Source organism: Pseudoxanthomonas koreensis (assembly GCF_010093225.1).
In the GTDB taxonomy this organism is placed as follows: domain Bacteria; phylum Pseudomonadota; class Gammaproteobacteria; order Xanthomonadales; family Xanthomonadaceae; genus Pseudoxanthomonas; species Pseudoxanthomonas koreensis.
Genome location: NZ_PDWM01000013.1, coordinates 1 through 56502 on the forward strand (window position 1 = coordinate 1; position 56502 = coordinate 56502).

Here is a 56502-nt window from a genome sequence, read left to right on the forward strand (position 1 = left end):
ATCCGGGTCGGGGCGGGCGGGATCATGCTGCCCAACCATTCGCCGCTGCAGGTGGCCGAGCAGTTCGGCACCCTGGCCGCGCTGCATCCGGGCCGGATCGACCTGGGCGTGGGCCGCGCACCGGGCACCGACCAGGCCACCGCGCGGGCGCTGCGGCGCACGTTCGAAGGGGCCGACCGCTTTCCGCAGGACGTGCAGGAGCTGCTGGGCTGGTTCGAGCCGGCCCAGCCCGCGCAGGCGGTGCGTGCGGTGCCGGGCGCGGGCCTGGAGGTGCCGGTATGGATCCTCGGCTCCAGCCTGTTCGGCGCGCAGCTGGCCGCGGCGCTGGGCCTGCCATACGCCTTCGCTTCGCATTTCGCCCCGGATGCGCTGGATCAGGCGCTGCTGCTCTACCACCGCGACTTCCGGCCTTCGCCGCGGCTGCGGCAGCCGTACGCGATGCTGGCGGTCAATGTCATCGCGGCCGCCAGCGATGCCGAAGCGCGGCGGCTGTTCACCACCGCGCAGCAGTCCTTCGTCCAGCTGCGCCGCGGCCGGCCCGGCCTGATCCCGCCGCCGGTCGACGACATCGAGGCCTGGTGGACCCCGGAGGAGAAGGCCGGCGTGGAACGGGCGCTGGCCTGCAGCGTGGTCGGCGGGCCGGAGACGGTGGCGCGCGGCCTGTCGGATTTCGTCGCCCGGCACCGGCCGGACGAGCTGATCGTGGTCGCCAACATCCACGACCACCAGGCGCGCCGGGAGTCCTACCGGATCGCCGCGGAAGCCTGGGGAATGGCCTCCGCGGAGCCCGGCTGAGGGCCGCGCCATACCCGTCCGTCCGGAGCGGCTGAACGCCCGATGCCGGCGGGCTCGCTATTCAGACGGAATAGGGGTATGGTGCGCGCACTGTGTTTGCCTGGGGTCACCGTGAATCGTGGCCAGATGCGGTCGACTTTGACGGTCGAGCTACATCGTTCCGCTTTGCCTAACGCCTGCAACCCAGTACGGCCCGGAAGAACCGGTGCCGGTGTCTTTTTCATTACTCAGTTGAGGAGTTAGCAAAATGTCCGATCGTCAGACCGGTACCGTCAAGTGGTTCAACGACGCCAAGGGCTTCGGCTTCATCACCCCGGAGAGCGGCGCCGACCTGTTCGTGCACTTCCGCTCGATCCAGGGCAATGGCTTCAAGTCGCTGCAGGAAGGCCAGAAGGTCTCCTTCATCGTCGTGCAGGGCCAGAAGGGCCTGCAGGCCGACCAGGTGCAGGCGCTGTAATCGCGCCGGCCCGCCGCAAGGCAGGCCACCACGAAACGCCGGGGGCGCAAGCCTCCGGCGTTTTTCGTTTCATGGACATCGAATTCGACAACACCTTCCTGCGCGAGCTGCCGGGCGATCCGGAAAGCGGGCCGCGCGTGCGCGAGGTGCAGGGCGCGGCATGGTCGCGGGTCGACCCGGCCCCGGTCGCCGCGCCGCGCCTGCTGGCCTGGTCGCCGGAGGCGGCGGCTCTGGTCGGCTTGGACGCGGCCGATGCGGCCGATCCGGAGTTCGCCTGCGTGCTCGCCGGCAACGCGCTGCTGCCGGGGATGCAGCCGTGGGCGGCGAACTACGGTGGCCACCAGTTCGGCAGCTGGGCCGGCCAGCTCGGCGACGGCCGCGCGATCTCGCTGGGCGAAGCGCTGGGCGCCGATGGCGGGCGCTGGGAACTGCAGCTGAAAGGCGCCGGCAGGACCCCGTACTCGCGCTTCGCCGATGGCCGCGCGGTGCTGCGCTCGTCGATTCGCGAATTCCTGTGCAGCGAAGCGATGCACCACCTCGGCGTGCCAACCACGCGGGCGCTGTCGCTGGCCGCCACCGGCGAGGAGGTGGTGCGCGACATGTTCTACGACGGCCACCCGCGGCCGGAGCCGGGCGCGGTGGTGTGCCGGATGGCGCCGAGCTTTCTGCGCTTCGGCAGCTGGGAGCTGCCCGCCTCGCGCGGCGATACCGCGCTGCTGCGGCAACTGGCCGACCATGTGCAGCGCCACCATTTCCCCGCCTTGGCCGGGCAGGGCGAAGCGGGCGACGCGGAATGGTTTGCGCAGGTGTGCGAACGCACGGCGTGGATGGTCGCCGGCTGGATGCGGGTGGGCTTCGTCCATGGCGTGATGAACACCGACAACATGTCGATCCTAGGCATGACCCTCGACTACGGGCCGTACGGCTGGATCGAGGACTACGACCCGGACTGGACCCCGAACACCACCGACGCGCAGGGCCGCCGCTACCGCTTCGGCACCCAGCCGCAGGTGGCCTACTGGAACGTGGTCCGGCTGGCGCAGGCGCTGTCGCCGCTGTTCGCCACCGCCGCGTCGCTGGAGGCCGGGCTGGAACGCTTTGGCAGCGCCTGGGACGCGGCCGGGCGCGACATGGTTGCGCGCAAGCTGGGCCTGGCCGCGTGCACGGACGACGACCTGCGTTCGTTTGCCGCGCTGCAGGAACTGCTGCAGGCCGGGCAGGTGGACATGACCCTGTTCTTCCACGGACTGGCGGAACTGGATCCGGCGGCGGCCGAGCCGGTGGCCGTGGCGATGGACGCGCTGGGCGAAGCCTTCTACGACGCCGATGCACGCGCCGCGGTGGAACCGGCGCTGCGCGACTGGCTGTCGCGCCATGCCGCGCGGCTGGCGGGCGATCCGCTGGACGAGGACCAGCGCCGCGAGCGCATGCGCCTGGCCAACCCGCGCTACGTGCTGCGCAACTGGCTGGCGCAGGAGGCGATCGACCGCGCGGAGCAGGGCGACCTGGGCGGCGTGCGCGAGTTGCAGGAGGTCCTGCGCCGGCCGTACGAAGCGCAGCCGGGTCGCGACCACTTCGCGCGCAGGCGGCCTGAGTGGGCGCGCGACCGCGCCGGCTGCTCGATGCTGTCCTGCAGCTCCTGAAGCCAAGCCGGCGCCGGCATTCGCCGTTGCCGGTTCAGGACGCGCGCGCCCGCATCGCGCGCGGCGCCAGTCCGGTCCAGCGCTTGAACGCGCGGCGGAACTCGCGCGGATCGTGGAATCCGATCGCAGCGCCGACTTCGGCGATGTTCGATCCGGCGCCGGTCAGCAGGCTCTCGGCGGTGTCGCGGCGCAGGCGGTCATGGATCGTCTTGTAGCTGGTCCCGGCGTCGCGCAGGTGGCGGCGCAGGGTGCGCTCGTTGAGGTGCAGCTCGGCGGCGATGTCGACCAGGCGCGGCCCGTCGGCCAGCTGCAGCCGCACCAGCCGCTCGACCGCGGCGACGATCTCGCTTGAAGGCCGCGCCGCCGGCAGCTGCTGTCGGCACAGTTCCACGACCTGGCGCGCCGTATCCGGGTTGTGCGCCGGCATCGGCGCATCGAGCCAGGATCCGTCGATGACCACGCGGTTGCAGGCCGCGCCGAAGTGCAGTTCGCAGCCGAACAGGCGCCGGTACTGCTCGACGTAGGCCGGGGCCGGATAGGCCAGTTCGACCAGGGCTGGCCCGAACTTCGGGCCGAGCAGCCCGCGGCAGAGCATCAGGCAGCTGGAGAACAGTTCCTCGCACAGGAACGGTTCGATCTCCGGTTCGGCCGTGCCCATGCGCGCGACCATCGCCATACCCGCGCTGCCGTCGCCGAGCAACTGCCGTTCCAGCTGCAGGTCCATCATCGCGCCGGTGATCGGTGCGAACTGCACCCCGATCCGCAGCGCCTCGCCGAAGTTGGCGGCGGTCATCATCGCCAGCCCGACCATACCGAAATGGCCCACGTCCTGGGAGCGGCCGACTGCCAGCCCGTGCCCCTCGCCGGGGAGCGTGCGCAGGGCCCGCGAGACGATCCGGCAGGCGTGGCGGTAGGAGAGGTACACCGGGGTTTCGGCACGGAACTGCCTGGGCTCCAGGCGCAGGCCTTCGAACCAGCCGTCGCAGGGCACGCCCAGGCGCTCGGCCATGGTGACCAGGCCGGCCACGATCCCACTCTTGATGTTGGCGTCGTGGAGCGGCAGGGCGTCCATCGGGCTGTTTGTCGGCATCGATCACAACTTGTCCGTTTTGCCCCCCAATTCTATGCCGGGTTTGCCCTCGCGCGGATACCCGCGCCCGATGGAGACTGGATGACAGGCAAATGACCGTGGACAGCGGGGGATACAGATGGGTGAGCGGGGCAGGGACAGGGGGGCGCGAGGCGCCCGCGGATGGCAGGGAGGTGCCCGTCCGCTGGCGCTGGCGGCGCTGGTCGTGGCGCTGGCCGGATGCGGCGACGGCGGCAGCGGCCACGTCGCGACCGCGCCGGTGGCCGAGGGCGATGCCGCCTTCGCCGACATCCTGCGCCAGCGCCTGCTCGACGCCCGGCCGGGCGACGTCATCGAGGTCCCGGCCGGCCGCTACAGCTTCGACCGTGGCCTGAGCCTGCGCGTGGACAACGTGACCCTGCGCGGCGCCGGCCAGGACAAGTCGGTGCTCAGCTTCAAGGGGCAGAAGGCCGGTGCCGAGGGCCTGCTGGTCAACGCCGACCACTTCACCATCGAGAACCTCGCGATCGAAGATGCGAAGGGCGACGGCCTGAAGATCAACGAGGCCGAGCACATCACCATCCGCGGCGTGCGGGTCGAGTGGACCGGTGGCCCCAGCACGTCCAACGGCGGCTACGGCCTGTACCCGGTGCGCACGCGCAACGTGCTGATCGAGGATTCGATCGCGATCGGCGCCTCGGACGCGGGCATCTACGTGGGCCAGTCGCGCGACGTGATCGTCCGCAACAACCGCGCCGAGTACAACGTCGCCGGGATCGAGGTCGAGAACACGGTCAACGCCGACGTGCACGACAACATCGCCACCAGCAATACCGGCGGCATCCTGGTGTTCAACATGCCGGCACTGCAGCAGCCCGGCGGCAACGTGCGCGTGTTCCGCAACCAGGTATACGCCAACAACACCGGCAACTTCGGCGCCAAGGGCACCCCGGTGGCGAGCGTGCCGGCCGGCAGCGGCGTGGTGGTCAACTCCAACGACGACGTCGAGATCTTCGACAACGAGATCAGGGACAACAAGACCGCCAACATCATCGTCTCCAGCGTCTACTCGACCGGCTACAGCGACGACAGCCGTTCGGAGAGCTTCGATCCCTATCCGGAGCGGATCTCGGTCCACGGCAACCGGCTCTCCGGTGGCGGCGACGCGCCGGACGGCTTCGACCTCAAGGCGCTGAAGCTGGCCCTGTTCGGCCTGAACGGCCGCCTGCCCGACGTGCTCTGGGACGGCTACGCCAACCCGGACCTGTCCGGCGGCCCGCAGATCTGCCTGCACGATGTCTCCGGCGTGGTGAACGCCGACGGCCCCAACGGCTACAGGAACCCGGGCCACGACGCCTCGTCGTTCGGCTGCACCCTGCCGCCGCTCCCGCCGGTGGACCTCAAGCGTGGCTGAGCGGGCATCGCGCGGGCGCGGCCCGCTGGGAAAACTGGTGTTGCTGGGCGGCGTGGCCGCGCTGGTCGCGGCGCTGGTCGCCGGGTGCCGGCCGGCGGCCGGTGGCCAGGTCGTGTTCCATGCCCAGGGCCAGCCGGAACTGCTTTCGGAGTGGCAGCTGTTCGACCTGTCCGGTGGCCAGCTGCAGCTGAACGAGCGGGTGCTGCCGTACGACCTCAATTCGCCGCTGTTCACCGACTACGCGCACAAGCTGCGCACGGTGTGGATGCCCGAGGGGAAAGCGGCGCGCTACGACGCGGAACAGAGCTTCGACTTCCCGGTTGGCACCATCATCAGCAAGACCTTCTACTACCCGCGCATCGAGGGCGAGCCGCGCGAAAGCAGCGCGGTGCTGCGCAGCGAAGGACACGAGGGCGCACTGCCGGGCGGTCGCCTGGACATGGAAAAGGTGCGCCTGGTCGAAACCCGCCTGCTGGTCCGGCGCGAGGACGGCTGGATCGCCCTGCCGTACGTCTGGAACGCGGCGCAGACCGAGGCCAGGCTCATGCGCGCCGGCGAGTTGGTGCCGCTGACCCTGGTGGATGCGGCCGGTGGGCGCGAGGAGGCCGCCTACCAGGTGCCCGACGCGAACCAGTGCGCCGGCTGCCATGGCAGCGACCTGAGCACGCGCGAGGTGCATCCGATCGGGCCCAAGGCGCGCCACCTGAACCGCGATTTCGCCTACCCGGGCACGGATGGCGTCGAAGTCACGCCCAACCAGTTGGAGCAGTGGCAGCGCCTGGGCTACCTCGAGGGCCTGCCTGAAGCGGCGGCGGTGCCGCGCATCGCCGACTGGAAGGACGCGGCGGAGTCCGTGGACGCGCGCGCGCGCGCCTACCTGGATATCAATTGCTCGCATTGCCACAGCGCGACCGGGCCGGGCAACACTTCCGGCTTGTGGCTGGCCAGCGACGTCGGCGACCCGCTGCGCCTGGGGCGCTGCAAGCTGCCGATCGCCGCCGGCCACGGCACCGGCAACCACCGTTTCGACATCGTTCCCGGCAAGCCCGACGAATCGATCCTGACCTACCGCATGGTCAGCAACGATCCCGGAGTGATGATGCCGGAGCTGGGCCGCAGCGTGACCCACGTGGAGGGCGTGGAGCTCATCCGCGCGTGGATCGCGGCCCAGCAGGGCGAATGCGGCGACAGCGGGTAGTCGCACCCATTCCCCGCGGCCGGGCTTGGGGGAGTACCGGCCGCGGGGTGCGCGTGGGTGCCGTCGGATACCGGCGGCACCCACGCGATCTTTTCCTCCGCAACCACAACAAGACCAGCCGGCGAAAGCACGGGCAGGGGAGAATCCGATGAAGGTTCGCAAGCATCTATTGGGCCTGCGCGTGCGCCAGGCGTTGTTCGGCGGCATCGTGGCAGGCGCCGCATCGCTGGCGTTGGCCGCACCGCAGGAAGGCGCGTCCGCGGCCGACGTGGTCGCGCTCGACCGGATCACGGTGACCGCGCAGAGCCGCGAGCAGGAACTGCAGGACGTCCCGATCGCGCTGCAGGTCGTCGGCGCGCAGATGCTCGACGACGTCGTCGCCGAGGACCTGAGCGGCGTCGACATGTTCGTGCCCGGCCTGGTCGTCAACGGCCAGCAGCCGACCCAGCCGAGCTTCCAGCTGCGCGGCATCAGCACCGACGACTTCGGCATCGGCACCGATCCGGCGGTCGGCGTCTACGTGGACGGCGTCTACGCCGGGCGCGGCGGCGGCGTGCTGCTGCCGTTCACCGACGTGGAACGCATCGAAGTGCTGAAGGGGCCGCAGGGCACCCTGTTCGGCCGCAACACCGCCGCCGGCGCGGTGTCGATCATCACCAACCGCCCCGGCGCCGAGGCCGAGGGCCGCGCGCGTGTGCGCTTCGCCGAACACGGCAAGCAGTACCTCGACGCGATGGCCAACATCCCGGTCGGCGAGGAATCGGCGTTCCGCCTCAACGGCGTGTTCAACCAGGCCGACGGCTGGATCCAGGACGCCAACACCGGCGAGGACCTGGCGCCGGAGGACAACTGGGCGACCCGCGCCGCCTTCAGTACCCGCTTCGGCGACAACACCACCGCCTGGATCACCTGGGACCACGAGGACCTGGACCAGCTCGGCCAGGCCACCATCGGCGTGGTGCCGCTGCCGGCCGCGCCCGGCGTGCCGGCGCTGCCGCTCGACGAAACCACCTACCTGGATCCGCGCCGGACGCCTGCCGCGGTCGACGTGGACGGCAACGAGGAGGCGCGCCGCTTCGACGGCGTCACCCTGATCGTCGACCATGCCTTCGAGTGGGGCAACCTGACCTCGACCACGGCCTGGCACGACTACGACGCCATCAACCGCGTGGAAGAGGACGGCACCGATCGCCGCAACCTGTACGTCGACTCGGTCAACACCGAGAGCAACAGCAACTTCTACCAGGAGTTCAAGTTTGCCGGCAGCGGCGAGCGCTTCGACTGGGTGGCCGGCGCCAGCTATTTCCACGAGAAGGCCGACCAGACCAGCCAGGTCAACGCCCATACCGACTCCGTCGACACGATCGTGCGCAACATGGGCCTGGCGCCGACGCCGGACGGCACGCTGTTCGGCTTCACCAGCCAGGTGATGCAGATGTACGGCATCCCGTTGACGCTGATGGGCGAGCCCTGGAACGAGCAGTTCGTCAACACGCTGGACACCACCGCCTACGCGCTCTACGGCGACGTGATCTGGCGGGTCAACGAGCGCTTCAACCTGACCTTCGGCCTGCGCTACACCCGCGACGAGAAGGACTTCACCTGGTTCAACGACCAGCGCTACGCGCCGGGGCTGGACGCGACCCTGGACCAGATGGAGGCCATGGGCATCTTCGACATGCTGGGGATCCCGAAGGAGGCGTACATCTTCGACATCGCCTTCATCGATCCGCCGGCGATGATGAACAAGGGCGTGAAGAACGGCGACTCGAACAGCTGGGACGACATCAGCCCGCGCTTCGTCGCCGACTACCACTTCACCGACGACCTCATGGGCTTCGCCTCGGCGGCCAAGGGCTACAAGGCCGGCGGCTTCAACGCGTTGCAGATCGGCAGCCAGTTCGACAACGAGGACGTGTGGAACTACGAGGCCGGCATCAAGCACGTGCTGCCCGCGTACCGGCTGCGCTACGACGCCTCGGCGTACTACTACACCTACGACAACCGCCAGGCGATCCGCCTGGACACCACCCCCGCGATCCCGCGCTACGTGGTCGACACCTCGGACCTGGAGGCCTGGGGCGTGGACTTCAACGCGGCCTGGCAAGCCACCGCGGCGCTGGCGCTGGACTTCAACGCGGCCTACATCGACTCGACCTACAGGCAGTACGTGACGCCCGAGGGCATCGACGTCAGCGGCCAGGCGACCGGCATCCCGTACTGGTCGTTCGCCGCCGGCGCGGCCTACGTGTGGGACCTGCAGGAGCGCGGCAGCGTGCGCGCCGCGCTGCGCTACGGCTACCGCGGCGAAACCCGCTGCAGCGACGAGTCGCAGACCCAGGGCACCTGCGGGGTGAGCCCGGCGTTGCGCCTGGGCGAGTCGCGCGAACTGGCCAACCTGCGCGTGGGCTGGACCTCCGCCGACAACCGCTATGGCGTGGCCGTGTACGGCGAGAACCTGCTCGACAACCAGTACGTCACCGGCCTGGGCACCTACGGCAAGACCGTGCTGGGCACGGTCGGCGCGCGTGTGAGCCCGCCGCGGGTCTGGGGCGTGGAGTTCAGCGCCGGCTTCTGACCGGCGCCGCAACAGGCGCACGCGGGGAAACGATGGCGGCGGTGCCCGTGCACCGCCGCCATCGCCGTTTCCGGGGACCCCCGCGTTCGCGCAGGCCCCGCAGAGCGGGGCTTGCCCCGCTAGAGCGGACGCACCCGGAACCGCCGGCCCTTGATCCTGCCGGCCTCCAGCCGCGCCAGCGCGCGCGGCGCCTGTTCGCGGACGATCGCCACGTACGAACGGGTGGCGTGGATGGCGATCCTTCCGATCGCCTTGGCAGGCAGGCCGGCCTCGCCGGTGAGCGCGCCGAGGATGTCGCCGGCGCGCACCTTGTCGGTCTTGCCGCCGTCGATGCGCAGGGTCGTCATCGGCGCCTGCGCCGGTTGCGACGGCCGGCCGGTGGCCAGCGGTGCGTTCTCGCGCGAGGGCGGCGTGTCCTGCGCGGCGGCGATCATCTCCGCGCGCGGGTTCTCGCGCGGCGCCACCAGGCTCAGCGCCAGGCCGCGGCGGCCGGCGCGGCCGGTGCGGCCGATGCGGTGGCGGTAGGCATCCACGTCGGTCGGCAGCTCGTGATTCACCACCGCGGCCAGGTCCTCGACGTCCAGGCCGCGCGCGGCCACGTCGCTGGCGACCAGGACATTGCAGCTGCGGTTGGCCAGCTGCAGCAGCACCTCGTCGCGGTCGCGCTGCTCCATCTCGCCGTGCAGGGCCAGCGCCGAGAAGCCGAACTGGCGCAGCGAGCCGGCGACCTCGTCCACGTCCTTGCGCGTATTGCAGAACACCACCGCCGACTCCGGGCGATGGCGCAGCAGCAGCCCGGCCACCGCCTTCTGCCGGTGCGCCGGATCGACGTCGAAGAAGCGCTGTTCGATATCCGGCGCGCTGATGCCGTCTTCGTCGGCCACTTCGACGGGTTCGCGCAGCAGCTGCCGCGCCAGCTCGCGGATGCTGTCCGGGAACGTGGCGGAGAACAGCAGGGTCTGCCGGTGCCTGTCGCAGCGCCCGGCGATCTCGCGCACCGGTTCCTCGAAGCCCATGTCGAGCATGCGGTCGGCCTCGTCCAGCACCAGCGTGCGCACGCCGCCCAGGTGGAGGACGCGCTTGCGGGCCAGTTCCTGGATCCGGCCGGGGGTGCCGACCACCACCTGCGGGTCGTGCGCCTGCAGCGAGGCGACCTGCGGATCCAGCGCGACGCCGCCGGTGAGGATGCTCAGCTTGAGGTTGGGGATGCCGGTGGCCAGCTTCCGCAGCTGCCTGCCGACCTGGTCGGCCAGTTCGCGGGTCGGGCACAGCACCAGCGCCTGCGCGCGGGTCGAGGCCGGATCCAGCCGCTGCAGCAGGCCCAGGCCGAAGGCGGCGGTCTTGCCGCTGCCGGTCGGCGCCTGTGCGATCAGGTCGCGGCCCTCCAGGATCGGCGGCAGCGACGCGGCCTGGATCGGCGTGGCGGTGGTGTAGCCCAGCGCGTCCAGGCCGGGACGCAGGGCAGGGGACAGCGGCAGCGAGGCGAATTCGGTCATGCGCCATTTTCGCAGGTTGCGGGTCCGCGCGTGGCATCGCCCGTACAATGCGCGCATGCCCCTGATCACCCTGCAAGACGTCGACTACAGCGTCGGCGGCCCCCTGTTGCTGGACCACGCCAGCCTGTCGATCGAGCCGGGGGAGCGCATCGCCCTGATCGGGCGCAACGGCGCCGGCAAGTCGACCCTGCTCAAGCTCATCGCGGGTGAACTGCAGCCCGATGACGGCCAGGTCCGGGTGCAGTCCGGCGGGCGCATCGCCCGGCTGGAGCAGGAAGTGCCGGGCGGCACCGCCGGCAGCGTGTTCGACGTGGTCGCCGCAGGCCTGGGCGAACTGGGCGCCTGGCTGGCCGAGTTCCACCACCTGGGCCACGCCGCCGAGTACGACGCGGCCGCGGTGGCGCGGGTGCAGGCCAGGATCGACGCTGCCGACGGCTGGGCCCTGGACCGCCGCGTCGGCGAGGTGCTCAGCCGCCTGGAGCTCGATGGAGAGGCGGTGTTCGCGCAGCTGTCCGGCGGCATGAAGCGGCGGGTGCTGCTGGCGCGTGCACTGGTGTCGGCGCCGGACCTGCTGCTGCTGGACGAGCCGACCAACCACCTGGACATCGAGGCGATCGACTGGCTGGAGGCTTTCCTGCAGGAATGGAACGGCAGCGTGGTGTTCGTCACCCATGATCGCCGCTTCCTGCGCGCCCTGGCCACCCGCATCGTCGAGATCGACCGCGGCCAGGTGACCAGCTGGCCGGGCGACTGGGCCAACTACGAGCGGCGCCGCGAGGAGCGGCTCAATGCCGAGGCGCAGGAGAACGCGCGCTTCGACAAGCTGCTGGCCCAGGAGGAAGCCTGGATCCGCCAGGGCATCAAGGCCCGACGCACCCGCGACGAGGGTCGCGTGCGCCGGCTAAAGGCCATGCGCAGCGAGCGCGCGCAGCGGCGCGGGCTGTCCGGCAACGTGCGCATGGAGGCCGCACAGGGCGATTCTTCCGGCAAGAAGGTGATCGAGGCCAGGGCGGTGTCGTTCGCCTTCGGCGAGCGCGTGCTCGTGCGCGATTTCTCCAGCACGATCCTGCGCGGCGACCGCATCGGCCTGGTCGGCCCGAACGGCAGCGGCAAGACCACGCTGCTCAAGCTGCTGCTGGGCGAACTGCAGCCGCAGCAGGGCGAAGTGCGGCTGGGCACCAACCTGCAGGTCGCCTATTTCGACCAGTACCGCGCCACCCTGCGCGAGGACTGGAATGCGATGGAGAACGTGGCCGGAGGCCAAGACTTCATCGAGCTCAACGGCAGCCGCAAGCACGTGCTGGCCTACCTGCAGGACTTCCTGTTCACCCCGGAGCGCGCGCGTGCGCCGATCACCCGCCTGTCCGGCGGCGAGCGCAACCGCCTGCTGCTGGCGCGGCTGTTCGCGCAGCCGTCCAACCTGCTGGTGCTGGACGAGCCGACCAACGACCTGGACGTGGAAACCCTGGAGCTGCTGGAGGACCTGCTGGCCGACTATGCCGGCACCCTGCTGCTGGTCAGCCATGACCGCGACTTCCTCGACAACGTCGTCACCTCGACCCTGGTGATGGAAGGCGAGGGGCGGGTGGGCGAGTATGTCGGCGGCTACAGCGACTGGCTGCGGCAGCGGCCGCAGCCGGCGACCGGTTCTCCTGCGAACAGGGCTGCCGGCAGGCCTGCTGCTGCGGCTCCCGTCGCCGCGCCAGTGCCGGCGACGGGAGCGCCCACGGCAAAGCGCAAGCTCAGCTACAAGGATGCGCGCGAACTGGAGCAGTTGCCGGCGCGGATCGAGGCACTGGAAGGCGAACTTGCCACGCTTGCGGCGGCGCTGTCCGATGCCGCGTTCTACCAGCAGGATGCGGGCGTGGTGGCCGCGCACACGCAGCGCATGGCCGCCGTGCAGGCCGAACTGGACACCGCGTACGCCCGCTGGGCGGAACTGGACGGCTGAAGGATCGCCGGCGCCCGGGCGTCCCGGAACGCAACGCTCAGGAACGCCGGGGAACCTGGCCGCGGTCGTCCTGCGCCTGCCCGGTGCCGGCAGCGCCAAGCGCCAGGAACGCCCAGAACGGCACTCCCGCGTCGGCCCACCAGTGCGAGGCTTCCTGCAGGATGCCGACCAGCGTCTCCAGTTCGTGCGGGCGGTTCGCCTGCAGTTGTCCGGCGGCCTCGAACAACAGTGCATAGCCCGGCGCCGGCAGCCATTCCAGGTCGCGCAGCGCGTCCATCAAGGCATCCCAGTTGCGGCCGCGGCCGCCCGGCAGGTCGAGCACGGTACCGATGCGCAGCAGCAGCGCCTGCTTGTCGCCGCAGCCGTCCAGGTCGATGCGCCGCAGCAGCAACCCCGCATCGCGCGCGGCGGCGGCCAGCGCGGGCAGGTCGCCGACCTCGACCTCGAACACGCCGGCCTGGCTGGCGTCATCCAGGCCGATGTCGAATCCGGACTGGCTCATCGCAGCACTCCTGTCGCCGGCGGCTCGAAGGCGCGGAAGGTTTCGTAGTGGTCGGCGGTGTAGTACCACTCGCTGGGCGGATCGCCACCGGTGACGATCCGGCGTGCGCCGCGGTGGCCCAGGCCTGGCGTGGGCACGGTGTACTCGCGGTACCAGCCATGCGCGCGCGTGGGCAGGCGGCGCTCGCGGTTGCCGAACACGCTGCCGTCCTGTGCATGCGGGAGGCGCGTGCCGGTCTGGATCGCGCTGATGACCGCGGCGGCTTCCGCCGGGAGGAAGCCGGGCAGGGCCGCGGCTCGCGCGGGCACGCTGGCCTGTTGCGTTCCGTTGGCGGTCGGCGCAGGCGTTTGCGGCGCTGGTGCGCTCGGCAGCAGCAGCCAGGCGACCAGCAGCACCGCAACGATGGCGAGCAGCAGGCGCGGCAGCGCCCGGGAGCGGGGCTTCTGGTGGCGGGAGGGGCGCGACATGGCCCGAGTATGCGCGAGCGGGCAGGGACATGCTTGAACACGCGCCGACGGCAGGCCGCTTCACGCAATGGCAACCGTGGCGCCGGCATGCTCGCTGCCTGCCGCCCCGACCGTGGGACGCAGCATTCCTTCCGGCGGCGCCCCCGCGGCTTGGTCCGGCGCGCCGGCGTCCCTACACTGTGGAGTGCCGCCCGCGTCCGCCGGGCACGATTCCAATCCACAAGGAGACCAACGTGGCCTATACCCTCCCCGAGCTGCCGTATGCCTACGATGCGCTGGAACCGCACATCGACGCGGAGACGATGAAGATCCACCATACGAAGCACCACCAGACCTACATCAACAACGTCAACGCCGCGCTCGAAGGCAGCAGCCATGCCGACCTGCCGGTGGAGGAACTGGTCGCGAAGCTGAAGACGCTGCCGGAGAACCTGCAGGGCCCGGTGCGCAACAACGGCGGCGGCCACGCCAACCACAGCCTGTTCTGGACGGTGATGTCGCCCAAGGGCGGCGGCGAGCCGAAGGGCGAGGTGGCCAAGGCGATCGACAGGGACCTGGGCGGCTTCGAGAAGTTCAAGGAAGCCTTCACCAAGGCCGCGCTGACCCGCTTCGGCAGCGGCTGGGCCTGGCTGAGCGTGACCCCGGACCGCAAGGTCGTGGTCGAGAGCAGCGCCAACCAGGACAGCCCGCTGAGCGAAGGCAACACCCCGATCCTGGGCCTGGACGTCTGGGAACACGCCTACTACCTGAAGTACCAGAACCGCCGCCCGGACTACATCGGCGCGTTCTACAACGTGGTCGACTGGGACGAGGTCGAGCGCCGCTACCAGGCCGCCACGAAGTAATCCCCGCACCACCGCCACAGAAAAACGCCCCGGCAAAACCGGGGCGTTTTCCGTAGAGCGGGGCTTGCCCCGCTGCCTCCGTCGAAGGCCCGGCCCGGCTCACCGCATCGCCGAGCCGCCCTCGCGCTCCTGCTTCTCCAGCCATTCCTTCGACGGCTCGTCGAGCCTGTCGCCGAGCATGCGCCGGACCACGATGAAGAACACCGGGATCATCAGCAGGCCGAGGAAAGTGGCGAACAGCATGCCGCCGACCACGCCGGTGCCGATCGCGTGCCGCGAGTTGGCGCCGGCGCCGGTGGAGATGGCCATCGGCATCACGCCCATGATGAACGCGAACGAAGTCATCAGGATCGGGCGGAAGCGCAGCCGCGCCGCCTCGATCGTGGCCTCGCGCAGGGTCTTGCCGTGCAGCCGCTGTTCCACCGCGAACTCCACGATCAGGATCGCGTTCTTCGCCGCCAGGCCAATAATGGTGATCAGGCCGATCTTGAAGAAGATGTCGTTCGGCAGGCCGCGCACCAGGCTGAACACGATCGCGCCCAGCATGCCCAGCGGCACCACCAGCAGAACCGCCACCGGGATCGACCAGCTCTCGTACAGCGCCGCCAGGCACAGGAACACGACCACGATCGACAGCACCAGCAGCAGGGTGGCGGTGTTGCCGGCCAGGATCTCCTGGTAGGACATGCCCGACCAGTCGTAGCCGAAGCCGGCCGGCAGGTCGTTCTCGACGATGCCCTCCATCAGCGCCATCGCCTCGCCCGAGCTGTGGCCCGGGGCGGGGGAGCCGACGATGTTGACCGCGGCATAGCCCTGGTAGCGGCTGAGCGACGGCGGGCTGGTGATCCAGTCGGTGTCCACGACCGTGGACAGCGGGATCATCGAGCCGGTGGCCGGGCTGGGCGTGTAGAAGTTGGCCAGCGATTCGGCGCCGGTGCGGAACGGTGCGTCGGCGCGCAGGTTCACGCGCTTGATCCGGCCTTCGAAGAAGAAGTCGTTGGCGTACACCGGCGCCAGCATCAGGCTGACCGCGTTGTAGATGTCGCCCACGTCCAGGCCCATCGACTGCGCCTGCACCCGATCCACGTTCAACTTCAGCTGCGGCGAGTCCTCGAGCCCGTTGGGACGCACGCCGACCAGGGCGGGGTTCTGCGCGGCCGCGCCGAGCAGCTGGTTGCGCGCGGCGGTCAGCGCCGCCTGGCCCTGGCCGCTGCGGTCCTGCAGCCACATGTCGAAGCCGCCGAACTGGCCCAGGCCCTGCACGGTCGGCAGGTTGACCACGAAGATCGAGGCGTCCTTGATCCCGAACAGCGCGCCGTTGGCCTGCTGGATGAACTCCGGTGCGGTCAGCTCGCGCTCGTCCCACTGCTTGAGCCGGATGAAGGCCATGCCGACGTTCTCGCCGGAGCCGACGAAGCTGAAGCCGGCCACCTGCATCATGCTTTCGTAGCCTTCGATCTGCTCCAGCCGGCCGCGGACCTCGTCGAACACGTGCTGGGTGCGCTGCAGGGTCGCGCCCGGCGGCAGCTGCACGATGGCCATGGCGTAGCCCTGGTCCTCCTCGGGCAGGAAGCTGCCGGGCATGCGCGTGAACAGGAAGCCGCACAGCAGCGCCAGCACCGCGAACAGGATCATCCAGCGCGGCGCATGCCGCACGGCGCTGCCGATGTGGCCGACATAGGTATGGCTCACCTTGTCGTAGTACTTGTTGAAGGTGCGGAACACCCGGTTGGAATTGGCGTGGTGGCTGGGCTTGAGGAAGGTCGCGCACAGCGCCGGGGTGAAGCCCAGCGCCAGGAACGCCGAGAAGGCCATGGCAATGGCAATCGTCAGCGCGAACTGCTTGTAGATCTCGCCGGCCGCGCCGCCCTGCAGCGCCGAGGGGATGAACACCGCCGCCAGCACCACGGTGATCGCGACCACCGCGCCGGTGATCTGGCCCATCGCCTTGATCGTGGCATCGCGCGGCGCCAGGCCCTCCTCGGTCATGATCCGCTCGACGTTCTCGATCACCACGATCGCGTCGTCGACCACGATGCCGATCGACAGCACCATCGCGAACAGGGTCAGCTGGTTGATGGTGAAGCCGATGATGGACAGGCCCAGGAAGGTGCCCAGCAGCGCCACCGGGATGACCAGCGTCGGGATGATGGTGGCGCGCAGGTTCTGCAGGAAGATCAGCATCACCAGGAACACCAGCACCACCGCCTCGAGCAGGGTCTTGACCACTTCCTGGATCGAGATCCTGACGAAGGTGGTGCTGTCGAACGGCGACATCCAGGTCACGCCCTGCGGGAAGGTGGCCTGCAGCTCGTCCATCTTGGCGCGCACCGCCTCGGCCACGTTCAGCGCGTTGGCGCCCGGCAGCAGCTGCACGGCGAAGCCGCCGACCGGCTTGCCGTTGAACTTGGTGTCGAAGCCGAACGCACCCGGGCCGATACTGACCCGGGCCACGTCGCGCAGGCGCACCGTGGTGCCGTCGCTGTCGGCGCGCAGGATGATGTCCTCGAACTGCTGCGGCGTGGTGAAGCGGCCCTCGGCCGAGACCGTGGCGGTGAACACCTGGCCCTCGGGCGCGGGGTCCGCACCGACCGAGCCGGCCGCGAACTGCACGTTCTGCCCGCGCACCGCCGCCAGCACCTGGCTGGCCGACAGGCCGAAGCCCTGCAGCTTGCCCGGGTCCAGCCAGATGTTCATGGCGTACTCGGCGCCGAACTGCTGCACGCTGCCCACGCCCGGGATGCGCGAGATCTGGTCGATCACGCGCGAGCCGTTGATGTCGTTGAGCTGGTTGCGGTCCACCGCCGGGTTGTCCGAGACCAGGCCGACCACCATCAGGAAGCCGGAATTGGCCTTGGCCACCACCACGCCCTGCTGGGTCACTTCAGTGGGCAGTCGCGGCGTGGCCAGTGCGACCTTGTTCTGCACCTGCACCTGGGCGATGTCCGCGTCGGTGCCGGTCTCGAAGGTCAGGGTGATGCTGGCACGGCCGCTGGCGCTGGACGAGGAGCTGAAATACAGCAGGTGGTCGATGCCGGTGAGCTGCTGCTCGATGACCTGGGTGACCGCGCGCTCCACCGTCGACGCGCTGGCGCCGGGGTAGGTGGCGCTGACGGTGACCTGGGGCGGGGCGATGTTCGGGTAGGACTCCACGCCCAGGCCGAGGATCGCGATCACGCCGGAAAGCGAGATCAGGATCGCCACGACCCAGGCGAAGACCGGGTGGTTGATGAAGAACTTGGGCATGGGAAGCGATCCTTACTTGGCCGGCTCGGTCTTGGCGGTGTCGGCCGGTGCCTGGGCCGGCACCTTGCCCGGCGCTGCGCCCGCGGGCGGCGTACCGGCTCCGGCCGGCTGCCACGGCGTCGCCTTGGCCGGCGCGCCCTCCTTGACCTTCTGCACGCCGGAGACGATGACCTTGTCGCCGCTGGCAATGCCGCTGGTGACGATCCACTGGCCGTCCTGTTCCGCGCCGGTGGCCACGTCCCTGCGCTCGACGTTGCCGTCGGCACCGACCACGCGCACGTAGGCGCCGTTGGCATCGCGCTGCACTGCTTCCTGCGGCACCAGGAACACGTCGTGCAGTTCGCCCAGCCTGGCCTTGAGGGTGACGAAGCTGCCCGGGAACAGGGTGATGCCCGGGTTGGGGACCAGCGCGCGCAGCGACACCGCGCCGGTGGCCGGGTCGACGGTGGTGTCGGAGAAGTCGAGCACGCCGGCCTCGGAGTGGACCTTGCCGCCGGGCAGGACCACCTGCACGGGGGTGTCGCCGGTGCCGGCGAGGGACACGTTGGCCGCCGAGCGCAGCTTGGCCAGTTCGGTGGAGTTGATCGAGAAGTTGGCATACAGCGGGTCGAGCTGGTCGACCGTGGTCAGCAGGGTGGCGTCGCCCTGGCCGACCAGCGCGCCTTCGGTCACCCGCTGCTTGCCGGCGCGGCCGGCGATCGGCGCGGTGACCTTGGCGTAGCCCAGGTTGATCTGCGCGGTCTGCACGCTGGCGCGCGCCGCTTCCACCGCGGCGGCGGCGCTGCGCTCGGCGGCCACCGCATTGTCCAGGTCGTTCTGCGAGACGAACTTCTGCGGAGCCAGCTGGCGGGCGCGCTCGGCGGTGGCGCGGGCGTTGGCGTAGCTGGCCTCGGCCTGGGCCAGCTGGCCGCGGGCCACGCCCAGCGAGGCCTGCAGCGGGGCCGGGTCGATCTCGAACAGGACTTCGCCCTCGCGCACGTCGCTGCCCTCCTGGTAGGCGCGGCGCTGCAGCACCCCGGCCACCCGCGCGCGCACGTCGGCGCTGCGGTACGGCGACAGGCGGCCGACCAGGTCGCGGGTCAGCGGCACGGTCTGCGGCCTGGCCTCGATGACCCCGACCTCGGGCGGGGGCGGCGCGGCGGCCTGGTCGTTGCCGCCGCAGGCGGTCAGGGCGAGCAGTCCGCAGGCCAGGAGGAGGGGACGGTGGAGGTGCATGGGAGCTCCGGGGGATAGGTTCAGGAACGGGAGACGGGGGGCGCGAAGGCGCGCAGGAAGCTGTCGACCGCGAACTCCGCCCACCTTGCCTGCCGGGGGGTGTCGTCGCGGTGAGGAACCAGGAAGCGCTGCCGGTCGAAATCCAGGCCGGTGATCATGCCTAGCAGCAGCTCGGCCGCGGAGTGCGGATCGTCATGGCGCAGCAGGCCGCGACGCATGGCCTGCTGCAGCCACGCGGCGAGCCGTTCCTGCAGGCCGGCGACCCAGATCGCGTACAGGCCGCGCACCTCGTCCGGGAACTGGCAGGCCTGCGCGGTGACCAGCCGCGCGGTGCCGATCGTGCCGGGCGCGGACAACCGCTCCAGGTGTTCGCTGGCGAACGCCACCAGGGTGGAACGCAGCGTTGCGGCGTCGGGCTGGCCTGCCAGCGGCGTGGAATTGCTGGCTTCCTCGCTCATCACCTGCAGCAGCAGCGCCGGCTTGGATCCGTAGCGGGCGTACAGGGTCTGTTTCGAGCAGCCGGCGCGCGCGGCGACGGCGTCCATGCTGATCTGCACGCCCTGCTCGCGCACCAGTTCACGCACGGCCCGGCGCACCCGCTGGTGGCGGGCGTCGACGGCCGGTCGCGGAGCGGGCGCGGTATGGGATTCCATGAGGAAATGGACTATACCGTCCAGTTTACTAATTTGGAAGAGGCTGTTTCTGCCGTGCCGCAGCAAGGAAGTGCTTGCGTACGCGGCTACAATCTGCGCACCTACTTCCGCGGAGTTCCCGTTCCATGAAATCCACGTCACCAGGCGGCAAACGCACGGCCAAGACCGCTCCCGCCAGCAGCGTCGCCAGGCAGAAGAAGGCGGTCGCCGCCGAGGCTGTCGAGTCCGCCGCGCGCACCACGCTCGAAGCGGTGTACGCCGCCGCGCGCCCGCGGGTGCCAGCGGCGCGCCAAGCCGAGCTGCAGGAGTTCCTGGCCGATTTCTACCGCCGCCTGGAAGACGACGAGTTCCCGCAGCATCCGGCCCAGGCCTGGGCGGCGATCGGCGTGGACATGCTCGAGTTCGCGCGCCGGCGCAAGCCCGGCAGCGCCAACGTGCGCGTGTTCAATCCCACGCTGAAGGACAACGGCTGGGAGTCGGCCTACACGGTGCTGCAGATCGTCAACGACGACATGCCGTTCCTGGTCGATTCGGTGAGCATGGCCCTGGCCGAGATGGGCGTGGGCGTGCACGTGCTCGGCCATCCGCTGGTGCGCATCGCCCGTGATGCCTCCGGCAAGCTGCTGTCGGTCGGTGACGGCAAGGCCGAATCGCTGATGCTGCTGGAACTGGACCGACAGCCGCCGGAAGCGATGCGCCGGATCGAACAGCGCATCGCCGAAGTGCTGGCCGAGGTCCGCGGCGTGGTCGGCGACTGGGCGCAGATGCGCGAGCGCATGCAGGTGCTGGCCGACGACCTGGCCACCCGGCGCATGCCGGTCGACGACACCGGCCGGCGCGAGGCGCAGGAGTTCCTGCGCTGGGCGGCCAACGACCATTTCATCCTCTACGGCTACCGCGAGTACAAGGTGGTCAGGCAGGGCGGCGAATCGGTGCTGGCGCCGGTCGAGGGTTCGGGCCTGGGCCTGATGCGCCACGGCGACGGCGCGCCGCCGCGTCCGGTGAAGACCCTGGCCGCGCACGGCCTGAACGAGTCCGGCGCCAGCGACGTGCTGGTCCTGACCAAGACCACCGGCCGCTCGCGGATCCACCGCAAGGGCTACATGGACTACATCGGCGTGCTCGAGTTCGACGCCAGCGGCAGCATCACCGGCGAGCAGCGCTTCCTCGGCATGTACACCTCCAGCGCCTACAACCGCCGGCCCTGGGAGATCCCGCTGGTGCGCGAGCGCTACGAGCACGTCATGCGCCGCAGCGGCCTGTCGCCGAACAGCCACAGCGGCAAGGCGCTGCGCCACATCCTGGAAACGCTGCCGCGCGAGGAGCTGTTCCAGGCCAGTGAGGACGAGCTGTACCGCACCGCCACCGGCGTGCTGGGCCTGCAGGAGCGGGTGCGCAGCCGCCTGTTCCTGCGCCGCGACCGCTATGGCCGCTTCTTCTCGGCGCTGGTCTACATCCCGCGCGAGCGTTTCAACACCGACGTGCGCCTGCGCATCGAGACGCTGCTCAAGGACGCGCTGCAGGGCGAGCAGGTCGATTCCAGCGTGGTCCTGGGGCAGTCGCCGCTGGCCCAGCTGCACCTGATCGTGCGCCCGCGCGGCAGTGCCGCCGCCGAACTGGACACCACCGGGCTCGAGCGGCGCCTGGCGCACCTGCTGCGCAACTGGCAGGACGACCTGCGCGAACTGCTGATCGCCCGCCACGGCGAAGCCGAGGGCCTGCGCCTGGCCAGCGTGTTCGGGCGCGCGCTCCCGGCCGGCTACATCGAGGACATCTCGCCGGAACTGGCCGCCAACGACGTCGAGCAGCTCGCCGCGCTCACCGGCCCGGACGACCTGCGCCTGAGCCTGCACGCGGTCGCGCGCGAGGGCACCGCCGGCCTGCGCCTGAAGCTGTACCGCCAGCACGACGACATCCCGCTGTCGGACGTGCTGCCGCTGATGGAGAACATGGGCCTGCGGGTCATCTCCGAGCATCCGTACCGGCTGCAGGCCAGCCTGCCTGACGGCGGCAGCCAGCCGATCTACATCCAGGACTTCGAGGTCGAGCCCGCCACCGGCGGCAACGTCGACGTGGCCCGCCTGGCGCCGCTGTTCGAACAGGCCTTCGCCGCGGCCTGGTCCGGCCGGGCCGAGAACGACGGCCTCAACCGCCTGGTCCTGGCCGCCGGCCTGGACTGGCGCCAGGTCTCGCTGCTTCGCGGCTACTGGAAGTACCTGCTGCAGACCGGCGTGCCGTTCTCGCAGAACTACGTCGAGGAAACCCTGGGCCGCTACCCGCTGCTGGCGCGGCTGCTGGTGGAGCTGTTCGAGGCGCGCTTCCACCCGGCCACCGGCAAGGAGTCGCGTGCCGAGGTGCTGGCCGGGCAGCAGCGCCTGGTCGAGCAGCTGCGCGTGCTGGCTGCCGGCGACGAGAACGTGGTCAAGGTCCTGCAGGACGTCGTCGACGCGCGCAGCGCGGACCGCGGCGTGCAGGAAGGCGCCGCCCGCGGCGCCCTGCTGAAGCTGCTCGACCGGGTCGGCAACCTGGACGACGACCGCATCCTGCGCGGCTTCATCGGCGCGATCGATGCGACCCTGCGCACCAGCTATTTCCAGGTCGGCGCCGGCGGCGAGCCGGGCCACTGCATCAGCTTCAAGTTCGACCCGGCCCAGGTGCCGGACATGCCCAAGCCGCGCCCGTACCGCGAGATCTTCGTCTACGGCCCGCGCGTTGAAGGCGTGCACCTGCGCTTCGGCCCGGTCGCCCGCGGCGGCCTGCGCTGGTCCGACCGTCGCGAGGATTTCCGCACCGAGGTGCTGGGCCTGGTCAAGGCGCAGATGGTGAAGAACACGGTGATCGTGCCGGTCGGCGCCAAGGGCGGCTTCATCGTCAAGCAGCCGCCGGCAGGCGGCGATCGCGATGCGATCCAGGCCGAGGGCGTGGCCTGCTACAAGCTGTTCATCCAGGGCCTGCTGGACATCACCGACAACATCGTCGGCGGCAAGATGGTGCCACCGGACGATGTCGTCCGCCATGACCAGGACGATCCGTACCTGGTGGTCGCCGCCGACAAGGGCACGGCCACGTTCTCCGACATCGCCAACGGCCTGGCGCTCGCGCATGGCTTCTGGATGGGCGACGCCTTCGCTTCGGGCGGCTCGGTGGGCTACGACCACAAGGGCATGGGCATCACCGCCCGCGGTGCGTGGGAGTCGGTGAAGCGCCACTTCCGCGCCCTGGGCCGCGACTGCCAGAGCGAGGACTTCACCTGCGCCGGTATCGGCGACATGTCCGGCGATGTGTTCGGCAACGGCATGCTGCTGTCCAGGCACATCCGCCTGGTGGCCGCGTTCGACCACCGCCACATCTTCCTCGACCCGGATCCGGACGCGGCGCGTTCGTTCGCCGAGCGCGAGCGCCTGTTCAAGCTGCCGCGCTCGAGCTGGGCCGACTACGACGTGAAATTGATCAGCAAGGGCGGCGGCGTGCATCCGCGCAGCGCCAAGGCGATCGAGATCACTCCGCAGGTGCGCGCGGTGCTGGGCCTGGACGAGGCGGTGAAGTCGCTGCCGCCCAACGAGCTGATGTCGGCGATCCTGAAGGCGCCGGTGGACCTGATCTGGAACGGCGGCATCGGCACCTACGTCAAGGCCGCCAGCGAGCAGCATTCCGACGTCGGCGACCGCGCCAACAACGGCCTGCGCGTCAACGGTGGCCAGATGCGCTGCCGGATCGTGGGCGAGGGCGGCAACCTGGGCATGACCCAGCTGGGCCGGATCGAGGCCGCGCACGCCGGCGTCCTGCTCAACACCGACTTCATCGACAACTCCGCCGGCGTGGACACCTCCGACCACGAGGTGAACATCAAGATCCTGCTCAACGGCGTGGTCGCGCAGAAGAAGCTGGCCCTGCCGGCGCGCAACAAGCTGCTGGCCTCGATGACCGACGAGGTCGCGCGGCTGGTGCTGCTGGACAACTACCGGCAGAACCAGGCCATCAGCCTGATGGAGCGGATGAGCGCCAAGCGGCTGGGTTCCAAGCAGCACTTCATCCGCACCCTGGAAGGGCAGGGCCTGCTCGACCGGCAGATCGAGTTCCTGCCGTCGGACGCCGAGCTGTCGGCGCGCAAGGCCCGCGGCCAGGGCATGACCCGGCCGGAGCTGGCGGTGCTGCTGTCGTACTCCAAGCTGGTCGCGTTCCAGCAGCTGCTGGATTCGGACATCCCCGAGGACCCGTACCTGTCCAAGGAACTGCAGCGTTACTTCCCGGTGCCGCTGCAGAAGAAGTACGCCGACGAGATGGAGCGGCACCGCCTGAAGCGCGAGATCATCGCCACCGCGGTGACCAACGCCACCATCAACCGGATGGGCGCGACCTTCCTGCTGCGCATGCAGGAGGACACCGGCCGCAGCCCGGCCGAGGTGGCCAAGGCCTACACGATCAGCCGCGAGACCCTGGACGCGCGGATGCTGTGGGCGCAGATCGACGCGCTCGACGGCAAGCTGCCGGAGGCCGCGCAGATCGACGCCCTGCAGGTGATCTGGGACCTGCAGCGCTCGTTCGTGCGCTGGCTGCTCAACCGGCCCGGGGCGATGCCGAGCATCACCAATGCGGTGGAGCGCTACCGCGAGCCGTTCCACGGCATCCGCGAAGCCTCGGGCGTGCTGCCCGATTCGCAGCGGCCGGCCTACGAGGCGGCGCTGCGCGAGTGGCGCGACAAGGGCATGCCGCCGAAGCTGGCCCAGCAGCTCTCCGAGCTGCCGTACCTGGCGCCGGCATTCGACATCATCGAACTGGCGCGCTCGCGCAAGCTCAAGCCGGTGGACGTCTCGCGCGTGCACTTCCGCCTGGGCGACGCGCTGGGGCTGCCGTGGCTGTTCGAGCAGATCGACGCGCTGGCGGTGGAAGGCCGCTGGCACGCCGTCGCCCGCGGGGTGATGCGCGACGAACTGGCCGCGCACCACCGGGTGCTGGCCGGCCACGCGATGTCGCAGCCGGGCGCCGACCCCGATGCGAAGGTGCAGCACTGGCTGCAGCGCGACGATGCGGCGCTGCGCTTCACCCTGGGCATGCTGGCCGAACTGTCGACCCAGCGGACCCTGGACTATCCGACGCTGTCGGTGGCGGTGCAGAAGCTGGGCCAGCTGGCCGCGCGCGGCTGACGTGGAAAGGGATGCCGGCCAACCGCCGGCATCCCTCCGTCCGCACATCGTGAACCCGGGGGCGGTATCCTCGCGGGCGTCCGCATGGAGACCCCGATGAGCGCCAGCCCACGCATCGCCTTCCTGGCCAGTGCCGCGCCCAACGCCCAGCAGGCGCTGGAGACCATGGTCGCGCGCCACGGCCAGCACCCGCCGGAAGAGGCGGACGTGATCTGCTCCCTGGGTGGCGACGGCTTCATGCTGCAGACCCTCCACCGGCATGGCGGCCTGGGCAAGCCGGTATACGGGATGAAGCTGGGTACGGTCGGCTTCCTGATGAACCACTACAACGCCGAACAGCTGCTCGAGCGCATCGCCGGCGCCGAGCCGGCCAAGCTGCGGCCGCTGGAAATGGTCGCGCAGACCGAGTCGGGCGGCAGCACCGGTTCGCTGGCCTACAACGAGGTGTCGCTACTGCGACAGACGCGGCAGGCCGCGCACATCCGCATCGGCCTGAACGGCCAGACCCGGCTGGACGAACTGATCTGCGACGGGGTGATGGTGGCCACGCCGGCCGGCAGCACCGCCTACAACTTCTCCGCGCACGGGCCGATCCTGCCGCTGGGCTCGCACACCATCGCGCTGACCCCGATTGCCGCGTTCCGCCCGCGCCGCTGGCGTGGCGCGACCCTCAAGGCCGACCCCGAGATCCGCTTCGAGGGGCTGGATCCCTACAAGCGCCCGGTCAGCGTCACCGCCGATTCGCACGAGACCCGCGACGTGGTGGAGGTGGTGATCCGCGAGTCCACCGACCGTACCGTCACCCTGCTGTTCGACCCCGAGCACAACCTCGAGGAACGTATCCTCAGCGAGCAATTCGTGGTATGACGAAACCGCCATCCCGCCCGCATGCGGGGCGGCGGGCCGGGTGAAGTGGGCAGTCCTTCCCGGCCTTTCCAACAATCCCGTGTCGGACGACTACAACGGAAGGGGAGGGGTCCCGTGAAGTTGCGGTTTCTGCTGCTTCTGTGCGCCTTGCCGGCGCAGGCGGAAGCGTCGTGTGGTTTCGCCGGAAACATGACGCCGTTCCAGGCCGACACCTCGGTGCTGGTCGACAACGTGCTCGTCCCTGCACCGGAGGTCGAATCGGCCAGCGTGGTCCGCGGTGCCGGCGGTGGCGCCAGCTGCGATGCGCTGGGCTTCCTCTCGGTCGAGATCAGGTGGCCGCGCGGCAGCGACTACGACCTGGACGAGGTCGGCTTCGAATACCGGGGGGTGTCCGGCGAGCCGCCGGACGGACTGCTGCCGGCGGGCGTGCTGGTGTCGCCGTCGAACGGCCGACGGGCCGAGCACCAGTTCCCCTGGCAGGCCCTGCCGCCGGAACAGCAGCAGCCGATCCACCTGGTGCTGGAAGTGCGCGCGGTGACCCGCGACCGCCAGCGCGGCGTGCCGGCCAGGATCGCGGTCGACCAGTAGCCACCGGCCGGAAGACGCGCGCCGCGCCCGCCACGGCCGTCGTTGCCGGATAATGGCCGCATGACCCGGACCGACGACACCACCACACGCCTGCTCACCGTCGCGGTGACTTCGCGTGCGCTGTTCGACCTCGAGGAAAGCCATGCGCTCTACGAGAGCGAGGGCGTGGAGGCGTATGCCGGGTACCAGCGCCGGCTCGAGGACGAAGTGCTCGAGCCGGGCGTCGCCTTCCCGGTCGTGCGCAAGCTGCTGGCGCTGAACCGGCGGCTGCCCGCGGGCGCGCCGCAGGTCGAGGTGATCCTGCTGTCGCGCAACTCCGCCGATACCGGCCTGCGCATCTTCAATTCGATCCAGCACCACGGCCTGGGCATCGTCCGCGCGGTGTTCACCGCCGGTGAGCCGACCTGGCCCTACGTGGCGCCGTTCGGTACCGACCTGTTCCTCTCGGCCAATCCCGAGTCGGTGCGGCGCTCGCTGCAGCACGGAGTGGCAGCGGCGACCATCCTGCCGGCGCGCGCGGCCGACGCGGCGCGCGACCAGCTGCGGATCGCCTTCGACGGCGACGCGGTGATCTTCGGCGACGAGAGCGAGCGGATCTCGCGCGAGCAGGGCGTGGGGGCGTTCGGGCTGCACGAGCACGAGCGTGCGCACGAGCCGCTGTCGGGCGGGCCGTTCCGCGGCTTCCTCTCGGTGCTGCACGAGATGCAGGCGCTGTTCCCACCCGGCGAGGACGCGCCGATCCGCACCGCGCTGGTCACCGCGCGCTCGGCGCCGGCGCACGAGCGGGTGATCCGCACCCTGCGCGAATGGGGCGTGCGCCTGGACGAGGCGCTGTTCCTCGGCGGCCGCGCCAAGGGGCCGTTCCTGGCCGCATTCGGCGCGGACATCTTCTTCGACGATTCGGCGCACAACATCGACAGCGCCCGCCTGCACGTGGCCGCCGGCCATGTGCCGCACGGCGTGGCCAATCCGGACTGACGCCAGCCCGCTGTTCTAGCCCGCGTTCCGGTGCAGCCAGTCCGCGGCCGCGCGCCCGGCGCGGCGCCCGCTGGCGAAGCAGGCGGTGAGCAGGTAGCCGCCGGTAGGTGCCTCCCAATCCAGCATCTCGCCGGCGCAGAAGGTGCCGGGCACGGCGCTGGCCATGAGCGTGGCGTCGTCGAGCGCTTCCAGGCGCACGCCACCGCCGCTGCTGATCGCCTCGGCCAGCGGGCGCGGACGCAGCAGCCGCAGCGGCAGGCGCTTGAGCGTGGCGGCGACACGATCCATGTCGGCCAGCGCGGGCGCGTCGAGCACTTCGCGCAGCAGCGCCGCCTTGACGCCTTCCACGCCCGCGTGGCGGCGCAGGTGCTCGGCCAGGCTGCGGCCGTTGCGCGGCCGTGCCAGGTCGCGCTGCAGCCGGGGCAGGTCGCGGCCCGGCATCAGGTCCAGCCACAGCGTGGTCGTGCCGTCGCGGGCGATCGCATCGCGCAGCGGCACCGACAGCGCATACACCAGGCTGCCCTCGATGCCGGTGGCGGTGGCCACGCATTCACCCTGCAGCGCATGTTCGCGGCCATCGGCATCGCGCCAGTGCGCGACCACCGGCTTGAGCGGGGCGCCGGCATGGCGTTCGGCGAAGTGCGCGCTCCAGCCTATGTCGAAGCCGCAGTTGGATGGCTGCAGGTCCGCGACGTCGATTCCGCGCGCCTGCAGCGCCGCGACCCATGTTCCGTCGGACCCCAGTTGCGGCCAGCTGCCGCCGCCCAGCGCGAGCACGGTCGCGCCTGCGTGCAGCCGGCGCTCGCCCTCAGGCGTGTCGAAGCGCAGCGCGCCGGCGTCGTCCCAGCCGAGCCAGCGGTGTTGCACATGGAAGCGCACGCCCTGTTCCTTCAGCCGCCTGACCCAGCCGCGCAGCAGCGGCGCGGCCTTGCGGTCCAGCGGGAACACGCGGTCCGAACTGCCGATGTAGGTGTCCACGCCGAGGCCGCGCGCCCATTGGCGCAGCGCCTCGGGGCCGAAGTCGTGCAGCCATCCGCCGACCTCCGCCTCGCGCGTGCCATAGCGGCGGGCGAAGCCGGGCATCGGTTCGGCATGGGTCAGGTTCAATCCGCCCTTGCCGGCGATCAGGAATTTGCGCCCGCCCGACCCCGTGGCCTCAAACAGGCCCACCTCCACGCCGGCCGCGCGAGCCACTTCGGCGGCCATCAGCGCGGCGGGGCCGCCGCCGACGACGGCCAGCCCGGGCAGGTGCGCCGGCGGTGGAGTGGATGCGTTCGCCATGTCCGGCTCAGTGCGGTTTCACGTCCAGCAGCTCGACCTCGAACACCAGCGAGGCGCCGGGCGGGATCACGCCGCCGGCGCCCTTGCGTCCGTAGGCCTGGTCGGCCGGAATCAGCAGGGTGCGCTGGCCGCCGACCTTCATCCCGGCCACGCCCTCGTCCCAGCCGCGGATCACGCGGCCGGCACCGAGCAGGAAGGTGAACGGTTCGCCGCGGTCGCGCGAGCTGTCGAACTTCATCCCGCGCTGGTCCGGCGCGCGTTCGTCGTAGATCCAGCCGGTGTAGTGCACGGTCACGTCGCTGCCGCTGGTGGCGATGGCGCCGCTGCCGGCGCGGGTGTCGATCCGCTCGAGCGCGGCCACGCTGCCGCCGGGCGGCGGGCCGTGGTCGGCCCGGCAGGCGCCGAGCAGGACGACGAAGCAGATCAGGCTCAGCAGTGCGGGCAGGCGGCGCATGGCGGCGGGTCCATCGAGGGGCGGCAAGGGTAACCGATGGCGGGCTGCGGCCGGCCGGCGGCTATCATGCGTGCCATGGCCAAGCTGCTGTTCAACCTGCGCAACGTGCCCGAGGACGAGGCCGACGAGGTCCGCGCCCTGCTCACTGAGCACGGGGTGGACTGGTACGAGACCCGGCCTGGGCCGTGGGGCGTTTCCCATGGCGGGCTGTGGCTGCGCGATGCCGAAGCCTGGCCGGAAGCGCGGCGCCTGCTGGACGGCTACCAGCAGGCGCGCCGCGAACAGGCCAGGGAACAGGCCGGGTTGCACCAGGGCGAGACCTTCATCGAACTGCTGCGCGCCCGGCCAGGCTACGTGCTGCCGCGGCTGTTCGCGATCGTGGCGATCGTCGCCCTGGTCCTGGCCTTGCCCTGGCTGCTGCTGCGCTGAACGGCCGCGTTGCGGCCCGCCGCGCGGCCGCGGCCGGCGAGGGCGGGGCGCCTACAATGGGCGCATGCTCAATGTCGCCGCCTACCACTTCACCGCGGTCGCCGCTCCCGGCGACCTGGCCGACCACCTGCGCGAAGCCGCTGCCGACGCCGAACTGAAGGGCACGATCCTGGTCGCGGGCGAGGGTATCAACCTGTTCCTCGCCGGCGAGGACGCGGCGGTGCGCGGCTTCATCGAAGCCCTGCGCCAGCTGCCGGGCATGGACGGTCTGCAGGCCAAGTACAGCCACAGCGACGCGGTCCCTTTCGCCCGGCTCAAGGTCAAGGTGAAGGCCGAGATCATCAGCTTCCGGCACCCGGCGGCCACGCCGCTGGCCGCGGGCGGACGCGCGCCGGCGGTCGATCCGGAAACCCTGGCGCGCTGGCTGGGGCAGGGCGGCCGCGACGACGCGGGGCGGCCGGTGGTGCTGCTGGACACGCGCAACCGGGAAGAGGTCGCGCACGGCACCTTCGCCGGCGCCCTGGCCCTGCCGATCACGCGCTTCACCGAACTGCCCGATGCGCTGGCGCCGCACCGCGAGGCGCTGCGCGACGCCACCGTGGTCAGCTTCTGCACCGGCGGCATCCGCTGCGAGAAGGCCGCGCTGTGGATGCGCCAGGACGGCATGGACAACGTGCTGCAGCTGGAAGGCGGGATCCTCGGCTACTTCGAGCGGGTCGGTGGGCTGGGCTACGAGGGTGGCTGCTTCGTGTTCGACGAACGCGTGGCGCTGGATCCGCAGCTGCGGCCGCTGGCCGGATAGGCCGTCAAGCCGTCGCGGGCCGCATCGCCCCGGCGCGGATCGCCAACCTGAAGAATTTCGCGCCGGAGGCTTGCGCGCTCCGCCGGGCCTCTCTACAATTCCGCTCCTCAGCTCGTGGGGCCATAGCTCAGCTGGGAGAGCGCTTGCATGGCATGCAAGAGGTCGCCGGTTCGATCCCGGCTGGCTCCACCAACTCCTCGCCGCGTGCGGCAGGAGGGGCAACAGGTTCCAAGTCCCCATCGTCTAGAGGCCTAGGACATTACCCTTTCACGGTAGCGACCGGGGTTCGAATCCCCGTGGGGACGCCAACTAAAACCTGAGTTAAATCAGGAAGTTACGACGAGGGCCGCGCAAGCGGCCTTCTTCGTTTTTGGAACTTCGGTAACGGATCGGTAACTTTCCCCGGCTCCCGCGCGCGGCGGCTCCGGGAAGCGCGCCGGGGCGACCGGCGAGGCCGAGGCGCGCGCTAGTGATGACCTTCCAGCGCCGCCCCTAGTCGCGCTGTCTGCGACAACAGGCGGTCAGGATGTGTCGCGATCAATGCCGTGACACTTAAACTAGCCGCATGTCTACTGAACTCGCTAAGCCAACACGCAAGTACAAGCCCCGACCGAACGCACGGAAGGCGGTGACGACAGACTCTGTCGTGCATTTGCCCCTTGAGCCATTCGGGGCGGATGAGCTTCCATACGATCAAATTCTGGTTGGCGATTGTCTTGCTCAACTTCGTCGGCTACCTGATCGCTGCGTAGACTTGGTCATCCTTGATCCACCTTATTGGAAAGTGGTCGGAGAAGTCTGGGACTACAAGTGGCGGACTGAAGACGACTACCGCCGATGGTGTCAAACGTGGTTTTCCGAGATCGCCCGTGTGTGCAAGCGGTCCGCATCCGTTTACCTCTTCGGCTACCTTCGGAACCTTGTGCATCTTTTCCATGACATCACTGATCTCGGCTTCGAGTTCCGGCAAGAGATCATCGTGGATAAGGGCATGAAGAGTATGGCCGGTCGAAAGACCAGCACTTACAAGCAATTCCCTAACACAACTGAGACGATCTTCTTCTTTGTCTACGATGCCAAGCCTGCTATTCGTCAATGTCTGCTGCAACGAGCCAAAGAGCTTGGGCTTAGCTCAAAAGAGATCAATGTTCGCCTTGGCGTAAAGAGCAACGGCGGTGGTGTGTGGTCTCTCTATACCGGCGACAACATACTGGCGCAGGTGCCTACGCTTGAGATGTGGGAGCGGCTGGAGGAGGTTTTGGATTTCAAAGCCCCCGACGACCTCAAGGGCTTTGTCTTCGAGCCGCAGATGGGCCTGACCAATGTTTGGCAGGATATCGACTTCTATGCTGAAGACCGCATCCACAGAACGCAGAAGCCGGTGCGTTTGATTGAGCGCCTTATTCGCGCAAGTAGTCGCCCCGGTCAAGTCGTGCTCGACCCATTCGCCGGTTCCGGTAGCACCGCTGTTGCGGCCAAGGCGCTTGGTCGACGTTCGCTCTCCATCGAGTTGGACCCGGAAATGGCGGCAAAGGCCAACGCGCGTCTAGCCGAACAGGTGCAGCACCAAACTCCTATGTTTGGAAGCTGACTTAGAGCGTAGGAGCAAACTCGTCAGTCCATTGCGTATAGGCTGCGAGTTTGCCGCGGTAGACAGCCCGGGCAAAATCATCCGCAAGCTCATCATCGGACCAGTTTTGCCGAGTGCGCTCGATCTGAAGCAACTCAAGCTTCCTTCGGCGACGCTGAGCATTAGCACGTGGAAACGCAACGGTCGAGAAATCTACCCCGCGAGCAGCAGCTACAGCATCAATTGCCGCCTCAGTAAATGTGCTGGTGCTGGCGTATGTCGCGAGGTCGCCTAGCGCTTGCAACTGCGGCTCATCTCGACCGGGAAAGACGTTGGTGACAATGGTGTCGTCCGGCTTGATCACTGACCAATAGATCAAGCGCGGTTTCATCATGTACAGCTTAGGGCTGTCGGGCCACAGATTGAACGGAGCATTTGATGCTGAGTTCTGACGGATGTTGAAGTAGTAATCGATCATGCACAGGGAAAAGCCAAGGCAACGTGGGTCTACCTCGTAGATGCAGACGTCGATGTCATCAGCTTGCGCGATGTCCGCAAACTCAAACAGGACGAGGTAGTAGCTGGCTGGAATGAATAGTTCCCTTACCTCCTGTTCGCTCCTGGGCGAGAGTAGCCACTTCGAGTCATCCATCCGCTCTAGATCATCACTTCCGCAATCGGCATTCGGACATATCTTTTCGATGGCGGCTACGGCAGTTCCGCATCGGCGGCACTTGCCTAGCTGGTCGACGCGATAGCAGCACTTGATCTCAGCAACTTTGCCATCGGGTAGCTTGAGGTCATCCCCTCGGGCCCCAGAGCGGCCGCCAGGATGGCCGGTTACTACGCTGACCAAGTGCTGGCCGACGTAGCCCATCCGGGGCTGCGGCGTTTGCTGCGTCACCATTGCCCAGCGTTGGAGATCACGCCGGAGACGAACATACAAGTCAGTTAACAGTTGGGCGGCAAACTCGGGAGTGCCGGAACCGATCACCTTGGCATCTTCAGTGGAGGTCACAGCCCCTCCAGCATCGATGACATCGTCGTTTTGAGGGCTTTGGCGAACTTGGACAGGGCCGCAACCGAAATGCTCTTCTCAGCCCTTTCAACCATCCCGACGTAAGTGCGATGGCATTTACAGCGAGCGGCTAGCTCCTCTTGGGACAGCCCTTGCTCTAAGCGCAGTTTTCGGATGCGTTGGCCAATGGCCTTCTGGAGTGCGTTCTGCATGCCGCGAGTTTCTGTGGATGCGAACGTCTCTGCGACATACTATAGTTAGCATCTACTAGAGTAGGCACAAAAAAGCCTGCCAGTCGGCAGGCTTGGCGCTCTCATGGCACGGTCAAGGGACAGCAAGCGGCCCCATCACCCCTCCCAGACGAACTTGAGTTCGGTCGCCCATTCCTGCCGCAGGCACCCGTAGCGGATCGCGTCCGCCCCGTGGTCCGGGCCGGTCGTGTCCACGTCCTCGATACGCTTGGCGTCGCGGGCCAGCATCGGCACTGTGTCCCAGAAGTAGCGGCAGCGGCGCGCGATGTACAGGCCGGGGCGGTCCGGCTTCCCGGCATGGGACAGGAGGCGGCGCATCCGGTTCCACCCGCTCACGCGATCGGCCTTCCGGGCAGGCTCAAAGTAGATGCCCTGTAGCCGGAACTCGTCAGCGATGGAGCCAGCCGCGTGCCCGCCGCGCGCAAAGATCGCGTCATCCGCGACGCCATAGGGCGAGACACCCCAGCGGCGGCACATGCCATGAATCGCGTCAGCGAGCTGCGGCACCGTCCAGCCCGTCCCCATGTTGAGGTTGCCGGGGCGATGCGTCGCCAGCTCGTCCAGCACCAGCAGCGAGCCGGGAGGATAGTAGCGGTCATCAATAGTGTCGCCGGGGCTGCACGCCATGAGGTACGTCACGGACGGGGCCGACGATCCGAAGTCATGGGCGAGGTACGCATGCCAGCCCCACGGCACCTCGTCCACGCCGTCCAGCACGTTCCGGTTTTCATCGAGGCAGCCCGCGAAGTACGCGCCCCGGTTGACCGCCCAATCGCCGTCCAGCCACGCCCGTAGCAGCTCCGGGTCATCCGGGCAGGCCGACTGAAGCTGCGCGCGGTACTGCTCGCGGTCAATGAAGCTATTTCCGGCGAACGTGCTGGGGCCATACACCCACTCGCGCCCGCTCTTCGGCTCATCGAACACTGTCCACGGCTTCCCACGGAAGACGTAGCGATGGGAGAGCCAGTGATGACCTGGCCCACCCGGATTCGCCGCAACAACCATCCGGATCGGAACATCGCGCGGCCCGCGCAGGTTGCTTCGCAGCAGGTCCAGCAGCGACGGATCAGGGAACTGGCCCGCCTCATCGATCAGCAGCAGTGTGAATGACCGGCCTTGATACTTGGCATAGTCGGATTGCGACTCCAACTGCCCCAGCTCCAAGTAACCGCCATTCGGAAAGCGCCAGATATGCTCCGCAGCGTTGAAGCGGGCGTCTGTCCCGTACACCATGCCGAACAGCGAGCGCATGATTAGCTCCGCGTCAGCAAGTCCCTTGTAGGTACGGCGGACGTAGAGGATGCGTGCAGCCGCGCCGTATTGCTCCACATGGCGCAACGCCAACAGCGCCAGCAAATAGGACTTGCCGCCGCCGCGCCCGCCGCCGAGAAACAGATCCAGCTCTTCGGGAACAGCAAGCGCACGTTGCTGGAAGTCGTTGAACTCAAGCGTCGGCGTCGCGCTCATCGCCGCCTCCGCTCGCGTTGTGCTCGATCACAGTGCCGCGGCGAAACGCATCCAACGGTTGCGCACCGGGTAGGTTGAAGGTCACGGAAACGCGGTTGCCTTGCTCGGACTGATCGCCTTCGCGGTAGCCGTGCCGGGTCTTGAGCAGGAAGATTGCCGGGACGGGACTTTTGTCGAGCTGGCGCTTCAACGCGGACACCAGCATTTGATGCTCGGCCTCAACGCCCTCGTCATACGCGGCGCGAAGCTCCGGGTTCTGTTCCATCAAAACCCGGAACGTCTTGTGATCCATGCCCAACCTTCGGGCAATGGCTCCCTTGGAAGCTGACTCGCTCGCCCAACGCTGGACCTTCGCAATGTCGGCCTTCGTGACCTTGGTCCGGCATGGCGTGATTTCACGTTGCTTCGCCCGTTCGCGGCGTCGTCGTTCCTTCTCGGCGTCGGTCAGCTTTTTCGTCATGGCTTACACCGTGTGCTGGAGGAAGGCGAGCGGGATGGCCTTGCGCTCAAACACGCGATCCCAATTCGCCGCAGTCGCCAGCTCCGCGATGGAGGGAGATGCGGCAGCCGGGTTGCCCACGTAGCTGAAGCCTGCCGGGTGGACAGCGAGGTTCACGCGGCTGTGGAGGATTTGCTGGCCGCCGCCGTTGCCGGAGCTGGGCTTGTTCTCCACTTCCGTTCCCTCGGCAATCCGAGGCTTCGTCACGCCATAGCCCACCGCGCGCGCACCGAACAGCGCTGTGACGTAGCTGGTGCCGGTGCCGACGATCTTGGGCATCCCGTCATCCACGACCACCGCGAGGCCACGGAAGGTCTGGATGAAGCCGCCGTCCGACTGCCGCTCGGTTGCGATCAGGTCATTGCGCAACGCCTCCGCGTAAACATCGCTATGCATCGCCACTGCCGACAGGTCGCGCATCGAGTCGCCCAGCGTTGCCGCCGCGTTGATGATCGCTACTGCGTCGAAGGCGGTAGCTTCCGTGCCATAGACCATATCGCCCGCATCGTTCGCCAAGTTGTCGGCGAGGATGCCGTTGAGGCTGGCGACCAATCGGCGCTGAAGCTGACGGGTCCAGTAGGCTGCCGCGCGCTCCCTGATGCGTGCGATCGCGTCATCGCCCGCCAGCTCACTCGCAAGATTCATCGCGCTCCACGAGTTGTGGAGGAACGACTTGCGAATGACCTGCCGACCCGCAACCAGCTTGCGCGGGGTGGAATCAACAGCCGGGTCGTCAGAGACGATGTCTGCTTCTTCGTTGCCGAGGTCGAACCAGTTGGGGACGGTGAACGAATCAGCGCCAGCAGTGAGCTGGGCCTCAATTTCACCGTTGCGAACCGCCACGCCTGCCTCGACAAGCGCGGTCTTTTCCATTGTGTTTTGAACGATGTAGCTGGTGAACTCTTCCGGCACCACCACATCAGTGAGTCGAGTCGTAGCCATGAATTGGCTCTCCGAATCAGTCGCGCACGGGGTGTGCACGAGGGGAATGGGATTCGGGGAAGCGACCTGCTTACCTGAGTTGCCGGATGCCGGCTGGGAGATGCGAACCGCAGTGCATGGACGCCACGCCTGCGGTTGCTGGGGCTTAGCTTAGGCCAAACGACTGCCGGGCAGGTACAGGCGTTGCGGGCTTAGCCGGGGCGGCTGGGGCGGTCGTGCCCGAGCCTCCTGCTGCGCCGCCGCCGCTTGCCTTGCTGCCGACGATGAAGCGCGCGAAGGTCTGCGCGAGCGGGTGGCGTTCTGACTCGGGTTTGCCTTCCTCCGTCATCAGCAGTGTCAGGTCTGCGGCATCAAGCTTTGCCGCGCGCGCCTTCTGCGACTTCGGATCAATGACGGTAGCCGGGTTGCCCTCGGCATCGCGCACGACGATCTCATCCCCCTCCAGGTCAAAGGTGTAGCCGCGCTGTTCCAGCATCTTCGCCACAATGTCCGCTGTGCCCGGAAGCGCGACGTGCTCAAGGAGGGTGCGCGCCGGAGCAAGGCGGAGCGTGCGAACTTCCTGCCGCGCGGCGTCCCGCTCTTCTGTTGCTGTGGCGAGCTGGGCTTGAAGGCTGGTCACCTTCGCTTTCGCCGCTTTCAGCTCGCCGAGAAGCTGCGTGCTGTGCGCCCGGAGGCGGTCGATTTCTGCCGGGTCGGCGGGGGTGTTCTCAGTGGGATTCGTCATGGTGATTTCCGAAGTTCTTACCGAAGTTGATGGGATGGTCTTTGCTTTCAGTTGCTTACGCTTGCGGACGCAACCGCGCTCGGGTTGCGATTGGCTGATCCTTTTTAGGTAGGAGGCTTTGACAGGTGGACGGCTCGGGAGCATCTGGATAGGAGCCAAGAGGAAACTCCTTTGACCGACAGGAATGGCACACAAACCTGCCGACCCAGACACTCGCCGAGCCGTCCGAAACTGATCCTTCGCGCCGGTGCGCGCCGCTGCCGCGCCGGTATCGCGCCGGTCCTACACCGGAGGGGAGCGCCGGTGCGCGCTGGTCCTTCGGGGGAAAACCCCGTAGGGGTTTCCCCAAGACCGGCGCGCGCTCCTCCTCCCGGCAAACTCACCCCTCTGTCTCGGCAACCCGAAATCACCCCTCCGGCAAGCCGATTCCGCTCCCTCGGGATCGACACCCCACCGAGAACACGCCTAGACGTGTGCAGGACGCCCGTCCGCCGTTGGGTATGGGGGACGGTAGCGCTCAGGGGGTCGCCGCCGCTCTCCGCAGCGCCCCGGAGGTTGCCGCTGTTCTCGCGTAGCAGGACCGTCCGGGCGTCCCGCGCCGGTGCGAATCCGGCCCCTCCGACGCACCGCACCGGCGCGCTACTGGCGCGCTTTGGGGAAGAAGTCGAGTTCATGGCGCGAGCCTCCCAGCGGCAGCCTCACCCAGCGCCGTCATCTCCCACGCTTCGCGCCGCTTGCGTTGCTCGTTGCGATACTCGCGCCGCACCAGCAGGTTGTCCGCTTGAAGCGCCACCAGCGCGGAGTGAAACCGGCGCTTCCCATCACCTGCGCGGAACGCCTCCATTTCTGGCAGGTGTTCAAGGGCGTGCCAGCTTGTCGAGTTGCCGGAGGCCGCAGCCGGGACTTGAATCCCATGCCCAAGCGCCGCGCGCATTGCTAGCAGCGCCGCGTTCATGTCTTCCTTCTCCCGCTCAGCGCGCTCAGCAGCAGCCGTCGAGGATCGCCCTGGCACCAGCACGCCGTCTTCCGTCCACATCAGCGGGATCGGCTCAGCTCGTTGCGAGTGATTGTGCTTTTCGTGTTGAAGCTGCAATTGCCCCTCAACGTCCAACAGCGCCAGCCGCGAGCGGGTCGAGTTGTGCCATGCGGTGGACCCCGAATAGCTGTTGCCATTCGCACCGTTGCGCGCAGCGGCCTTGTCGATATGAGCGAGCAGGACAACCGCCGCATCATTCGCACGGGCAATCCCTGCGAGGTGACGGATGAAGGCGCGAACGTCGCGGCGCGTGTTCTCGTTGCCGCCGAAGGCGTCTGATGCGTTGTCGATGATGATGAGCCGCGCGCCAATCTCGCCAACCGCCGCCTCAAGCTCATTCATCGTCTGGGTCGGCAACAGGTTATGGGTTCCGTGGTCGTTGACCTCCACCATCAGTTCAGGGCTGAGGGTTCCGTCGATGACTTGGAGGTTGCGCTCAACCTTTGCCGCGTCCAGCAGGTATTCCTTGATGACTCGCTGAAGTCGGTTCATGACCTGGCCGGCTTGGTCTTCAAGAGACACAAACAGCACCGGGCATTGCTCAACGTCGAAACGATCCCAGCCCATGCCGCTCGCTACGTGCGCCGCTATCGCAAGGAAGAGGATGGACTTGCCGGAACCGCCGTGGCCGCCGCCGAGCGTGACTTCATTGCGCGGAATGAGTTGGTCCACGATGAAGCGCGGCGGGGGATAGGTCTTCCCCATGAACCCGCCCATTGGAACCTTCGTCAGCCGAGGCGCGTAGCCTTTGCTGTAGTTGTCGATGCACTGAGCGATCAGCGCGTCCAGCCGTTCCTCCGGCAGCGGCACAGGGAAGCGGTTGTTTTCGTCCCACAGCGCTCCGGTGATGGCGTCAGGTGCGCGACCTTCGCGTTGCATCTTCTGCGCGAGCGCGGCCAGCTCTTCCTCTTGCGCAAGCATGCGGGCTGCCGCAGGGTCAACGCCGGAGGCCGGGGCTTTCTTCGGTGGGGAACCGCCGCCAATGCCGAACTTACTCATTGAAGCGTCCCCTGATATTTGAATGTGGCGGCCATGCTCGCGTCATAGATCGCCAGCGCTTGCTCGTGGCCGTGGTCTGCGACCAGTGCTTCAATCCGTTCCAACATTGCTTGGAAGTTCCTTGCGGACTCCGGCGTCATGTACAGGTCAAGCACGCCATTGCGCATCATCATCAAGCGCTGCTCACCGGGCTTCGGGCGCAGTTGCTCCAAGATCGCTGTCAGCTCTTCGTCCGGCAGCGCGTTGGCCGTTTCGGTGTGCTTGTTCATGGCGCAGCCTCTTCAAGCATCAACGCAGCCTCAGTTGCCGCGAGAATTGCCCATGCGCGATCCGATCCCCACTCGCGGATCAGCGTCATCACCCGCTGTTGAACTGAGATGCGGGTCGCCTCGATCAGTGCCGCGTTGGTAGGCGCGCCGCCCGCGATCATTAGCAGAATCGCGTCGATCAGCAGCGTCCGTTGCTGGCGCATAAGCTTTAACAGCGCCGCATCCGGTTTCGGATCGCCTGGGTAGAGCTGCGGCGTCATTGCGCATCTCCTCTGCGCAGCTTTCCCTCGATCATTCGAAGCAGCTCACTGATGGTGTTGAGTTGCGCGCGCGTATCGGCGCAAAGCTCCGGTGTCGGGTTGTTCGCGATCTTGAGCATTGGCGGCACCAGCTCCCCCGTCGCATCCATCATCAAGACCTGAAGCCTTTCCAGCGCCAACGACTCCGGTGCTCCCCGTTCGCCCGCGCGGCTTTCTTTCGCCCCGTAAAAGACGTCCAGCAGGTAGAGCAAGTCCGCGTGCATACGCACTCCCGGCGGAGGCGTGGGGTGGCCGGCGAGACGGCGCGCGTTGAGCGAGGTGAGCGTGCGCAAAAGCTGCTCGACACCCTTGTAGATGGGGTGGTCAGGGTCTTCGTTGCGCACAGCGCAGCGTTGGCGCTCTAGCAGCTTGTTGACGGCTTTCGCTGCGGCCTTGCTGCGGGCGTTCATGCGGTCGCGCCGCTGCGGCTTCGCGGAAGCTCGTTGTAGGCTTCCACCTTGTCCGCGATGGTCAGCAGACTGTCGAGATAGACGTAGCGCCTGCGCCCGATCTTGAACGTGTCGAGGAAGCCGCCGTTGAGCAGGTCATACGCGACCGTCTTACCGATGCCCCGGTCAATGCACGCAGCGGGAAAGGGAGCGAAGTCCCGCAGCTCTTTGGTCTTCATCGTTCCGACTCCGCCGCGAACTATCGCGGTTCGGAGCGGAGTTTCCGGGCCTAAGCCGGGACGGAGGGAGCTACAGTCCCGGCTTTCTCAGCACGCGGCGAACATAGGACGCATCAACTGCCATTCCTTGTCGCGTCAACGTCCGGACGATTGTGGCAATCCGGGCGCCTTCCGGGCCTTTGTATTCCGTAGCTGCCGCGAGGATGGCCGCGCGCTTCGAGTCTGGGCCTCTGCGGGTCGCTTTGCTTGCTGCTGCCCCTTTACTGCCGCCTGCCGCGACGCTGGCCCCTGTAGCCATGTGCTTCGCTGCGGCGTCTAGCTCCGCACGGTATGCGTCGGTAGGAGGGCCATTGAGCGAATCAAGGAGTTCATCGAGCAGGGGTGGAAGCTGCTTCTTGCTCACGACTTACCCCCGGCAATCCGCGTCACCTTCTTGTCCACCTTGATCCCGAGTGAGGGCATCATCGCAATGCCGCGCGCAAGGTCATCAGTGAGGTAGCGGGCATAGTGCTTGCGCGTGATCCGGCTGTCACTGTGGCCGAGTGCCTTGGCGACCAGCTCAATGTCTTTTGTCGCCACCAGCAGCAGCTTCCCGTAGGTGGCGCGCATCGTCTTGAACGAAACGTCATCAAGCTTCGCCGCCGCGACCGCTGCGGCCATTGGCTTCGTCACATCGCCAGGTGCCCACTGCCGGCCATCCTCACGGGTGAAGATCGGCTCATCCATCTCCCGTCCAGCCGTCAACGAATCGAATAGGTCCGCGCCGTCAGGCGTAAGCGGCTGGGTTAGGGTCTTGCCGGTCTTGGACTGGTAGATGCGGAGGGTCTTTGTCTCGGGGTCATAGGAGCGGCAGCGCAGCGTGACCAGCTCGCCCCGGCGTGCACCGGTCATCAGCGCTCCTTGAAGCAGCGTGCGAAGGTCTGTCGGGGCGGCATTGAGGAGCCGCTTGACCTCGCTGGTGTCGAGCATGCGCGGCTCCGGCTCTTCGCCGAGCGCGAACGGCTTAACGTCCCGCCACCATTGCGGCGCGTCTGCGGCAATCAGCTTGCCTTCGCCCCGGCCCCAATTGAGCGCGGCCTTGACCATTGTCAGCGAGCGGTTCGCAGTTGCCTTGCGCTGCCGGAGCTGGTCGGGGTCGTTGGGGTTGTACTCCTGCGCCTTGCCGCGAATCGTCGGCGGCTTCGCGATCATCGCCTTGAGCCACTTCTTCAGCTCCCCATCGTCCAGCGCCGTCACCATCTTCCGCCCGATTCCGTTCTCAATGTGGCGCTTCCATTGCTGGCGGGTGATGAGTTGGGAGCCGCGACCGTCCAGATGCTCGTCAATGTATCGCTCCATGACGGCATTCAGCGTCAGGCCGTCCCCGTAGTGACGCGGCGCAGGGGTGCGCTGATCGACTTGGACGGTCAGTGCCTTGTTCAGGGCTTGGGTATGGGACAGCACGACCACGCCATCAGCAACAGCGTGATCGTCCGGCGTGCCGATCCGGGTCTTGACGTAGCGGCCACCGGAGCGCTGCCGGACGAACCAGCTACGGTCCCGCTCGCCCTTGTAGTAGCCGAGCGAGGTTCCGGGGGTGATCTGTGCCCAATAGGGTTCGGCTTGGATGCGGAGCTTGGCGCGCGATTCGGCGGTGCCGAGGCGGGCGGGGGCTGGCTTGCGGCGGAGTTGCTTCATGGGACGCTTCCTCTGGACGGTAACGACACGGTTGCGACCGGGAAACATCGGTAAACTTCGGTAACTTACCGGCCCGGACCCCGGCGGGCTCTATCGTCCTCCAGCGGAACGAAAAAGGAAAGCAATCAGTAGGTTATGAGGAACTAAGGCGAACTATCGCGAACCGGCGCGGACCGGAAATCCAACCCTTTCACGGTAGCGACCGGGGTTCGAATCCCCGTGGGGACGCCAATACGAGCAACACCAGGATGGGCCCGCAATGCGGGCCCGTTTTTTTGTTCCGGCGCTCAGCCATCCCGCCCGCCCGCGAAACGCAGGCGAAGTGCGTTGCCCACGACCGACACCGAGCTGAGGCTCATCGCCAGCGCCGCGAGCATCGGCGACATCACCAGGCCGGTGAACGGATACAGCGCACCGGCGGCGATCGGCACGCCCAGGGCGTTGTAGAGCAGGGCGAAACCCAGGTTCTGGCGCATGTTGCGCACGGCGGCGGCGGAGATCGCGATCGCGTCGGCGATGCCGCGCAGGTCGCCCTTGACCAGGGTCACCTGGGCGCTGGACATGGCCACGTCGGTGCCGGTGCCCATGGCGATGCCGATGTCGGCGGCGGCGAGCGCGGGCGCGTCGTTGATGCCGTCGCCGGCCATGGCCACGCGGCGGCCTTCGCCGTGGAGGCGGTGCCCGAGTTCGACCTTGCCGGCCGGGGTCATTTCGCCGTGCACTTCGTCGATGCCCAGCCGCTGGCCGACCGCGCGGGCGGTGCCTTCGCCGTCGCCGCTGGCCATGACGATGCGCAGGCCGGCCGCGTGCAGCCGCTCCAGCGCCTCGGGCGTGGACGCCTTCACCGGGTCGGATACCGCAAGCAGTCCGGCGGTGCGGCCGTCGATGGCGAGGAACATGACGCTGGCGCCCTGGTCGCGCAGCGCCGTCGCGCGCTCCTCGAGCGCGGACACGTCCACGCCCTCGGTGTGCATCAGCGCCGGTGAGCCCAGCAGCAGCGCGTGACCGTCGACGCGGCCGCGCACGCCGGTGCCGGCGCCCGACTCGAAGTCTTCCACCGGCGACAGCACCATGCCGCGCCGGCGTGCCTCGCCGACGATCGCCGTGGCCAGCGGATGTTCGCTGCCGGCGTCGAGGCTGGCGGACAGGTGCAGGATGTGGTTCTCGTCCAGCGGCGCCAGCGCGACGACCTCGTCGAACGCGGGGCGGCCCTCGGTCAGCGTGCCGGTCTTGTCGACGATGACGGTGTCGACTTCGCGCAGGCGCTCGATCGCTTCGGCATCGCGGAACAGCACGCCGGCCTGGGCCGCGCGCCCGGTGGCGACCATCACCGACATCGGCGTGGCCAGCCCCAGCGCGCAGGGGCAGGCGATGATCAGCACCGAGACCGCGTGCAGCACCGCGCGGGTCCAGGATGGCTCGGGCCCGAACAGGCCCCAGCCGAGGAGGGCGAGCACGGCGACGCCGATCACGCCGAGCACGAACCAGTAGGAGACGCGGTCGGCCAGCTTCTGCATCGGCGCGCGCGAGCGCTGCGCCTGCGCCACCAGCTGCACGATGCGCGCCAGCACCGTGGCCTCGCCGACACGGGTGGCCTGCATCACCAGTGCGCCGCTGCCGTTGAGGGTGGCGCCGACCACGCTGTCGCCGGGGGCCTTGGCCACTGGCATCGGTTCGCCGGTGAGCATGGATTCGTCGATGTGCGAGCGGCCTTCCAGCACGGTGCCGTCCACCGGCACCTTCTCGCCGGGGCGCACGCGCAGGCGGTCGCCGGCCTGGACGTCGGCCAGCGGCACGTCCTCTTCGCCGCCGTCGGCACGCAGGCGGCGCGCGGTGGTGGGTGCCAGTTCAAGCAGGGCACGGATCGCAGAACTGGTGCGCGAGCGCGCCTTGAGTTCGAGCAGCTGGCCAAGCAGGGTCAGCGAGACGATCACCGCGGCCGCCTCGAAGTACACGCCGACGCGGCCATGCTCGTGGAACGCGGGCGGGAACAGCCCCGGCGCCAGCGCCGCGACCACGCTGTAGCCGTAGGCGGCCAGCACGCCGGTGCCGATCAGGGTCCACATGTTCAGGTGGCGGGTGGTGATGGACACCGCCCAGCGCTGCAGGAACGGCCAGCCCGCCCACAGCACCACCGGCGTGGCCAGGGCCAGTTCCAGCCAGGTGCGCGTGGTCGCCGGCAGCCACGGGAACAGGTTGCCGCCCATCGCCAGCAGCATGGTCAACGCGGTCAACGGCAGCGTCCACCAGAAGCGGCGGCGGAAATCGACCAGCTCCGGGTTCTCGCCATCGTCCAGCGACGGCATCATCGGTTCCAGCGCCATGCCGCAGATCGGGCAGATGCCCGGCGCATCGCGCACGATCTCCGGATCCATCGGGCAGGTGTAGAGGGTGCCGGGCGGGGCGGGCGCCTCTTCGGCAGCCGTGCCGGGTGGGGCGAGGAAGCGTGCGGGTTCGGCGAGGAAGCGCTCGCGGCAGCGCGCCGAGCAGAAGTGCCAGGTGCGGCCGTCGTACTCGCCATGGTGCGGCGTGCGTGCGGGATCCACGCTCATGCCGCAGACTGGATCGATCACCTTCGCCGGGTCGGCGACGGCCTGGTCCTGCGGCGTGCCGGCATGGGCATGGCAACAGGACGCGGGGTGTCCGTGCGGACCGGAGCTCGTGTTCATGCCGCCTCTCCGGCGAGCGCCGCCATGATCGGGCAGCCGGTCAGTGCCCCATGCCCGGGGCAGGCTTCGACCAGGTCGCGCAGCGCATCGCGCACGCGCGCCAGTTCGGCGATGCGTGCTTCCACCAGGGCGAGTTTCTCCCGCGCCGCGCTGCGCACGGCGGCCATGTCCGCGCCGCCGGCGTCACCCTTCTCGCCCAGGTCGAGCAGGCCGCGGATCTCCTCCAGCGCGAAGCCGAGTTCCTTGGCGCGGCGGATGAAGCGCAACCGCCGCGCGTCTTCGGCGGCGTAGTCGCGGTAGCCGTTGGGCCGTCGCCGCGCGGGCGGCAGCACCTGCTCGCGTTCGTAGTAGCGGATGGTGTCGACGGGGACGCCCGTGGCCCGGGCCAGCTGTCCGATGTTCATCGCGGACTCCAGTGGAGACAGGGCCATTGTCGCCCCTGGAGTCGGGTCCAAGGTCAAGGCTTGGTCCAGTGTCCAGCAATACATGATGAATATCATGTATCTAATTGATATATCTATGTCATTTATTTCTCCGCCGCAGGGTTGCTCACCGCAGAGATTCATTGCCGGCCGCCGATGGAGCGCCAATCCGGCTCCGGGCCCTCATTCCCCTCCGGTTGCCTTTGACGAGCCGGCCCCACAGCATGGGCCGACCTGTCGCCCGCATCGGGCGGCCTCCGAGGGGAAGCCCATGGCTGCAGCGGGGAAGATGTCACGGATACAGCTGACCGCGATGGTGATCGGCAGCATGGTCGGAGCGGGCATCTTCTCGCTGCCGCGCACCTTCGCCGGCGCGACCGGTCCGCTGGGCGCGGTCATCGCCTGGATCATCGCCGGCACCGGCATGTACATGCTGGCGCGGGTGTTCCAGTTCCTGGCCGAACGCAAGCCGCACCTGGACGCCGGCGTGTTCGCCTACGCGAAGGAAGGCTATGGCGACTACCCGGGCTTCCTGTCCGCCTTCGGCTACTGGATCGGCAGCTGCATCGGCAACGTCTCCTACTGGGTGCTGATCAAGTCGACCCTGGGCGCGTTCTTCCCGGTGTTCGGCGACGGCAACACCGTGGTCGCGATCCTGGTCGCCTCGACCGGCATCTGGCTGTTCCACTTCATGATCCTGCGCGGCATCCAGCAGGCGGCGGCGATCAACCTGGTGGTCACCTTCGCCAAGATCGTGCCGATCCTGGCGTTCATCCTGATCCTGTTCTTCGCCTTCAAGCTGGACATGTTCCGGTTCAACTTCTACGGCGCGGGCCTGGAGGGCGGGATCCTGGAGCAGGTGAAGGCGACGATGTTCGTCACCGTGTTCGTGTTCCTGGGCATCGAGGGCGCGAGCGTCTATTCGCGCTATGCGAAGGAGCGCAAGGACGTCGGCTTCGCCACCATCGTCGGCTTCCTCTCGGTGACCGCGCTGATGGTGCTGGTGACCCTGCTGCCGTACGCGGTGCTGGAGCGCGGGGAGATCGCTGCGATCCGCCAGCCGTCGATGGCCGGCGTGCTGGAAGCGGTGGTCGGGCCGTGGGGCGCGGTGTTCGTGAGCCTGGGCCTGATGGTCTCGGTGCTGGGCGCGTACCTGGCCTGGTCGCTGATCTGCGCCGAGGTGATGTCCGCCGCCGCGCGCACCCGCGACATGCCGGCGGTCTTCGCCCGCGAGAACAAGGCCAAGGTGCCCGCCGCGGCGCTGTGGGCGTCCAACATAGTGGTGCAGCTGATCGTGATCAGCACCTACTGGTCCAACGACGCCTTCGCGCTGATGCTGAACCTGACCAGCGCCATGGCGCTGATCCCGTTCCTGCTGGTGGCCGGCTACGCGATGAAGCTCACCACGCGCGGGGACACCTACGAGAGCGGGCCGGACTCGGCGCGCTCGCGCGACATCTTCATCGCCGCGGTGGCGGTGGTGTATACCGGCTTCCTGCTCTATGCCGGCGGGTTCAAGTTCATCGTGCTGTCGGCGATCCTGTATGCGCCGGGCAGCGCCCTGTATTTCTGGGCGCGGCGCGAGCAGGGCAAGAAGCTCTTCGACCGCACCGCGGACCTGGTGGTGTTCGTGCTTGCCAGCATCGCCGCGATCATCGGCGTGTACTGGATCGCGACCGGCTACATCGTATTGTGACGACCCGGCGGTCATCGGGCATCGCCGCCGCCTGAAAAAGGAAACGCCCCGCGGAGCGGGGCGTTTCGCTTTCGCCGGCAGCCACGCGGCTGCGCGCAGGTGCCGCAGGACTCAGCGGGTGACCCGAGTGGTGACGCCGTCGGACGCCACGTTGACCCGGTCGCCGACGCGGAACGCATTGGGGTCGCCTTCCTGGACCACCGCGATCGTGCGCCCGGAATCCAGTTGCACGGTGACCTCCATGCCCGGTCGGGTACTGCTGGCCGCCGCCTGGCCCGCCGCGCCACCGGCGACCGCGCCGCCGACCGTGGCGGCGGTCTGGCCGCGGCCGCCACCAATCGTGCTGCCGGCCAGGCCACCCAGGACCGCGCCGGTCGCGGTGGCGACGGTGCCGCCCTGCTGCTGGATCGTCACCGGGCGCACGCCGGTGACCGTGCCGGCCTCCACCGTCTGCTGGCGCCCGACCTCGGAGCGGTTGAAGGTGTTGGGACTCGTGTGGCTGGCGCAGCCGGACGCGGCCAGTACGCCCAACACCAGGATTGCGCTGCCTGCGATGACTTGATGCTTCATTCGATGCTCCGTCTGGGGAAAACTCGATAGGGACTCATGGAGAGAGGGTCGGGTGCCTGCGCTTCCCTTCAAGAGCGCGTGAAGCGTCGTGGACAGGGTATGGAGGCCGGAGGTTAAATCCGCGTGAGCAAAGCGGCACGGCGACGCTCAAGCGGATGCCCGTCCGCAATCGACAGCTGGCCGGCCCCGGTGACAAGATGACCGCCACGCACGGGCGAAGCACTGCGGCTGGCGGTACGCGGCGCAAGGCCGACTCGGCCTGCACGGAATGATCGCCACCACACCCCAGGGAGGATCTGCATGGCTACTGGACCTGTCTACGGCGTCCATTCGGAAGTCGGCATGCTGCGCAAGGTGCTGGTCTGTTCGCCGGGTACCGCGCACATGCGCCTCACCCCGCGCAACAAGGACGACCTGCTGTTCGACGACGTGATGTGGGTGGACAACGCCCGCCGCGACCACTTCGACTTCGTCTCCAAGATGCGCGACCGCGGCGTGGACGTGGTCGAGATGCACCAGATGCTGGCCGAGACCGTGGCGCTGCCCGAGGCGCGCAAGTGGATCCTCGACCACCAGGTCAACGCCAACGAGGTCGGCTTGGACGTCATGGCCGATGTGCGCGCCTACCTGGACAGCCTGCCGCCGCAGGACCTGGCCAACGCGCTGATCGGCGGCTTGAGCGTGCTCGAGATGCCGGACGATTTCGCCGGGCCGATCCTGCGCGCGGTGCGCACGGTACCCGACATGTTCGGCTACCTGCTGCCGCCGCTGCCGAACATGCTCTACACCCGCGACACCACCTGCTGGATCTACGGCGGGGTGACCCTCAACCCGCTGTACTGGCCGGCACGGCACGAGGAGACCATCCTCACAGCCGCGATCTACCGCTTCCACCCCGATTTCGCCAACGCCGGCTTCCCGGTGTGGTACGGCGACCCCACCGTGGACCACGGCAACGCCACCCTGGAAGGCGGCGACGTGCTGGTGCCGGGCAACGGCGTGGTCCTGATCGGCATGAGCGAGCGCAGCTCGCGCACCGCGATCACCCAGGTGGCCAAGTCGCTGTTCGACAACAAGGCGGTGGAGCGGGTGATCGTGGCCTCCATGCCCAAGCTGCGTTCGGCGATGCACCTGGACACGGTGTTCACCTTCGCCGACCGCGACGTGGCGACCTATTTCCCCGGCATCGTCGACCAGATCACCCCGATCACGCTGCGGCCGAGCGACAAGGCGCCCGGGTTCGAGGCGACGGTGGAGAAGAAGCACTTCAACGACGTGGTCGCCGAGGCGCTGGGGCTGAAGAAGCTGCGCATGGTGCCGGCCGGCGGCGACCACTACGCGGCCGAGCGCTCGCAGTGGGACAGCGGCAACAACCTGGTGGCGCTGTCGCCGGGCGTAGTCATGGCCTACGACCGCAACGTGACCACCAACACCGCGCTGCGCAAGGAAGGCATCGAAGTGGTCACCATCGTTGGCGCCGAGCTCGGCCGCGGCCGCGGCGGCGGGCACTGCATGACCTGCCCGCTGATCCGCGATCCGGTGGAGTCCTGAGGTCCACCGCAATACCGGCCAGGGCACGCCAGGAATCCACTTTCCGCGCGTACCCGGCCTTCCCCCCACGCACCGGATCCAGCCGATGACCCCACCGACCCGGCAGCGCACCCTCCCTGCACATCCGGTGCGCAAGCCGGCGCCGGGCTCCCTGCTGGCATTGGCCCTGGCCGCCGTGCTGGCCAGCCCCGCCGCACGGGCCCAGGTCGACACCGATGCGATCGCCGACCTGCTGGACGAACCGGGGAGCGCGGGCCTGGGCTTCATCTACCACCTGGAGGAATCGCCGTACCTCGACGCCGGCGCGCGCATGGACCTGCTGCCGCTGTACCTGTACGAAGGCGAGCGCATGTTCGTCAACGCCGATCGTGCCGGCATCAAGCTGGTGGACGACGATGGCCAGCGCCTGGACCTGTTCCTGTCGCGGCGCCTGGAAGGCTTCCCGCTGGACGACGTCCCCGACGTGCTCGAAGGGATGACCCCGCGCGAGGCCGGCGGCGACCTGGGCGTGCGTTACCGCTACGACGCCCCCTGGGGCACGCTGCGCGGCACGGTCCTGCACGACGTGACCGGCGCTTCCGGCGGCGACGAGCTGCGGCTGGGCTATTCGCACACCTGGCGCGGCGAGCGCTGGGTGCTGCGCCCCGATGCGACGGTTTCCTTTCGCAGCGCCGACCTCAACAACTACTACTACGGCGTCGAGCCGGACGAAGCCACCCCGGAGCGCCCAGCCTATGCGCCGGGCAGCGGCATCGACTTCACCGTCGGCCTGTACGGCACCTGGAGCTTCCTGGAGAACTGGCGCCTGCTCGGCGGCGTGGCGGTGACCGTGCACGACAGCGTGGTCCGCGACAGCCCGATCATCCGCGACGACACCCTGCATCCGTCGCTGTTCGTCGGCACGGTGTACGACTTCGGCACGCCGATCGCGCGCTGGGACGACGACGGCGTGCCGACCCTGCTGAAGGTGTTCTACGGCCGGGCGTCGGGCGAGGGCTGCCACATGGCCAAGATCATGACCCTCAGCTGCACCTCGCTGGACCACGAGAACCCCAGCAGCGTCACCGGCGTGCACTGGGGCAAGCCGTTCGTGGAGCGGGTCAACGGCTGGCCGGTGGATTTCCACGGCTACCTCGGCTTCCTGTACCGCAACGAGATGAACGACATCCAGCCCGATGGCTGGCAGTTCGACGCGTACATGAAGGGCTTCTTCTACGGCTTCCCGTGGAGCCACCGGGTCAATACCCGGATCGGCATGGGCTTCGGCATTTCCTATGCCAACCACGTGCCGTCGCCGGAAGTGATCAGCCAGGACCGGCGGGAACGGCCCACGTCCAAGCTGCTCAACTACCTGGATCCCAGCATCGACATCAGCCTGGGCGACCTGTTCCGTTCCGAGCGGCTCAAGCAGACCTACTTCGGCCTGGGCATCTCGCACCGCTCCGGCATCTTCGCCAGCTCGCGGCTGCTGGGCAGCGTCAACGGCGGCTCGAACTACATCATCGCCTACGTGGAAACGTCGCTGTAGGTAGCGCAACGTCGCTGTAGGTAGCGCAACGTCGCTGTAGGCAGCGCCGCACACGCGCTGCGATGACCGCGCGGCGGATTCCTACACGCGCGAAGGTGCGCGGCCAATGCCCTTCGCCGGCGCCACGCGGCAGGCTGCACGCAGGACGGGTGGAACGGAGGGCAGGGAATGCCCGCATCGAAGTGGCTGCCGGCGCTGCTGCTGCTGGCGTTGCCAGCCGCGGCCGCGGCCCAGGTCTACAAGTGCATGGACGGCGGCGGCACCAGCTACCAGTCCAGCCCCTGCGCGGTCGGCCAGGTCACCGCGCAGGCCTGGCCTGCCATCGAGTACACGCCTCCCGCGGCGGCCGATCTCGAGCGCCTGCGCATGATCCAGCAGGCCGCGGCCAGGCGCGCTGCGAAGCCGCGCGCGACAACCCGGCGGGGCACCGCGAGCCGGGCCGTGGCTGCGTCCTCGATCGGAGCCTGCGCTGCGGCGCGCGACAAGCGCGACCGCGAGCTGGACGCGATGGGCAAGGCCGGCCGGAAGATCGAGGTCCGGCGCGCCGCCGACCGGCAGGTGGCCGCGGCCTGCCGTTGAACAGGCCGCGCGTCCAGGACATCACTCCCGCGGCGGCGGCGCATCCGCGGCGACCGGTGCCGGCAACCGCTCCCAGTGCTCGCGCGGCACCAGCTTCGGCGAATCCGGGTCGGCCTCGTAGTTCGGCGACATGATCTGCACGCCCTCGGCGTTGAAGGCATCCTGGATCTGCGCGTGCAGTTCGCTGAGGATCTTCATCCGCAGCAGGGTCTGCGCCACGCGCACGCGCAGCCGGTAGTCGACGTAGAAATCCGACAGCGCCGTCTGCAGCACGAACGGCTGCGGGTCGGCGGAAATCCCGGAAGTCCTCGACGCCGCTTCCAGCAGCAGCCGGTGCACCTGCCGCCATGGCGTGTCGTAGCCGATGGTGACGCCGGTCTCCAGCCACATGCCCGGCCCGTCGGGGTGGCGCGAATAGTTGTGCAGTTGGCCGCCCAGCACGACGTTGTTCGGGATGCTGACCTCGACCCCGGCCAGGGTGCGCAGGTGCGTGGTGAAGATGCCGATCTGCAGCACCGTGCCTTCGACATCGCCGCACCTGACGTAGTCGCCCACGGTCATGGTCCGCGAGTAGAGGATGGTCAGGCCGCCGGCCGCCTGGCCGACGATGCTCGACGCGCCCAGCGAGATCATCAGGCCGACCAGCACGCTCAGGCCCTTGAACGCATCGGTATCGGAGCCGGGCAGGTAGGGATAGGCCATCACCAGCGCGAACAGCCAGACCACCACGTTGATGATCTTGCGGGTCGGTTCGGCCAGCACCTGGTCGATGCCGAACAGCTTGAAGCGCCCCTCGGCCACGCCGCGGAAAGTGAGGGCGACGCTGCGGGTGAGCAGCCGCGCCAGCAGGAAGATCAGCAGCGCGGCGAACAGGCCGGGCATGGCCGCGGCGATGGCCTGGCCCCAGCCCCGCAGCAGGCCGAGCATCCAGCCGGTCATCGCATCGGCCCAGGGCCGGGTGAAGCCGAACTGGTCGAGGACGAAGCGCACCCACTCCTCGGCGATCACGAACAGGCCGACCGCGACCAGGATCTTCAGCAGCCAGTCGCCGACGATGCGCACGCCGGTGAGCACGTGGTGCAGCGAACCCTCCGGGGTGGAATCGATGCGTCGCTGCAGCCGCGTGCGCGCGACGGTGCGGATGCGGCGGCCCAGCCAGAGTGCGGCCACCGCCAGGGCGATGGCGACGGCGGTGGCCAGCAGCGACCACAGCACGCCCTGCGCCAGGCGCATCGGTGCCTGCTCGTGATAGGCCACGGCCAACGCATCGCCCAGGCGGCGCTCGATGCCGGCGCGCGCCTGCTCCATCGTCTCGCCGTTGAGGACGTCCAGGTCGCCGGGGGCCAGGAGCATGACCAGCTCACCGGACAGCAGCACCAGCGTCCCTTCCGAGGATTCCCTGAACTCGAGCTTGGCCGCGCCGAAACGCTCGAAGGCGCGGGCGATCGCCGCCTCCGCGGTGCGTGCGCGCAACTGCGGGTCGCGGCCCATGAACTCGGTGCGCAGGGTGGCGATGTCGCGGTTGTAGAAGCGGACCGTGGCTTCGTTGAAGGCGAGGGCCGGCGCGGCCGCCGCAGGCGCGGCCGCCGCAGGCGCGGCCGCCGCAGGCGCGGCCCCGCCGTCCGGCGTTGCCTTCGGCGCGGCCGTGGCAGCCGGCGATGCGGCCAGCGTGAATGCCGTGGCCAGCAGCAGCGCCGCCAGGCCCAGTCCGGAACACAGGCGGCGCCAGCCGCCGGGTGATTGCGCAATCCGATCCATGCTCGGTCCCTGCACACGCGGGCGGGGGCATGCGTTGCCGACGACCTTGCCATGGCCCCGTTTCCATGGCGACGACAGGTTTACCGCACAAAGGCCGCGAACCGCTATTGGGCCTTGGCCTGCCGTCGCAGGCTAACGCCGGGCCGCCGGACCGGGGCAACCGCAACCGGCCACTGTGCGGCGGCCGTGCTTGCCCCGCGGGCCGGCTATCCGCCTGCAGGCTCCGGCCGTGGCACTGCGGCAGCGGCGCCGTCATGCGCCAGGCACCGGGCCAGGCTTTCGAGCTCGGCCGCGGGCAGGGGCGGTGCGACGACCGGCCCCGCCACGGGCAGGTTGCCGCCGACCGCTGCGCGGAGCCGCCCGATCGCCTCGCCGACCTGCGCCCGGCCGCCTTCGCCGAACATGGCCGCGGCCGGGACGCGCGCTTGGTCCTCGCCCTGGCGCTCCAGCATCCAGCAGGCGGACAGCACGCGGTAGGCGAGACCGGCAATGCCTTCACGGCCTTCGTGGGCTTGGCCGACCGATCCGATGTAGCTGGCCACGGCTTCGCCCGCGGCGGCACACGGCCGCTGGATCCGGCGAAACCCGGCGGGAAGCGCCTCCCGCCGCGGCGCGCTTGCGGCGTCAGGACATCGGTTCCGGTTCGACCAGCTTGCCGATCCTGGGCGGCAGCGGGATGAACTCGCCGTTGTCCAGGTCCGGCAGCTTCATCCGCCCGGCCGCCCAGTCGGCGCGTGCCTGCTCGATCCGTTCCTTCGACGAGGACACGAAGTTCCAGTCGATGTAGCGCGGCCCCACCGGCTCGCCACCCAGGGCCATGACGACCGCGTCGCCCAGCGCCACCACCGTGGCCGCCTTGCCCGCGACGAGCACCGCCATGCTGCCGGGCTCCATCCGTTGTCCGGCGACCTCGACCTCGCCGCTGACGACGTAGACCGCGCGCTCGCTGTACTCCGGCGGCAGCGACGCGCGTGCGCCGGCGCGCAACTGCCAGTGCACGTAGAACTGCGGCGAATCGACCTTCACCGGCGACTCCACGCCGGCCAGCCGCCCGGCGATCAGGCGGCCGACGATGCCATCGCCATCGAACACCGGCAGCATCTCGCTGCCGTAGTGCCAGAAGCCCGGCTCCATCTCCTCGCGCTCGTCGGGCAGCGCCGCCCAGAGCTGGACGCCGTCCAGCGGCCCGCCCTCGCGGCGCAGGCGCTCGAAGCGTTCGGAATGGGTGATGCCGCGCCCGGAAGTCATCCAGTTCACCTCGCCCGGGCGCACCGGCTGCTCGGAGCCGACGCTGTCGCGATGCATGATCTCGCCGTCGAACAGGTAGGTGATCGTCGACAGGCCGATGTGCGGGTGCGGCCGCACGTCCGCCTCCCGGGGCAGGCCCGGCTCCAGGACCTTCGGGCCCATGCGGTCGAAGAAGATGTAGGGCCCGACCATGCGCCGCTTCGCGAACGGCAGCACGCGCCCGACCTCGAACGCGCCCAGGTCGCGGCGCCGCTGCTGGATGACGAGTTCGATCATGGGATCTCCGGATCTCCCGCTTACGCGCCGCGCGGCAGCACCGTGAGCACGCGGGCGATGAACTGGTGGAACTCCTCCAGGTAGCCGGACAGGAACTTCGCGGTGCCGGGATCGGCGACCTCGCCAGCGTCGTTGAGGAAGCCGTCCTTGAACTGGATATAGGCCTCCGGTGAGTTCATCTGCGGCGAATTGAGGAATCCGAGGATGCTGCGCAGGTGCTGCTGGCCCACCGCGGTGCCGATCGCGCCGGGCGAAGTGCCGATCACGCCGGAGGGGATGTTCTTGAAGGAGTTCGTGCCCCAGGGGCGGCTGGCCCAGTCGATGGCGTTCTTCAGGCCGCCGGGGATGGAGCGGTTGTATTCGGGGGTGATGATCAGGATCGCGTCGGAGGCTTCGATCGCCTTCTTGAAGTCGCGTCCGGCCTGCGGGTAGTCGGCATCGTAGTCGTAGCTGTAGAGCGGCAGGTCGGCGTAGGAAATTTCCTTGAACTTCAACTGCGCGGGCGCGAGCTTGAACAGCGCGTGGGCGAGCTTGCGGTTGATCGATTCCTTGGCAAGGCTGCCGACCAGGTAGCCGACGTCGTAGGTCTTCATGCTCAATCTCCAGGCATGGGTAACGGCATTCCGGCGGAATGCCGCGGGCCTTCGGGTGAGCCGCCGGCCCCCGGATGGCGCGGTCCATGGTACGTCCGGCCGGGGATTGTGCGGCGTGACGGTGCGTCCCCGTTCCGCAACGCCGGATCGCCCGCGCAGGCGTATGCTGCGGGCGCCCACCCACGCCTTGGATATGGGCGTGCGGGACGCGGCAGAGCAGGGCGCCGGGACGCCGCCGACCGCCCGTACTCATGCCCGCGCCAGCGTCCTCGGTTAAAATGGCCGTTTATCGAAAGAACCGTCATGGCCGGGCCATGAAGGGCTTTCATTCTTGCTTCCGCATGGAGTGAAGATGAAACAGCCTTTCATTTCGCTGTGCCCGGAGATCACCCGGGCGGACGCGCTGACGCTGATGGACTGGCTGGAAGACGAGAGCGTCACCCGCCACCTGAGCGATTCGCGCGATGTCTCGCGATTCATCGGGCAGGCCATCAGCCGGGTGCAGTTGCCGATCCTGACCCCGCTTTTCAACCAGGGCGGCCGCTTCTTCATGGCCTACGACCGGCATGACGCGCGGGTGGGTTTCGTGCGCCTGGTCAAGACCGGACCGGATTGCGAGATGGTCCTGGTGATCGGCGACCGCAACAACTGGGGCCGCCGGCTCGGCGCCGCCGCGATCCGCGAAGGCATGAAGCTCGCCTTCCTGGAGATGCGGGCCGAGAAGCTCATCGCCAGGATCCACCCGGACAACACGCGCTCGCTGAAGGCCTTCGAGCGCTGCGGGTTCCTGCCTGAAAGCCGGACGCCTGCGCTGGAGTCCTTCGCCATGACCTCCACGCGCTACCGCCGGTTCCTGCGCGAAAACCCCGCCGGCCATGCCACCGGCATCCACATCACCGAGATCGACAGGGACCGGCTCAGCAGCCTGCTCGCATTCGCCCAGGACCCGGGTGTTTTCGAGCTGGAGCACGAGATCGAGCGTGCCACCGTGGTCGACCCGGGGCAGGTGGCGGGCGATGTGGTCACGATGAATTCCAGGGCCCTGCTCAAGCTGGATGACGAGGCCGTGGAAGTGACCCTGGTCTACCCGGAGGACGCGGACCGCAGTGCCGGGAAACTGTCGGTGTGCTCGGGCATCGGCACCGCGATCCTGGGCTACAGGGAGGGCGATGCCCTCGACTGGCGGATGCCGGACCGGACCCGCCGTATCCGGATCGAGAAGGTGCTTTACCAGCCCGAAGCGGCCGGCAACTTCCACTTGTAGCCTGGTTGAAGCAGGAGAATCCCGCCCCGCACCACGCGTATCGCCCTCAGAGGGAGCGTGACAACTTTCCCTTCAGGCGCAGTCCGTCCCTCATGTTCAGGCCGAGCAGGCAGATGTTTGCAGCTCCAGCGACGAGCTCCAGGCCTTGGACCGCGTAGAAGATGCTGTCCAGTTCACCGTTGGCAGCTTTCCATGCGAGGAACAGCGCCGACGGAACAAGGAGCAGAATGCCATTTGCGGCAATGAATGGCATACGTCTCGCCTTCTTTCCGACAAGTCCACCGCGTGCTTTTCCGGCCAGCTTGAACCCTGATCCACCTGCTGCGGCAAGTGCTGGAATCAGGAGCAGGAAACCCCAGGGGATGCTTGTCTTCACTACCGTTACCGCATGCTCGGAGAGAAACAGTTCGGATACTGCGGTCGATATCCAGAATGTCGCGATGGTGAGCAGGGCGATCGCGCCTGCAAGCGGGTGGATGATCATGAGCACGACGCACCTCACATGACAACATGTTGTCGATGTGCCAATGTATAGCACGCCAGAATTGACAACACAATGTCAAACTGAAAATATGCTGACTATATGAGCGCCACCCGTGCAAGTCCTTCAGGCCAGGCACTGACCGACCTGATCCTCACCATGTTCCGGGTCAACAACCGCACCCTCAACTGGGGGGACCGGTTGGTGGCCCCGCTGGGGCTGACGAGCGCCCGCTGGCAGGTCCTGGGGGCTATCGCTTTCGCCGACCAGCCCCGGCCCGTAGCGTGGCTGGCGCGCGACCTTGGTGCCAGCCGCCAGAACGTGCAACGGATCGTCAATGACCTGTTGCGGGACGGGATGGTCGAGTTCCAACCCAATCCCCATCACCGGCGGGCACAGCTGGTGGTCATGACAAA

At 68.5% G+C, this 56502-nt stretch carries 50 protein-coding genes and 2 tRNA genes (1 of these 52 only partly in view); 23 read left to right on the forward strand and 29 right to left on the reverse strand.

What is annotated here, in order from left to right:
• From CSC64_RS05695 to CSC64_RS05705, 3 genes are all read left to right on the forward strand, one after another.
• On the forward strand, nt 1–795 hold a 795-nt coding region (locus CSC64_RS05695), incomplete at its 5' end, for an LLM class flavin-dependent oxidoreductase (protein ID WP_162434365.1).
• Nucleotides 796–1042: 247 nt separating this feature from the next.
• Nucleotides 1043–1252: a cold-shock protein gene (locus CSC64_RS05700; RefSeq protein WP_052629443.1), complete on the forward strand. Its 210-nt coding sequence runs from the start codon at nt 1043–1045 to the stop codon at nt 1250–1252.
• A gap of 71 nt (nt 1253–1323) precedes the next feature.
• On the forward strand, nt 1324–2895 hold the full coding sequence (locus CSC64_RS05705; protein WP_162434366.1) for a protein adenylyltransferase SelO: 1572 nt from the start codon (nt 1324–1326) through the stop codon (nt 2893–2895).
• Nucleotides 2896–2929: 34 nt separating this feature from the next.
• On the opposite strand, the gene CSC64_RS05710 is transcribed toward CSC64_RS05705, so the two are convergent.
• The gene (locus CSC64_RS05710) at nt 2930–3967 is read right to left on the reverse strand and encodes an AraC family transcriptional regulator (RefSeq protein ID WP_202922318.1); all 1038 of its coding nucleotides are present in this window, start codon (nt 3965–3967) and stop codon (nt 2930–2932) included.
• Between the two features lie 223 nt (nt 3968–4190).
• On the opposite strand from CSC64_RS05710, the gene CSC64_RS05715 reads away from it, so the two are divergent.
• The 3 genes from CSC64_RS05715 (at nt 4191) to CSC64_RS05725 (ending at nt 9154) form a co-directional block, all read left to right on the forward strand.
• Complete coding sequence (locus tag CSC64_RS05715) at nt 4191–5378, forward strand: parallel beta-helix domain-containing protein (RefSeq protein WP_238389776.1); 1188 nt, start codon at nt 4191–4193, stop codon at nt 5376–5378.
• A complete protein-coding gene (locus tag CSC64_RS05720) occupies nt 5371–6576 on the forward strand; it encodes an SO2930 family diheme c-type cytochrome (RefSeq protein ID WP_238389777.1) in 1206 nt (401 codons plus the stop codon). The genes CSC64_RS05715 and CSC64_RS05720 overlap by 8 nt, the downstream gene beginning before the upstream one ends.
• Nucleotides 6577–6724: 148 nt before the next feature.
• Nucleotides 6725–9154, forward strand: coding sequence for a TonB-dependent receptor (locus CSC64_RS05725; protein ID WP_162434368.1), 2430 nt, complete (start codon nt 6725–6727; stop codon nt 9152–9154).
• A 119-nt stretch (nt 9155–9273) separates the two neighbouring features.
• On the opposite strand, the gene dbpA is transcribed toward CSC64_RS05725, so the two are convergent.
• Complete coding sequence (dbpA, locus tag CSC64_RS05730) at nt 9274–10650, reverse strand: ATP-dependent RNA helicase DbpA (protein WP_162434369.1); 1377 nt, start codon at nt 10648–10650, stop codon at nt 9274–9276.
• Between the two features lie 55 nt (nt 10651–10705).
• Between dbpA and CSC64_RS05735 the strand changes: the two genes are divergently transcribed.
• Nucleotides 10706–12601 (forward strand): ATP-binding cassette domain-containing protein, encoded by a 1896-nt coding sequence (locus CSC64_RS05735; protein WP_162434370.1) that lies wholly within the window; start codon nt 10706–10708, stop codon nt 12599–12601.
• Between the two features lie 37 nt (nt 12602–12638).
• Here the strand turns inward: CSC64_RS05735 and CSC64_RS05740 are convergent, their stop codons facing one another.
• Both CSC64_RS05740 and CSC64_RS05745 read right to left on the reverse strand, forming a co-directional pair.
• The gene (locus CSC64_RS05740; protein WP_162434371.1) at nt 12639–13103 is read right to left on the reverse strand and encodes a barstar family protein; all 465 of its coding nucleotides are present in this window, start codon (nt 13101–13103) and stop codon (nt 12639–12641) included.
• Nucleotides 13100–13570, reverse strand: a complete 471-nt coding sequence (locus CSC64_RS05745) for a guanyl-specific ribonuclease (protein WP_162434372.1) — start codon at nt 13568–13570, stop codon at nt 13100–13102. The genes CSC64_RS05740 and CSC64_RS05745 overlap by 4 nt, the downstream gene beginning before the upstream one ends.
• 233 nt (nt 13571–13803) lie before the next feature.
• Here CSC64_RS05745 and CSC64_RS05750 point away from each other — a divergent pair, with 233 nt between their 5' ends.
• Complete coding sequence (locus tag CSC64_RS05750) at nt 13804–14415, forward strand: superoxide dismutase (RefSeq protein ID WP_162434373.1); 612 nt, start codon at nt 13804–13806, stop codon at nt 14413–14415.
• A 99-nt stretch (nt 14416–14514) separates the two neighbouring features.
• Here the strand turns inward: CSC64_RS05750 and CSC64_RS05755 are convergent, their stop codons facing one another.
• The 3 genes from CSC64_RS05755 to CSC64_RS05765 are packed head-to-tail and all read right to left on the reverse strand — an operon-like array spanning nt 14515 to nt 19529.
• A complete protein-coding gene (locus tag CSC64_RS05755) occupies nt 14515–17661 on the reverse strand; it encodes a multidrug efflux RND transporter permease subunit (protein WP_162434374.1) in 3147 nt (1048 codons plus the stop codon).
• Between the two features lie 12 nt (nt 17662–17673).
• Nucleotides 17674–18876, reverse strand: coding sequence for an efflux RND transporter periplasmic adaptor subunit (locus CSC64_RS05760; RefSeq protein WP_162434375.1), 1203 nt, complete (start codon nt 18874–18876; stop codon nt 17674–17676).
• Nucleotides 18877–18896: 20 nt separating this feature from the next.
• A complete protein-coding gene (locus CSC64_RS05765; protein ID WP_162434376.1) occupies nt 18897–19529 on the reverse strand; it encodes a TetR/AcrR family transcriptional regulator C-terminal domain-containing protein in 633 nt (210 codons plus the stop codon).
• 125 nt (nt 19530–19654) lie between these two features.
• Between CSC64_RS05765 and CSC64_RS05770 the strand changes: the two genes are divergently transcribed.
• From CSC64_RS05770 to CSC64_RS05785, 4 genes are all read left to right on the forward strand, one after another.
• Entirely contained in the window at nt 19655–24673 is a 5019-nt protein-coding gene (locus CSC64_RS05770; protein ID WP_162434377.1) for an NAD-glutamate dehydrogenase, read from the forward strand.
• A gap of 96 nt (nt 24674–24769) precedes the next feature.
• Nucleotides 24770–25540, forward strand: coding sequence for an NAD kinase (locus tag CSC64_RS05775; RefSeq protein WP_162434378.1), 771 nt, complete (start codon nt 24770–24772; stop codon nt 25538–25540).
• A 189-nt stretch (nt 25541–25729) separates the two neighbouring features.
• The gene (locus CSC64_RS05780) at nt 25730–26128 is read left to right on the forward strand and encodes a hypothetical protein (RefSeq protein WP_238389778.1); all 399 of its coding nucleotides are present in this window, start codon (nt 25730–25732) and stop codon (nt 26126–26128) included.
• 60 nt (nt 26129–26188) lie between these two features.
• A complete protein-coding gene (locus CSC64_RS05785) occupies nt 26189–27106 on the forward strand; it encodes a 5'-nucleotidase (RefSeq protein WP_162434380.1) in 918 nt (305 codons plus the stop codon).
• A gap of 15 nt (nt 27107–27121) precedes the next feature.
• On the opposite strand, the gene CSC64_RS05790 is transcribed toward CSC64_RS05785, so the two are convergent.
• Both CSC64_RS05790 and CSC64_RS05795 read right to left on the reverse strand, forming a co-directional pair.
• Entirely contained in the window at nt 27122–28387 is a 1266-nt protein-coding gene (locus tag CSC64_RS05790) for a TIGR03862 family flavoprotein (protein ID WP_162434381.1), read from the reverse strand.
• Nucleotides 28388–28394: 7 nt separating this feature from the next.
• Complete coding sequence (locus tag CSC64_RS05795) at nt 28395–28841, reverse strand: FKBP-type peptidyl-prolyl cis-trans isomerase (protein WP_162434382.1); 447 nt, start codon at nt 28839–28841, stop codon at nt 28395–28397.
• Nucleotides 28842–28916: 75 nt separating this feature from the next.
• On the opposite strand from CSC64_RS05795, the gene CSC64_RS05800 reads away from it, so the two are divergent.
• From CSC64_RS05800 to CSC64_RS05820, 5 genes are all read left to right on the forward strand, one after another.
• Nucleotides 28917–29270, forward strand: coding sequence for a DUF6164 family protein (locus tag CSC64_RS05800; protein WP_162434383.1), 354 nt, complete (start codon nt 28917–28919; stop codon nt 29268–29270).
• Nucleotides 29271–29334: 64 nt separating this feature from the next.
• Nucleotides 29335–30072, forward strand: a complete 738-nt coding sequence (locus tag CSC64_RS05805; RefSeq protein WP_162434384.1) for a sulfurtransferase — start codon at nt 29335–29337, stop codon at nt 30070–30072.
• 116 nt (nt 30073–30188) lie between these two features.
• Nucleotides 30189–30264 (forward strand) — tRNA-Ala (locus CSC64_RS05810).
• A gap of 40 nt (nt 30265–30304) precedes the next feature.
• Nucleotides 30305–30380, forward strand: a tRNA-Glu gene (locus CSC64_RS05815).
• A 257-nt stretch (nt 30381–30637) separates the two neighbouring features.
• On the forward strand, nt 30638–31663 hold the full coding sequence (locus CSC64_RS05820) for a DNA-methyltransferase (protein WP_162434385.1): 1026 nt from the start codon (nt 30638–30640) through the stop codon (nt 31661–31663).
• A 1-nt stretch (nt 31664) separates the two neighbouring features.
• Here the strand turns inward: CSC64_RS05820 and CSC64_RS05825 are convergent, their stop codons facing one another.
• The 14 genes from CSC64_RS05825 to CSC64_RS05890 form a co-directional block, all read right to left on the reverse strand.
• Complete coding sequence (locus CSC64_RS05825) at nt 31665–32660, reverse strand: MamI family restriction endonuclease (protein WP_162434386.1); 996 nt, start codon at nt 32658–32660, stop codon at nt 31665–31667.
• Nucleotides 32657–32872: a helix-turn-helix domain-containing protein gene (locus CSC64_RS05830; RefSeq protein WP_162434387.1), complete on the reverse strand. Its 216-nt coding sequence runs from the start codon at nt 32870–32872 to the stop codon at nt 32657–32659. Before CSC64_RS05830 ends, CSC64_RS05825 begins: the two co-directional genes overlap by 4 nt.
• A 135-nt stretch (nt 32873–33007) precedes the next feature.
• A complete protein-coding gene (locus CSC64_RS05835) occupies nt 33008–34378 on the reverse strand; it encodes a phage terminase large subunit (protein ID WP_162434388.1) in 1371 nt (456 codons plus the stop codon).
• A complete protein-coding gene (locus CSC64_RS05840) occupies nt 34356–34838 on the reverse strand; it encodes a hypothetical protein (RefSeq protein WP_162434389.1) in 483 nt (160 codons plus the stop codon). Before CSC64_RS05840 ends, CSC64_RS05835 begins: the two co-directional genes overlap by 23 nt.
• A gap of 3 nt (nt 34839–34841) precedes the next feature.
• Nucleotides 34842–35819, reverse strand: coding sequence for a major capsid protein (locus CSC64_RS05845; protein WP_162434390.1), 978 nt, complete (start codon nt 35817–35819; stop codon nt 34842–34844).
• Nucleotides 35820–35964: 145 nt separating this feature from the next.
• Complete coding sequence (locus tag CSC64_RS05850) at nt 35965–36543, reverse strand: hypothetical protein (protein ID WP_162434391.1); 579 nt, start codon at nt 36541–36543, stop codon at nt 35965–35967.
• 670 nt (nt 36544–37213) lie between these two features.
• Nucleotides 37214–38578, reverse strand: coding sequence for an AAA family ATPase (locus tag CSC64_RS05855; RefSeq protein WP_162434392.1), 1365 nt, complete (start codon nt 38576–38578; stop codon nt 37214–37216).
• Nucleotides 38575–38847, reverse strand: coding sequence for a DUF695 domain-containing protein (locus CSC64_RS05860; protein WP_162434393.1), 273 nt, complete (start codon nt 38845–38847; stop codon nt 38575–38577). The genes CSC64_RS05855 and CSC64_RS05860 overlap by 4 nt, the downstream gene beginning before the upstream one ends.
• Nucleotides 38844–39107 (reverse strand): hypothetical protein, encoded by a 264-nt coding sequence (locus CSC64_RS05865; protein ID WP_162434394.1) that lies wholly within the window; start codon nt 39105–39107, stop codon nt 38844–38846. The genes CSC64_RS05860 and CSC64_RS05865 overlap by 4 nt, the downstream gene beginning before the upstream one ends.
• Nucleotides 39104–39556 carry a hypothetical protein gene (locus CSC64_RS05870; protein WP_162434395.1) on the reverse strand — a complete coding sequence of 151 codons (453 nt, stop codon included), beginning with the start codon at nt 39554–39556 and terminating at the stop codon, nt 39104–39106. The genes CSC64_RS05865 and CSC64_RS05870 overlap by 4 nt, the downstream gene beginning before the upstream one ends.
• A complete protein-coding gene (locus CSC64_RS05875) occupies nt 39553–39774 on the reverse strand; it encodes a hypothetical protein (protein ID WP_162434396.1) in 222 nt (73 codons plus the stop codon). The genes CSC64_RS05870 and CSC64_RS05875 overlap by 4 nt, the downstream gene beginning before the upstream one ends.
• A 399-nt stretch (nt 39775–40173) precedes the next feature.
• Entirely contained in the window at nt 40174–41451 is a 1278-nt protein-coding gene (locus CSC64_RS05880) for a tyrosine-type recombinase/integrase (RefSeq protein WP_162434397.1), read from the reverse strand.
• A gap of 287 nt (nt 41452–41738) precedes the next feature.
• The gene (locus CSC64_RS05885) at nt 41739–44120 is read right to left on the reverse strand and encodes a heavy metal translocating P-type ATPase (RefSeq protein WP_162434398.1); all 2382 of its coding nucleotides are present in this window, start codon (nt 44118–44120) and stop codon (nt 41739–41741) included.
• Complete coding sequence (locus tag CSC64_RS05890; RefSeq protein ID WP_162434399.1) at nt 44117–44524, reverse strand: heavy metal-responsive transcriptional regulator; 408 nt, start codon at nt 44522–44524, stop codon at nt 44117–44119. Before CSC64_RS05890 ends, CSC64_RS05885 begins: the two co-directional genes overlap by 4 nt.
• A gap of 307 nt (nt 44525–44831) precedes the next feature.
• Here CSC64_RS05890 and CSC64_RS05895 point away from each other — a divergent pair, with 307 nt between their 5' ends.
• Nucleotides 44832–46238 carry a basic amino acid/polyamine antiporter gene (locus CSC64_RS05895; protein ID WP_202922319.1) on the forward strand — a complete coding sequence of 469 codons (1407 nt, stop codon included), beginning with the start codon at nt 44832–44834 and terminating at the stop codon, nt 46236–46238.
• Nucleotides 46239–46349: 111 nt separating this feature from the next.
• Here the strand turns inward: CSC64_RS05895 and CSC64_RS05900 are convergent, their stop codons facing one another.
• The gene (locus CSC64_RS05900) at nt 46350–46808 is read right to left on the reverse strand and encodes an outer membrane lipoprotein (protein WP_162434401.1); all 459 of its coding nucleotides are present in this window, start codon (nt 46806–46808) and stop codon (nt 46350–46352) included.
• Nucleotides 46809–47108: 300 nt separating this feature from the next.
• Here CSC64_RS05900 and arcA point away from each other — a divergent pair, with 300 nt between their 5' ends.
• From arcA to CSC64_RS05915, 3 genes are all read left to right on the forward strand, one after another.
• Complete coding sequence (gene arcA / locus CSC64_RS05905) at nt 47109–48359, forward strand: arginine deiminase (protein ID WP_162434402.1); 1251 nt, start codon at nt 47109–47111, stop codon at nt 48357–48359.
• Between the two features lie 85 nt (nt 48360–48444).
• Nucleotides 48445–49887, forward strand: coding sequence for a MipA/OmpV family protein (locus CSC64_RS05910; protein ID WP_162434403.1), 1443 nt, complete (start codon nt 48445–48447; stop codon nt 49885–49887).
• A gap of 168 nt (nt 49888–50055) precedes the next feature.
• Nucleotides 50056–50466 carry a DUF4124 domain-containing protein gene (locus tag CSC64_RS05915; protein WP_162434404.1) on the forward strand — a complete coding sequence of 137 codons (411 nt, stop codon included), beginning with the start codon at nt 50056–50058 and terminating at the stop codon, nt 50464–50466.
• A 21-nt stretch (nt 50467–50487) separates the two neighbouring features.
• Here CSC64_RS05915 and CSC64_RS05920 read toward each other — a convergent pair whose 3' ends face one another.
• The 4 genes from CSC64_RS05920 to CSC64_RS05935 form a co-directional block, all read right to left on the reverse strand.
• A complete protein-coding gene (locus CSC64_RS05920; RefSeq protein WP_162434405.1) occupies nt 50488–52224 on the reverse strand; it encodes a mechanosensitive ion channel family protein in 1737 nt (578 codons plus the stop codon).
• 206 nt (nt 52225–52430) lie between these two features.
• On the reverse strand, nt 52431–52766 hold the full coding sequence (locus CSC64_RS05925) for a hypothetical protein (RefSeq protein WP_162434406.1): 336 nt from the start codon (nt 52764–52766) through the stop codon (nt 52431–52433).
• A gap of 82 nt (nt 52767–52848) precedes the next feature.
• A complete protein-coding gene (locus CSC64_RS05930) occupies nt 52849–53748 on the reverse strand; it encodes a pirin family protein (protein WP_162434407.1) in 900 nt (299 codons plus the stop codon).
• 20 nt (nt 53749–53768) lie between these two features.
• Nucleotides 53769–54341: an NADPH-dependent FMN reductase gene (locus tag CSC64_RS05935; RefSeq protein ID WP_162434408.1), complete on the reverse strand. Its 573-nt coding sequence runs from the start codon at nt 54339–54341 to the stop codon at nt 53769–53771.
• 352 nt (nt 54342–54693) lie between these two features.
• Here CSC64_RS05935 and CSC64_RS05940 point away from each other — a divergent pair, with 352 nt between their 5' ends.
• Nucleotides 54694–55605 (forward strand): bifunctional GNAT family N-acetyltransferase/nucleoside diphosphate kinase regulator, encoded by a 912-nt coding sequence (locus CSC64_RS05940; protein ID WP_162434409.1) that lies wholly within the window; start codon nt 54694–54696, stop codon nt 55603–55605.
• A gap of 46 nt (nt 55606–55651) precedes the next feature.
• Here CSC64_RS05940 and CSC64_RS05945 read toward each other — a convergent pair whose 3' ends face one another.
• Nucleotides 55652–56089 (reverse strand): hypothetical protein, encoded by a 438-nt coding sequence (locus CSC64_RS05945; RefSeq protein ID WP_202922320.1) that lies wholly within the window; start codon nt 56087–56089, stop codon nt 55652–55654.
• A gap of 99 nt (nt 56090–56188) precedes the next feature.
• On the opposite strand from CSC64_RS05945, the gene CSC64_RS05950 reads away from it, so the two are divergent.
• Nucleotides 56189–56502: the 5' portion of a MarR family winged helix-turn-helix transcriptional regulator gene (locus CSC64_RS05950; RefSeq protein WP_162434411.1), read on the forward strand. 154 nt of this gene lie beyond the right edge of the window; 314 of the gene's 468 nt are visible here — the first part of the coding sequence; it begins with the start codon at nt 56189–56191; its stop codon lies off the right edge, out of view.

What these genes read in the sequence shown, in the direction of transcription:
- CSC64_RS05935 (WP_162434408.1), bottom strand. Translation starts at nt 54,341, where the DNA reads ATGAAGACCTACGACGTCGGCTACCTGGTCGGCAGCCTTGCCAAGGAA.
- CSC64_RS05900 (WP_162434401.1), bottom strand. Translation starts at nt 46,808, where the DNA reads ATGAAGCATCAAGTCATCGCAGGCAGCGCAATCCTGGTGTTGGGCGTA.
- CSC64_RS05770 (WP_162434377.1), top strand. Translation starts at nt 19,655, where the DNA reads ATGAAATCCACGTCACCAGGCGGCAAACGCACGGCCAAGACCGCTCCC.
- CSC64_RS05735 (WP_162434370.1), top strand. Translation starts at nt 10,706, where the DNA reads ATGCCCCTGATCACCCTGCAAGACGTCGACTACAGCGTCGGCGGCCCC.
- CSC64_RS05785 (WP_162434380.1), top strand. Translation starts at nt 26,189, where the DNA reads ATGACCCGGACCGACGACACCACCACACGCCTGCTCACCGTCGCGGTG.
- CSC64_RS05855 (WP_162434392.1), bottom strand. Translation starts at nt 38,578, where the DNA reads ATGAGTAAGTTCGGCATTGGCGGCGGTTCCCCACCGAAGAAAGCCCCG.
- CSC64_RS05930 (WP_162434407.1), bottom strand. Translation starts at nt 53,748, where the DNA reads ATGATCGAACTCGTCATCCAGCAGCGGCGCCGCGACCTGGGCGCGTTC.
- CSC64_RS05940 (WP_162434409.1), top strand. Translation starts at nt 54,694, where the DNA reads ATGAAACAGCCTTTCATTTCGCTGTGCCCGGAGATCACCCGGGCGGAC.
- CSC64_RS05710 (WP_202922318.1), bottom strand. Translation starts at nt 3,967, where the DNA reads ATGGACGCCCTGCCGCTCCACGACGCCAACATCAAGAGTGGGATCGTG.
- CSC64_RS05945 (WP_202922320.1), bottom strand. Translation starts at nt 56,089, where the DNA reads ATGATCATCCACCCGCTTGCAGGCGCGATCGCCCTGCTCACCATCGCG.
- dbpA (WP_162434369.1), bottom strand. Translation starts at nt 10,650, where the DNA reads ATGACCGAATTCGCCTCGCTGCCGCTGTCCCCTGCCCTGCGTCCCGGC.
- CSC64_RS05780 (WP_238389778.1), top strand. Translation starts at nt 25,730, where the DNA reads ATGACGCCGTTCCAGGCCGACACCTCGGTGCTGGTCGACAACGTGCTC.
- CSC64_RS05890 (WP_162434399.1), bottom strand. Translation starts at nt 44,524, where the DNA reads ATGAACATCGGACAGCTGGCCCGGGCCACGGGCGTCCCCGTCGACACC.
- CSC64_RS05760 (WP_162434375.1), bottom strand. Translation starts at nt 18,876, where the DNA reads ATGCACCTCCACCGTCCCCTCCTCCTGGCCTGCGGACTGCTCGCCCTG.
- CSC64_RS05830 (WP_162434387.1), bottom strand. Translation starts at nt 32,872, where the DNA reads ATGCAGAACGCACTCCAGAAGGCCATTGGCCAACGCATCCGAAAACTG.
- CSC64_RS05915 (WP_162434404.1), top strand. Translation starts at nt 50,056, where the DNA reads ATGCCCGCATCGAAGTGGCTGCCGGCGCTGCTGCTGCTGGCGTTGCCA.
- CSC64_RS05845 (WP_162434390.1), bottom strand. Translation starts at nt 35,819, where the DNA reads ATGGCTACGACTCGACTCACTGATGTGGTGGTGCCGGAAGAGTTCACC.
- CSC64_RS05800 (WP_162434383.1), top strand. Translation starts at nt 28,917, where the DNA reads ATGGCCAAGCTGCTGTTCAACCTGCGCAACGTGCCCGAGGACGAGGCC.
- CSC64_RS05880 (WP_162434397.1), bottom strand. Translation starts at nt 41,451, where the DNA reads ATGAAGCAACTCCGCCGCAAGCCAGCCCCCGCCCGCCTCGGCACCGCC.
- CSC64_RS05920 (WP_162434405.1), bottom strand. Translation starts at nt 52,224, where the DNA reads ATGGATCGGATTGCGCAATCACCCGGCGGCTGGCGCCGCCTGTGTTCC.
- CSC64_RS05870 (WP_162434395.1), bottom strand. Translation starts at nt 39,556, where the DNA reads ATGAACGCCCGCAGCAAGGCCGCAGCGAAAGCCGTCAACAAGCTGCTA.
- CSC64_RS05850 (WP_162434391.1), bottom strand. Translation starts at nt 36,543, where the DNA reads ATGACGAATCCCACTGAGAACACCCCCGCCGACCCGGCAGAAATCGAC.
- CSC64_RS05725 (WP_162434368.1), top strand. Translation starts at nt 6,725, where the DNA reads ATGAAGGTTCGCAAGCATCTATTGGGCCTGCGCGTGCGCCAGGCGTTG.
- CSC64_RS05775 (WP_162434378.1), top strand. Translation starts at nt 24,770, where the DNA reads ATGAGCGCCAGCCCACGCATCGCCTTCCTGGCCAGTGCCGCGCCCAAC.
- CSC64_RS05875 (WP_162434396.1), bottom strand. Translation starts at nt 39,774, where the DNA reads ATGAAGACCAAAGAGCTGCGGGACTTCGCTCCCTTTCCCGCTGCGTGC.
- CSC64_RS05700 (WP_052629443.1), top strand. Translation starts at nt 1,043, where the DNA reads ATGTCCGATCGTCAGACCGGTACCGTCAAGTGGTTCAACGACGCCAAG.
- CSC64_RS05740 (WP_162434371.1), bottom strand. Translation starts at nt 13,103, where the DNA reads ATGAGCCAGTCCGGATTCGACATCGGCCTGGATGACGCCAGCCAGGCC.
- CSC64_RS05795 (WP_162434382.1), bottom strand. Translation starts at nt 28,841, where the DNA reads ATGCGCCGCCTGCCCGCACTGCTGAGCCTGATCTGCTTCGTCGTCCTG.
- CSC64_RS05865 (WP_162434394.1), bottom strand. Translation starts at nt 39,107, where the DNA reads ATGACGCCGCAGCTCTACCCAGGCGATCCGAAACCGGATGCGGCGCTG.
- CSC64_RS05910 (WP_162434403.1), top strand. Translation starts at nt 48,445, where the DNA reads ATGACCCCACCGACCCGGCAGCGCACCCTCCCTGCACATCCGGTGCGC.
- CSC64_RS05835 (WP_162434388.1), bottom strand. Translation starts at nt 34,378, where the DNA reads ATGAGCGCGACGCCGACGCTTGAGTTCAACGACTTCCAGCAACGTGCG.
- CSC64_RS05755 (WP_162434374.1), bottom strand. Translation starts at nt 17,661, where the DNA reads ATGCCCAAGTTCTTCATCAACCACCCGGTCTTCGCCTGGGTCGTGGCG.
- CSC64_RS05705 (WP_162434366.1), top strand. Translation starts at nt 1,324, where the DNA reads ATGGACATCGAATTCGACAACACCTTCCTGCGCGAGCTGCCGGGCGAT.
- CSC64_RS05745 (WP_162434372.1), bottom strand. Translation starts at nt 13,570, where the DNA reads ATGTCGCGCCCCTCCCGCCACCAGAAGCCCCGCTCCCGGGCGCTGCCG.
- CSC64_RS05895 (WP_202922319.1), top strand. Translation starts at nt 44,832, where the DNA reads ATGTCACGGATACAGCTGACCGCGATGGTGATCGGCAGCATGGTCGGA.
- CSC64_RS05790 (WP_162434381.1), bottom strand. Translation starts at nt 28,387, where the DNA reads ATGGCGAACGCATCCACTCCACCGCCGGCGCACCTGCCCGGGCTGGCC.
- CSC64_RS05820 (WP_162434385.1), top strand. Translation starts at nt 30,638, where the DNA reads ATGTCTACTGAACTCGCTAAGCCAACACGCAAGTACAAGCCCCGACCG.
- CSC64_RS05885 (WP_162434398.1), bottom strand. Translation starts at nt 44,120, where the DNA reads ATGAACACGAGCTCCGGTCCGCACGGACACCCCGCGTCCTGTTGCCAT.
- CSC64_RS05805 (WP_162434384.1), top strand. Translation starts at nt 29,335, where the DNA reads ATGCTCAATGTCGCCGCCTACCACTTCACCGCGGTCGCCGCTCCCGGC.
- CSC64_RS05860 (WP_162434393.1), bottom strand. Translation starts at nt 38,847, where the DNA reads ATGAACAAGCACACCGAAACGGCCAACGCGCTGCCGGACGAAGAGCTG.
- CSC64_RS05840 (WP_162434389.1), bottom strand. Translation starts at nt 34,838, where the DNA reads ATGACGAAAAAGCTGACCGACGCCGAGAAGGAACGACGACGCCGCGAA.
- CSC64_RS05765 (WP_162434376.1), bottom strand. Translation starts at nt 19,529, where the DNA reads ATGGAATCCCATACCGCGCCCGCTCCGCGACCGGCCGTCGACGCCCGC.
- arcA (WP_162434402.1), top strand. Translation starts at nt 47,109, where the DNA reads ATGGCTACTGGACCTGTCTACGGCGTCCATTCGGAAGTCGGCATGCTG.